The sequence below is a fragment of the Streptomyces sp. NPDC048018 genome, from assembly GCF_043202995.1.
Lineage (GTDB): Bacteria > Actinomycetota > Actinomycetes > Streptomycetales > Streptomycetaceae > Streptomyces.
The window spans coordinates 166,701-223,227 of sequence record NZ_JBIDBK010000005.1 but is presented as its reverse complement, the minus strand read 5'-3'; the positions used below and the strand labels follow the sequence as shown (position 1 = coordinate 223,227).

General features: G+C 73.2%; 50 protein-coding genes, 1 tRNA gene and 3 pseudogenes (2 of these 54 only partly in view). 28 read left to right on the top strand and 26 right to left on the bottom strand.

Going from position 1 to position 56,527, the window contains the following annotated elements; translation table 11 throughout:
* The 3 genes in view from ACGF1Z_RS20910 to ACGF1Z_RS20900 are tightly spaced (at most 53 nt apart) and all read right to left on the bottom strand, a layout consistent with a single transcriptional unit that may run on beyond the window.
* Positions 1-461, bottom strand: the 5' portion of a protein-coding gene (locus ACGF1Z_RS20910) for an amino acid ABC transporter ATP-binding protein (protein WP_393006068.1). It extends 292 nt beyond the left edge of the window; only the first 461 of its 753 coding nucleotides appear in the window; the start codon lies at positions 459-461; the stop codon falls past the left edge of the window.
* Positions 458-1,315, bottom strand: coding sequence for an amino acid ABC transporter permease (locus tag ACGF1Z_RS20905; RefSeq protein WP_393006901.1), 858 nt, complete (start codon positions 1,313-1,315; stop codon positions 458-460). Before ACGF1Z_RS20905 ends, ACGF1Z_RS20910 begins: the two co-directional genes overlap by 4 nt.
* A gap of 53 nt (positions 1,316-1,368) precedes the next feature.
* On the bottom strand, positions 1,369-2,253 hold the full coding sequence (locus tag ACGF1Z_RS20900) for an ABC transporter substrate-binding protein (RefSeq protein ID WP_393006066.1): 885 nt from the start codon (positions 2,251-2,253) through the stop codon (positions 1,369-1,371).
* A gap of 236 nt (positions 2,254-2,489) precedes the next feature.
* Here ACGF1Z_RS20900 and ACGF1Z_RS20895 point away from each other — a divergent pair, with 236 nt between their 5' ends.
* From ACGF1Z_RS20895 to ACGF1Z_RS20880, 4 genes are all read left to right on the top strand, one after another.
* On the top strand, positions 2,490-3,761 hold the full coding sequence (locus tag ACGF1Z_RS20895; protein ID WP_376626790.1) for an aspartate kinase: 1,272 nt from the start codon (positions 2,490-2,492) through the stop codon (positions 3,759-3,761).
* 16 nt (positions 3,762-3,777) lie between these two features.
* On the top strand, positions 3,778-4,830 hold the full coding sequence (locus tag ACGF1Z_RS20890; RefSeq protein WP_393006063.1) for an aspartate-semialdehyde dehydrogenase: 1,053 nt from the start codon (positions 3,778-3,780) through the stop codon (positions 4,828-4,830).
* Positions 4,831-5,231: 401 nt separating this feature from the next.
* On the top strand, positions 5,232-5,906 hold the full coding sequence (locus ACGF1Z_RS20885; protein WP_393006061.1) for a SigE family RNA polymerase sigma factor: 675 nt from the start codon (positions 5,232-5,234) through the stop codon (positions 5,904-5,906).
* Entirely contained in the window at positions 5,903-7,024 is a 1,122-nt protein-coding gene (locus ACGF1Z_RS20880; protein ID WP_393006059.1) for a hypothetical protein, read from the top strand. Before ACGF1Z_RS20885 ends, ACGF1Z_RS20880 begins: the two co-directional genes overlap by 4 nt.
* A gap of 189 nt (positions 7,025-7,213) precedes the next feature.
* On the opposite strand, the gene ACGF1Z_RS20875 is transcribed toward ACGF1Z_RS20880, so the two are convergent.
* Both ACGF1Z_RS20875 and ACGF1Z_RS20870 read right to left on the bottom strand, forming a co-directional pair.
* Positions 7,214-7,954, bottom strand: coding sequence for an SURF1 family protein (locus tag ACGF1Z_RS20875; RefSeq protein ID WP_393006057.1), 741 nt, complete (start codon positions 7,952-7,954; stop codon positions 7,214-7,216).
* Positions 7,955-7,977: 23 nt separating this feature from the next.
* Entirely contained in the window at positions 7,978-9,849 is a 1,872-nt protein-coding gene (locus ACGF1Z_RS20870; RefSeq protein WP_393006055.1) for a prolyl oligopeptidase family serine peptidase, read from the bottom strand.
* A gap of 70 nt (positions 9,850-9,919) precedes the next feature.
* On the opposite strand from ACGF1Z_RS20870, the gene ACGF1Z_RS20865 reads away from it, so the two are divergent.
* Entirely contained in the window at positions 9,920-10,747 is an 828-nt protein-coding gene (locus ACGF1Z_RS20865; protein ID WP_393006053.1) for a class I SAM-dependent methyltransferase, read from the top strand.
* 168 nt (positions 10,748-10,915) lie between these two features.
* Here the strand turns inward: ACGF1Z_RS20865 and ACGF1Z_RS20860 are convergent, their stop codons facing one another.
* Positions 10,916-12,049 carry an Lrp/AsnC family transcriptional regulator gene (locus ACGF1Z_RS20860; RefSeq protein ID WP_393006051.1) on the bottom strand — a complete coding sequence of 378 codons (1,134 nt, stop codon included), beginning with the start codon at positions 12,047-12,049 and terminating at the stop codon, positions 10,916-10,918.
* A 173-nt stretch (positions 12,050-12,222) separates the two neighbouring features.
* On the opposite strand from ACGF1Z_RS20860, the gene ACGF1Z_RS20855 reads away from it, so the two are divergent.
* From ACGF1Z_RS20855 to ACGF1Z_RS20845, 3 genes are all read left to right on the top strand, one after another.
* Complete coding sequence (locus ACGF1Z_RS20855) at positions 12,223-14,565, top strand: hypothetical protein (protein ID WP_393006049.1); 2,343 nt, start codon at positions 12,223-12,225, stop codon at positions 14,563-14,565.
* A 69-nt stretch (positions 14,566-14,634) separates the two neighbouring features.
* Complete coding sequence (locus ACGF1Z_RS20850) at positions 14,635-15,654, top strand: YdcF family protein (RefSeq protein ID WP_393006047.1); 1,020 nt, start codon at positions 14,635-14,637, stop codon at positions 15,652-15,654.
* A gap of 45 nt (positions 15,655-15,699) precedes the next feature.
* On the top strand, positions 15,700-15,981 hold the full coding sequence (locus ACGF1Z_RS20845) for a hypothetical protein (RefSeq protein WP_393006045.1): 282 nt from the start codon (positions 15,700-15,702) through the stop codon (positions 15,979-15,981).
* 124 nt (positions 15,982-16,105) lie between these two features.
* Here ACGF1Z_RS20845 and ACGF1Z_RS20840 read toward each other — a convergent pair whose 3' ends face one another.
* The 5 genes from ACGF1Z_RS20840 to ACGF1Z_RS20820 form a co-directional block, all read right to left on the bottom strand.
* Positions 16,106-17,200, bottom strand: coding sequence for a serine/threonine-protein kinase (locus tag ACGF1Z_RS20840; protein ID WP_393006043.1), 1,095 nt, complete (start codon positions 17,198-17,200; stop codon positions 16,106-16,108).
* Positions 17,201-17,479: 279 nt separating this feature from the next.
* Complete coding sequence (locus tag ACGF1Z_RS20835; protein WP_393006041.1) at positions 17,480-17,797, bottom strand: hypothetical protein; 318 nt, start codon at positions 17,795-17,797, stop codon at positions 17,480-17,482.
* A 42-nt stretch (positions 17,798-17,839) separates the two neighbouring features.
* The gene (locus ACGF1Z_RS20830; protein WP_393006039.1) at positions 17,840-18,409 is read right to left on the bottom strand and encodes a hypothetical protein; all 570 of its coding nucleotides are present in this window, start codon (positions 18,407-18,409) and stop codon (positions 17,840-17,842) included.
* Between the two features lie 17 nt (positions 18,410-18,426).
* On the bottom strand, positions 18,427-18,678 hold the full coding sequence (locus ACGF1Z_RS20825) for a hypothetical protein (protein WP_393006037.1): 252 nt from the start codon (positions 18,676-18,678) through the stop codon (positions 18,427-18,429).
* 702 nt (positions 18,679-19,380) lie between these two features.
* On the bottom strand, positions 19,381-20,175 hold the full coding sequence (locus tag ACGF1Z_RS20820; RefSeq protein WP_393006035.1) for a helix-turn-helix transcriptional regulator: 795 nt from the start codon (positions 20,173-20,175) through the stop codon (positions 19,381-19,383).
* A 437-nt stretch (positions 20,176-20,612) separates the two neighbouring features.
* Here ACGF1Z_RS20820 and ACGF1Z_RS20815 point away from each other — a divergent pair, with 437 nt between their 5' ends.
* The 17 genes from ACGF1Z_RS20815 (at position 20,613) to ACGF1Z_RS20735 (ending at position 44,231) form a co-directional block, all read left to right on the top strand.
* The gene (locus tag ACGF1Z_RS20815) at positions 20,613-20,975 is read left to right on the top strand and encodes a hypothetical protein (protein ID WP_393006033.1); all 363 of its coding nucleotides are present in this window, start codon (positions 20,613-20,615) and stop codon (positions 20,973-20,975) included.
* A gap of 152 nt (positions 20,976-21,127) precedes the next feature.
* Complete coding sequence (locus ACGF1Z_RS20810) at positions 21,128-21,313, top strand: hypothetical protein (RefSeq protein WP_393006031.1); 186 nt, start codon at positions 21,128-21,130, stop codon at positions 21,311-21,313.
* Between the two features lie 30 nt (positions 21,314-21,343).
* Positions 21,344-21,805: a helix-turn-helix domain-containing protein gene (locus ACGF1Z_RS20805; RefSeq protein ID WP_393006029.1), complete on the top strand. Its 462-nt coding sequence runs from the start codon at positions 21,344-21,346 to the stop codon at positions 21,803-21,805.
* 331 nt (positions 21,806-22,136) lie between these two features.
* Positions 22,137-22,604 carry a cobalamin B12-binding domain-containing protein gene (locus ACGF1Z_RS20800; RefSeq protein WP_393006027.1) on the top strand — a complete coding sequence of 156 codons (468 nt, stop codon included), beginning with the start codon at positions 22,137-22,139 and terminating at the stop codon, positions 22,602-22,604.
* Positions 22,601-23,917, top strand: coding sequence for a methylaspartate mutase (locus ACGF1Z_RS20795; protein ID WP_393006025.1), 1,317 nt, complete (start codon positions 22,601-22,603; stop codon positions 23,915-23,917). Before ACGF1Z_RS20800 ends, ACGF1Z_RS20795 begins: the two co-directional genes overlap by 4 nt.
* A gap of 288 nt (positions 23,918-24,205) precedes the next feature.
* Complete coding sequence (locus tag ACGF1Z_RS20790) at positions 24,206-25,222, top strand: asparagine synthetase A (protein ID WP_393006023.1); 1,017 nt, start codon at positions 24,206-24,208, stop codon at positions 25,220-25,222.
* Complete coding sequence (locus ACGF1Z_RS20785) at positions 25,219-26,508, top strand: glutamate synthase-related protein (protein WP_393006021.1); 1,290 nt, start codon at positions 25,219-25,221, stop codon at positions 26,506-26,508. Before ACGF1Z_RS20790 ends, ACGF1Z_RS20785 begins: the two co-directional genes overlap by 4 nt.
* Positions 26,501-27,748 (top strand): MFS transporter, encoded by a 1,248-nt coding sequence (locus ACGF1Z_RS20780; RefSeq protein WP_393006019.1) that lies wholly within the window; start codon positions 26,501-26,503, stop codon positions 27,746-27,748. Before ACGF1Z_RS20785 ends, ACGF1Z_RS20780 begins: the two co-directional genes overlap by 8 nt.
* On the top strand, positions 27,741-29,174 hold the full coding sequence (locus tag ACGF1Z_RS20775; RefSeq protein ID WP_393006017.1) for an amidase family protein: 1,434 nt from the start codon (positions 27,741-27,743) through the stop codon (positions 29,172-29,174). Before ACGF1Z_RS20780 ends, ACGF1Z_RS20775 begins: the two co-directional genes overlap by 8 nt.
* A gap of 107 nt (positions 29,175-29,281) precedes the next feature.
* Positions 29,282-29,488, top strand: coding sequence for an MbtH family protein (locus ACGF1Z_RS20770; protein ID WP_393006015.1), 207 nt, complete (start codon positions 29,282-29,284; stop codon positions 29,486-29,488).
* 38 nt (positions 29,489-29,526) lie between these two features.
* Positions 29,527-35,886: an amino acid adenylation domain-containing protein gene (locus ACGF1Z_RS20765; RefSeq protein WP_393006013.1), complete on the top strand. Its 6,360-nt coding sequence runs from the start codon at positions 29,527-29,529 to the stop codon at positions 35,884-35,886.
* Positions 35,883-39,863 (top strand): amino acid adenylation domain-containing protein, encoded by a 3,981-nt coding sequence (locus ACGF1Z_RS20760; protein WP_393006011.1) that lies wholly within the window; start codon positions 35,883-35,885, stop codon positions 39,861-39,863. The genes ACGF1Z_RS20765 and ACGF1Z_RS20760 overlap by 4 nt, the downstream gene beginning before the upstream one ends.
* 40 nt (positions 39,864-39,903) lie before the next feature.
* A complete protein-coding gene (locus ACGF1Z_RS20755; protein WP_393006009.1) occupies positions 39,904-40,308 on the top strand; it encodes a nuclear transport factor 2 family protein in 405 nt (134 codons plus the stop codon).
* Positions 40,309-40,355: 47 nt separating this feature from the next.
* A complete protein-coding gene (locus ACGF1Z_RS20750) occupies positions 40,356-41,420 on the top strand; it encodes a branched-chain amino acid aminotransferase (protein WP_393006007.1) in 1,065 nt (354 codons plus the stop codon).
* Between the two features lie 115 nt (positions 41,421-41,535).
* Positions 41,536-42,513 (top strand): aldo/keto reductase, encoded by a 978-nt coding sequence (locus tag ACGF1Z_RS20745; RefSeq protein ID WP_393006005.1) that lies wholly within the window; start codon positions 41,536-41,538, stop codon positions 42,511-42,513.
* 16 nt (positions 42,514-42,529) lie between these two features.
* On the top strand, positions 42,530-43,132 hold the full coding sequence (locus ACGF1Z_RS20740) for a hypothetical protein (protein ID WP_393006003.1): 603 nt from the start codon (positions 42,530-42,532) through the stop codon (positions 43,130-43,132).
* Between the two features lie 568 nt (positions 43,133-43,700).
* Positions 43,701-44,231 carry a DUF5994 family protein gene (locus tag ACGF1Z_RS20735; RefSeq protein ID WP_393006001.1) on the top strand — a complete coding sequence of 177 codons (531 nt, stop codon included), beginning with the start codon at positions 43,701-43,703 and terminating at the stop codon, positions 44,229-44,231.
* A gap of 47 nt (positions 44,232-44,278) precedes the next feature.
* Here the strand turns inward: ACGF1Z_RS20735 and ACGF1Z_RS20730 are convergent, their stop codons facing one another.
* Both ACGF1Z_RS20730 and ACGF1Z_RS20725 read right to left on the bottom strand, forming a co-directional pair.
* Positions 44,279-44,923, bottom strand: a complete 645-nt coding sequence (locus ACGF1Z_RS20730) for an L-threonylcarbamoyladenylate synthase (RefSeq protein ID WP_393005999.1) — start codon at positions 44,921-44,923, stop codon at positions 44,279-44,281.
* Positions 44,920-45,552 carry a carbonic anhydrase gene (locus ACGF1Z_RS20725; protein WP_393005997.1) on the bottom strand — a complete coding sequence of 211 codons (633 nt, stop codon included), beginning with the start codon at positions 45,550-45,552 and terminating at the stop codon, positions 44,920-44,922. Before ACGF1Z_RS20725 ends, ACGF1Z_RS20730 begins: the two co-directional genes overlap by 4 nt.
* Positions 45,553-45,763: 211 nt before the next feature.
* Here ACGF1Z_RS20725 and ACGF1Z_RS20720 point away from each other — a divergent pair, with 211 nt between their 5' ends.
* Positions 45,764-46,123 (top strand): hypothetical protein, encoded by a 360-nt coding sequence (locus ACGF1Z_RS20720; protein WP_393005995.1) that lies wholly within the window; start codon positions 45,764-45,766, stop codon positions 46,121-46,123.
* Positions 46,124-46,414: 291 nt separating this feature from the next.
* Here the strand turns inward: ACGF1Z_RS20720 and ACGF1Z_RS20715 are convergent, their stop codons facing one another.
* The 5 genes from ACGF1Z_RS20715 to ACGF1Z_RS20695 all read right to left on the bottom strand — a co-directional run bounded on the left by ACGF1Z_RS20715 (position 46,415) and on the right by ACGF1Z_RS20695 (position 50,567).
* A complete protein-coding gene (locus ACGF1Z_RS20715) occupies positions 46,415-46,723 on the bottom strand; it encodes an SCO5918 family protein (protein ID WP_393005993.1) in 309 nt (102 codons plus the stop codon).
* A 52-nt stretch (positions 46,724-46,775) separates the two neighbouring features.
* Positions 46,776-47,180 carry a CBS domain-containing protein gene (locus ACGF1Z_RS20710; protein ID WP_393005991.1) on the bottom strand — a complete coding sequence of 135 codons (405 nt, stop codon included), beginning with the start codon at positions 47,178-47,180 and terminating at the stop codon, positions 46,776-46,778.
* A 394-nt stretch (positions 47,181-47,574) separates the two neighbouring features.
* Positions 47,575-47,778: a cold-shock protein gene (locus tag ACGF1Z_RS20705; RefSeq protein WP_200430022.1), complete on the bottom strand. Its 204-nt coding sequence runs from the start codon at positions 47,776-47,778 to the stop codon at positions 47,575-47,577.
* A 558-nt stretch (positions 47,779-48,336) separates the two neighbouring features.
* The gene (locus ACGF1Z_RS20700; RefSeq protein ID WP_393005989.1) at positions 48,337-49,737 is read right to left on the bottom strand and encodes a DNA-binding protein; all 1,401 of its coding nucleotides are present in this window, start codon (positions 49,735-49,737) and stop codon (positions 48,337-48,339) included.
* Between the two features lie 371 nt (positions 49,738-50,108).
* Positions 50,109-50,567, bottom strand: a complete 459-nt coding sequence (locus ACGF1Z_RS20695) for a hypothetical protein (RefSeq protein ID WP_393005987.1) — start codon at positions 50,565-50,567, stop codon at positions 50,109-50,111.
* A gap of 276 nt (positions 50,568-50,843) precedes the next feature.
* Between ACGF1Z_RS20695 and ACGF1Z_RS20690 the strand changes: the two are divergent.
* Positions 50,844-50,974, top strand: a pseudogene (locus ACGF1Z_RS20690) (site-specific integrase); the annotation flags it as partial.
* A 267-nt stretch (positions 50,975-51,241) separates the two neighbouring features.
* Here the strand turns inward: ACGF1Z_RS20690 and ACGF1Z_RS20685 are convergent.
* The 7 genes and pseudogenes from ACGF1Z_RS20685 to ACGF1Z_RS20655 form a co-directional block, all read right to left on the bottom strand.
* A complete protein-coding gene (locus ACGF1Z_RS20685; RefSeq protein ID WP_393005985.1) occupies positions 51,242-51,409 on the bottom strand; it encodes a hypothetical protein in 168 nt (55 codons plus the stop codon).
* Positions 51,410-51,726: 317 nt separating this feature from the next.
* Positions 51,727-52,320 carry a hypothetical protein gene (locus tag ACGF1Z_RS20680; protein WP_393005983.1) on the bottom strand — a complete coding sequence of 198 codons (594 nt, stop codon included), beginning with the start codon at positions 52,318-52,320 and terminating at the stop codon, positions 51,727-51,729.
* 269 nt (positions 52,321-52,589) lie between these two features.
* Positions 52,590-52,945: pseudogene (locus tag ACGF1Z_RS20675) on the bottom strand (hypothetical protein); the annotation flags it as partial.
* Positions 52,902-53,293 (bottom strand): annotated as a pseudogene (locus tag ACGF1Z_RS20670) (WD40 repeat domain-containing protein); the annotation flags it as partial. The pseudogenes ACGF1Z_RS20675 and ACGF1Z_RS20670, both read right to left, overlap by 44 nt.
* Positions 53,294-53,432: 139 nt before the next feature.
* A tRNA-Pro gene (locus ACGF1Z_RS20665) sits at positions 53,433-53,506 on the bottom strand.
* A 38-nt stretch (positions 53,507-53,544) separates the two neighbouring features.
* Positions 53,545-54,231 (bottom strand): Pr6Pr family membrane protein, encoded by a 687-nt coding sequence (locus ACGF1Z_RS20660; protein ID WP_393005981.1) that lies wholly within the window; start codon positions 54,229-54,231, stop codon positions 53,545-53,547.
* A gap of 40 nt (positions 54,232-54,271) precedes the next feature.
* Positions 54,272-55,210, bottom strand: a complete 939-nt coding sequence (locus tag ACGF1Z_RS20655; RefSeq protein ID WP_393005979.1) for a metallophosphoesterase — start codon at positions 55,208-55,210, stop codon at positions 54,272-54,274.
* Between the two features lie 74 nt (positions 55,211-55,284).
* Between ACGF1Z_RS20655 and ACGF1Z_RS20650 the strand changes: the two genes are divergently transcribed.
* Entirely contained in the window at positions 55,285-55,749 is a 465-nt protein-coding gene (locus tag ACGF1Z_RS20650; RefSeq protein ID WP_393005977.1) for a GatB/YqeY domain-containing protein, read from the top strand.
* A gap of 428 nt (positions 55,750-56,177) precedes the next feature.
* Here ACGF1Z_RS20650 and ACGF1Z_RS20645 read toward each other — a convergent pair whose 3' ends face one another.
* Positions 56,178-56,527 carry the final stretch of a transglycosylase domain-containing protein gene (locus ACGF1Z_RS20645; protein ID WP_393005975.1) on the bottom strand. Its footprint extends 1,894 nt past the window's final position, so only the last 350 of its 2,244 coding nucleotides appear in the window; its start codon lies beyond the right edge, outside the window; the stop codon is at positions 56,178-56,180.

The window sequence follows — 56,527 nt, the reverse complement described above, 5'->3', positions numbered from 1 at the left end:
CGGGCGATCGCCACCCGCTGCTGCTGGCCGCCGCTGAGCCGGTCCGGGTACTCGCCCGCCTTGTCGCCGAGCCCGAGGCGTCCCAGCAGTTCGCGGGCCCGCTCCTCGGCCTCCCGGCGCTCGGCGCGGTGGACGCGGCGCGGGGCGAGGGTGATGTTGTCGAGCACGCTCATGTGCGGGAAGAGGTTGTACGCCTGGAAGACCACGCCGATCCGGCGCCGGACGGCGTCGGGGTCGACGCGCGGGTCGGTGATCTCCTCGCCGTCCAGGAAGATCGCGCCGTCGTCGATCTCCTCCAGCAGGTTGGAGCAGCGCAGCAGGGTCGACTTGCCGGAGCCGGAGGCGCCGATGAGGACGGTGACCGTGTGCTGCGGGACCGCGAGGTCGACGTCGCGCAGGACGACGGTGGGGCCGTAGGTCTTGCGGACGGACTCCAGGCGGAGGACCGGGGTCCCGGTCATACGGTGCCTCCCTGCGACTGGCGCCGGTTCATCCGGGCCGTGACCCAGTCGGTGAAGCGGGTCATGGGGATGGTCAGGACGACGAAGACCAGGCCCGCGACGACGTACGGGGTGTAGTTGAAGGTCTTGCTGGCCAGGATCTGTGCCGCGTACACGGCGTCGACGGCGCCCGCGATGGAGACCAGGCCGGTGTCCTTCTGGAGGGAGACCAGGTCGTTGAGGAGCGGAGGCACGACCCGGCGTACGGCCTGCGGGAGCACGACGAAGCGCATGGTCTGGGCGCTCGACAGGCCCAGCGAGCGGGCGGCGGCGCGCTGGCTGGGGTGGACGCTCTCGATGCCGGCCCGGAAGACCTCGGCCATGTACGCCGAGTAGGTCAGCACCAGCGCCGTGCCGCCGAGGACGACCGGGTCGGTGGGGACGCCCTGGAGGCGCAGTGCGGGCACGCCGAAGATCACCGCGAGCAGGCAGATGATGAGCGGCAGGCCGCGGAAGAAGTCGACGTACGCGGTGGCCAGGGCGCGCAGCGGGAACAGCGCCGGGCCGCGGAGGGTGCGGGCGACGGCGAGCAGCAGGCCGAGGACGAGGGTGACGGCGCCGCAGATCAGGAGCAGGCGGAGGTTGAGCCACAGGCCGTCGAGGACCTGGGGGAGCGCCTGGCGCGCGTACTCGGCGCTGAAGAAGGTCTCCTTCGTGCGCGGCCAGCCGGGGGAGCCGGTGACGACGACGTAGAGCACCGCGAGGGTGACGGCCGTGCTGAGGGCGGCGACGGCCGTGGCGCGGCGGGTGCGGGAGCGCTTGTAGCGCTCCCGCGCGATCCGCCGCGCGGACGGGGTGTACGCCTCCCCGGGCACCTCCCCGGCCCGCTCTCCGACCGGCTCTCCGAGCGGGTCCTCCTTCGTGGCGGTCACCTGAGCACCGGCGCGCCCGCCGCCTCGGACAGCCACTGCTTCTCGATGGCCGCGAGGGTGCCGTCCTTGCGGAGGGCGTCGACGGCCCGGGAGACGCAGGAGGTGAGCGCGGAGCCCTTGTCGAGGACCAGGCCGAACTGCTCCGTGGCGCCGCCCGTGGTCTCGAACTGGCCGACGACCTCGGCCTCGGGCACCTCGGCGCCGGTGATGTAGAAGGCGGTCGGCAGGTCCACGACGATCGCGTCGACCTGGCCGTTCTTGAGGGCGGCCTTGGCGAGGTCGTTCTTCTGGAACACGGCGGCCTGCCGGTCGGGCCTGATCCGCTGGTTGATCACGTCGAGACTGGTCGTGCCGACCTGGGCGCCGAGCTTGGCGCCCTTGAGGTCGGCGAGGCTCGTCGCCTTGGCGGCCTTGGAGGTCTTGAGGGCGATGACGGCCTGGCGCACGTCGTAGTAGCCGGTGGAGAGGTCCACGGCCCTGCGGCGGTCCTCGTTGATCGACACCTGGTTGATGTCGAAGTCGAAGGTCTTCGCGCCGGGCGCGAAGGCGTTGTTGAAGGCGACCTTCTGCCAGACGACGTCGCCCGCGGCGAAGCCGAGCTTCCGGGCGACGGCGTAGGCGACGGCCGACTCGTAGCCCTTGCCGTTGGCCGGGTCGTCGTCCTGGAACCAGGGGGCGTAGGCGGGGGTGTCGGTGCCGACGGTGAGCTTGCCCTTGGCCTGGGTGGCGAGCGTGCCGGGGGCGCAGGTCGCGGGCTTCCCGGCGCCCGGGGCGGCGGCGGACGGCCCGCCGGTGCTCTCGGGCTGCGGCGCGCAGCCGGACGCGGCGAGGGCGACGAGGGCGGAGGCCGCTGCCAGGGCGAGGCTGTGACGTGGACGCATGCCCGGAGATTGGCAGCCGCTCGGGCGTCTGTCCAGGTCACGAGGGTGCCGTCTCGTATGGCGAAACGTTTGTTGAAGCGATGTGACGGGGGTGTTGCCGACCGGCCGGGCATCGAGGTGATCACTCTCTGAGCCGCAAATCTCAGCATGCGATATGCGGAGGGCGTTTCCGTGTCCCTCGTTAGACTGAGCCGACCGCAGTGCCAGCTGTGGCTAGGACTGAGCGAGGAGCGCACGTGGGCCTTGTCGTGCAGAAGTACGGAGGCTCCTCCGTTGCCGATGCCGAAGGCATCAAGCGCGTCGCCAAGCGGATCGTGGAAGCCAAGAAGAACGGCCACCAGGTGGTCGTCGTGGTCTCCGCGATGGGCGACACGACGGACGAGTTGATCGATCTCGCCGAGCAGGTATCCCCGATGCCGGCCGGGCGTGAGTTCGACATGCTGCTGACCGCCGGAGAGCGGATCTCCATGGCCCTGTTGGCCATGGCGATCAAAAACCTGGGCCACGAGGCCCAGTCGTTCACGGGAAGCCAGGCCGGTGTCATCACCGACTCGGTCCACAACAAAGCGCGCATCATCGATGTCACGCCGGGCCGTATCCGTACGGCGCTGGACGAGGGCAACATCGCCATCGTCGCCGGCTTCCAGGGCGTCTCCGCGGACAAGAAGGACATCACCACCCTGGGCCGCGGCGGCTCCGACACGACCGCCGTCGCGCTGGCCGCCGCGCTCGACGCCGAGGTCTGCGAGATCTACACGGACGTCGACGGCGTGTTCACGGCCGACCCGCGCGTGGTGAAGAAGGCGAAGAAGATCGACTGGATCTCCTTCGAGGACATGCTGGAGCTCGCCGCCTCCGGGTCCAAGGTGCTGCTGCACCGGTGCGTCGAGTACGCACGCCGCTACAACATCCCGATCCACGTCCGCTCGTCCTTCTCGGGGCTGCAGGGCACGTGGGTCAGCAACGAACCGACAGGGGATCTGAAGGTGGAGCAGGCCATCATCTCCGGTGTCGCGCACGACACCTCCGAGGCCAAGATCACGGTCGTCGGCGTGCCGGACAAGCCGGGCGAGGCCGCGGCCATCTTCCGGGCCGTCGCGGACGCCGAGATCAACATCGACATGATCGTGCAGAACGTGTCCGCCGCCTCCACCGGGCTCACGGACATCTCCTTCACCCTCCCCAAGGCCGAGGGCCGCAAGGCCATCGACGCCCTGGAGAAGACGAAGCCCGTGATCGGCTTCGACTCGCTCCGCTACGACGACCAGATCGGCAAGATCTCCCTCGTCGGCGCCGGCATGAAGACGAACCCCGGGGTCACCGCGGACTTCTTCAAGGCGCTCTCCGACGCGGGCGTCAACATCGAGCTGATCTCCACCTCGGAGATCCGCATCTCGGTCGTCACCCGCGCCGACGACGTCAACGAGGCCGTGCGCGCCGTCCACACCGCCTTCGGTCTGGACAGCGACTCGGACGAGGCCGTCGTGTACGGCGGCACCGGCCGCTGACCGGGGGACACCTCCGATGAGCGGCAGGCCGACGCTCGCGGTCGTGGGAGCGACCGGGGCCGTCGGCGCGGTGCTGCTCCAGATGCTGACGCACCACGCGGACGTCTGGGGCGAGATCCGACTCCTCGCCTCCTCCCGCTCGGCCGGCCGCAAGGCCGCCGTTCGGGAGGAGGAGAGCGAGGTCCTCGCGCTGAGCGAGGAGAGCCTGACGGGCGTCGACCTCGCCCTGTTCCTCGTGCCCGGCGACGTCGCGGCGCGCTGGGCGCCGATCGCCGCCGCCGGGGGCGCGGTGGTCGTCGACACCTCCACGGCCTTCCGGGCCGACCCCGGCGTGCCGCTCGTGGTCCCCGAGATCAACGCGCACGCCGCCCGCACGAGGCCGCGCGGCATCGTCGCGAGCCCCGGCTGCACCACCCTGGCGCTGATCGTCGCCGTGGGCGCGCTGCACGCCGAGTTCGGCCTCACGGAACTGGTCGTCACCGCCCAGCAGGCCGCCAGCGGCGCCGGACGGGCGGGTACGGGCGCGCTGCGCGAGCAGCTGGCCCTGGTCACCGGCGGCGAGCTCGGTACGCACCCCGGCGACGTCCGGCGGGCCGTCCGCGACCACACCGGCCCCTTCCCGGGGCCGCTCGCCCTCAACGTGCTGCCCTGGTCCGGGGCGCCCGCCGCCGACGGCTGGTCCTCCGAGGAGCTGGCCGTCCGCGAGGAGACCCGCAAGATCCTCGACCTGCCGGCCCTGAGCGTGGCCGCCACCTGTGTCCGGGTGCCCGTCGTGACCGGTCACTCGGCCTCCGTGCACGCCCGCTTCGAGCGCCCGGTGACCGTCGCGCGCGCCCACGAGATCCTGGCGACCTCGCCCGGTGTGGTGCTCTACGACGACCCCGCCACGGGCGACTTCCCGACCCCCGCCGACGTGGTGGGCACCGACCCGACCTGGGTGGGCCGGGTGCGGCGGTCGATGGACGACGAGCGTTCCCTGGAGTTCTTCGTGTGCGGCGACAACCTGCGCAAGGGCGCCGCGCTGAACGCCCTTCAGATCGCGGAGCGGATCGCCGGGGAGCGCGGCTGACGGGGCGGGGCCGGACCCGACGGGGCGGCCCGAGCCGAGGGGCCGGGGCCGGATCTGACGGGGTATGGCCGGATCTCGCGGCCGGGGCCTTCCCGGGTGTCCGGAAATCGGCATCGCCTCACCGGTGACGTTTGTAGGATCTGTGAAAGCCCTGTGAGCAAATCGGCTTCAGGTGGCTCTTGATCAGGTCATATGTCCTGGACGACGATGCTGTTCCGTCCCCTCTGCAACCGGTGGTCGGGCGGAGGCGTCTTCGCGTGCACCCAGGGCCATGTGACGTGCAGCACGCCGCGCAAAAGGGCATCGGGGGAGAACGGGTACGCAATGAGGGCATACGACGCGCCGTCAAAACCGGTGCCGTGCGCGTACAACCCTGGCGGGGGGAAGCGTGTCCAACAGGCGTGGCAGAGGTACTCGACATCGCGGCGGTCATCCCGCTGCACAGCACCGCGGTGCGCCCGCTCAGGCGGCCGCGCCCGGTCGGCGGCATGCCGGTGATCGCGCCCGTGCCCATGAGAACCCGTCCGACCGCGGTGAGCGGCATTCCGGCGCCCCGCGAGGGCGCTGACGACACGATGGCTGCCGGTACCACCGTCGACCACCTCACCGAGACCTACCGCGCGCACTACCGCTCGCTGCTCGGGCTCGCCGCGCTCCTCCTCGACGACACCGCCTCCTGCGAGGACGTCGTGCAGGAGGCCTTCATACGGGTCCACTCGGCCCGCAGCCGGGTGCGCGACCCCGAGAAGACCCTGGCCTATCTGCGCCAGACCGTCGTCAACCTCTCCCGCTCCGCGCTGCGCCGGCGGATCCTCGGCCTGAAGCTGCTCTCCAAGCCGATGCCCGACATGGCCAGCGCGGAGGAGGGCGCCTACGACCAGCTGGAGCGGGACGCGCTGATCAAGGCCATGCGCGGTCTGCAGCGGCGCCAGCGGGAGGTGCTCGTGCTGCGATACTTCGCGGACATGACGGAGGCGCAGGTCGCGGAGACGCTCGGGATCTCCCTCGGGTCGGTCAAGGCCTACGGCTCCCGCGGCATCGCCGCGCTGCGGGTCGCCATGGAGGCCGCGTCGTGAGCGGGCCGTGGACCGGGGGCGGCGACCGGCAGGACCAGCACGACCAGCACGGTGACCGGGACGATCTGAGTGGACGCGGGATGGTGAACGAAGCGCCGGGGAACGGCACGCCCGACGAGCTGGCGCTGCGGCGGCTGCTCCAGGGCGCGGTGTCCGGTCTCGAACCCTCCGACGGCGCGCTCGAGCACCTGCGTCGCGCCGTTCCCGCCCGCCGGGCCCGCAAGCGGCAGGCAGTCGTCGGCATGGCCGCCGCGGCCGTGCTCGTCGGCACGGCCGTCCCGGCCCTGGTGCACGTCGCCTCCTCCGGCGGGATCTCCGCCGACAAGGCGGTCAACGCCGGGCACGGCGAGCAGGCCCAGGGCGGCACCGGCACCGAGACCGGCATCGAGGGCGGCCGGAAGAGCGCCGACCCGCCCGCCGGCACCGCGGCGCCCCGCCCGGGCGGTTCCGCCGGGGGCGCCGCGGGGAAGCCCACCGCCTCGGCGCAGGGCCCGGGCGGCACCGGTGTCGCCGGCACCCCGTCCGACGGCGCCCCGGACACGCGTCCGGTCTGCGCGGCCGACCAGTTGGGCGTCAGCTCGGTGCAGACGGGCGCCCCGGACGCGAGCGGCAAGGTCTACGGGACCTTCCGCATCGCCAACGTCTCCGGCCGCGACTGTGTGGTCGGCGGCGCCGGCCGGGTCGGCTTCGCGGCCCGCGGGGCGGCCGACCCGTCGAAGATCGCGGTCGTCGCGCACACCCCCGGGGACGCGGCGAGCGGGCTGCCCGACCCCTCGCAGGAGTCGGCCGCGCTGATCCTGACCCCGGACAACGCCTACGAGGTGCGCTTCGCCTGGGTCCCCAGCGAGACCTGCCCGACCACCCCGCCGAGCCCGACCCCCACGCCGACCCCGACGACGGGCGGCGGCTCCGCGTCGAGCGGCGGGGCCACCGGCTCGACCGGCACGGGCCCCGGCGAGAACGCCGTCACCACGCAGTTGGTGACCGACGGGACCCCGGCGGACGGCAGCGTCGACGTCACGCACACCGCGGACCCGGGCGGCCCCGCGGCGGCCGCGACCATTCCCAACGCGTGCGCGGGCACGATCTACCGGACCGGGCTCCTGGACGCCTCCTGAGCGGGCGGGCCGCCCGGCAGGTTCCTTCGTTCCGAGGTCCGCAGCCGCCGGCAGGGTCCGCGCGCCCCTCGTGGGCCGGACCCCACGGCGGGTCCCTGGGGCCGGGCACGGCAGGGCACGGCGGGCGTCGGGCCCCGGCAGTGCGGGGCGCGGCGGGGACCGGGCGCGGCCGGCACGGCCCGGTGGGTCCTACAGCCCGAGGGCGGCGTCGCGGGAGGCGTCGAGCTCGCGGCGCAGCAGCCGGAACCACATGAAGACCACGAAGCCGGCGAAGACGAACCACTCGGCCGTGTAGCCCAGGTTCTGGAAGGCCTTCATGTCCAGGCTCGTGCCGGCGGCGGCCGCCGCCGGCACCGGGGTGAGCCCGGCGGGGGAGTGGGTCAGCGTGATCCAGGCGTCGTAGACGTCGTCCTGCACCACGTTCACCAGAGAGGCGGCGCTGATCATGCCGAGCTGTCCCTCGGGCAGCCCGCCGGCCGCGCGCACGCCCTTGCTGCCCGCGTTCTCGGAGGCCTGCAGCGCGCCCGTCACCGTGACCTCGCCGGACGGCGGGGAAGGCGGCTTCGCGCCCTGCGGCAGCCAGCCCCGGACCACCGGAAGCGCCCGGCCGCCGTCCGTCTTCAGGAGCGTCAGCACGTACGCGCCGTCGCGGCCGTCGAGCTCGCGGCCGGGCACCAGGAACTGCTGCCCGAAGCGGCCGCTGGCCCGCGCGATCCGACCCGAGGTCTCCTTGTCCACCGGCAGCAGCGAGTCCAGCGCCTCGGCGGGCCGGGCCTCCGGGTCGGGACGCCGCTCGGCCTCCTCGTGGGATGCGACGCGTTCCTCGAACTTGCCCATCTGCCAGGTCCCCATGAACACGCAGAACGGGATCGCCAGCAGGACGAAGACGTTGATCCCCCACCAGCGGGGCGTTCTCAGGAACCGGTACACACCCCCACGGTACGCAAGCGCGCTCACGCCTCCGTCGGCCGGGTCCCCGCTGTCCCCAGGTGCCGGGCGGCGAAGGCCAGGCCCAGCGCGACCTGCTTGATCCGCTCCTCCACCACCAGCGAGCCGTGCCCCGCGTCGTACCGGTACACCTCGTGCACGGCGCCCCGGGCGGCCAGCCGGTCCACGTAGTTGTCGATCTGACGGATGGGGCAGCGCGGGTCGTTGACCCCGGCCGTGATGTGCACCGGGGCCTTCACCGCGTCCACGTACGTCAGCGGCGAGGACGCGGCGAACCGCTCCGGGACCTCCTCGGGGGACCCGCCGAGCAGGGTGCGGTCCAGGGCCTTGAGGGCCTCCATCTCGTCCTCGTACGCCGTCACGTAGTCGGCGACGGGTACGGCCGCCAGCCCCACCGCCCAGGCGTCCGGCTGGGTGCCGAGGCCGAGCAGCGTGAGATAGCCGCCCCACGAGCCGCCGGCCAGGACCAGCCGATCCGGGTCGGCGAGGCCGCTCGCCACCGCCCAGGCGCGGACCGCGGCGATGTCCTCCAGCTCGATCAGGCCGACCCGGTGCTTGAGGGCGTCCGTCCACTCCCGGCCGTAGCCCGTGGATCCGCGGTAGTTGACCCGCACCACCGCGTAGCCGTGGTCGACCCAGGCAGCCGGTCCGGAGGCGAAGGAGTCGCTGTCGTGCCAGGTCGGGCCGCCGTGCACCTCGAAGACCGTCGGGAACGGCCCGTCGCCCTCCGCCGGGCGCTGCACCAGGGCGTGCACCCGGCCGCCCGGGCCCTCCACCCACACGTCCTCCACCGGCACCGAGGGCGGCGCCGCGGGCCCCGGCGGGTCGAGGACGACGGAGCCGTCCGTGGAGCGCACGACCGGTGGCAGGGCGGCGGAGGACCACAGGTACTCCACGGAGCCGTCCGGGCGGGCCGTCGCGCTCGACACCGTGCCGGCCGGGGTCTCCACACGGACGAGGGCGCCGGTGGCGATCTCGTACCGCCAGAGCTCGCTGCGGGCCTCGAAGCCGTGCACCACCAGGAGGCCCGAGCCGTCCGGGTACCACTCGGCCGACACGTCGCCCGGCAGGTCGAGCCGCAGGTCGGTCTCCGCGCCCGTCGCCACGTCCCACAGCATCGGCTCCCAGCGGCCGCGCCGCTGGTGCCCGACGAGCAGCCGGGTGTCGCCGGCCACCGGGGCGAAGCCGAGCACGCTCAGGCCCAGCTCCTCCGTCCCGCCCTTGGTGTCGTCGAGCTCGGCGAGCACCGAGGCGTCCTCGGCGCGCAGCACCCGGATCGCCGAGTGCATCGCGTCCCCGTGCTCGGTGTGCTCGACGGCGACCAGGCGCGAGTCGTAGGACAGGTCGCCGACGCCGGCCGACTCCCGGTGCCGGTAGATCTCCACCGGGGCCCCGGCGCCCGGCCGCAGCAGGTGCACGGTCGAGCCGTCCTCGTCCGTGGAGCGGCCGACCACGACCGTGCCGTCCCGCCCGAGGGCGAGGCCGGCCGGGTAGGAGGCGGCGAGCCCGGGCACCGCGGGCTCGTCCGGGCCGCCCGCGAAGGGCTGGCGCATCCACACGCCGAACTCGTCGCCGTCGGTGTCCGCGAACCACCAGACCGACCGCCCGTCCGGGCTGAGCGTGCCGTCCGTCGTGCCGTTCGGCCGGTCGGTGACCTGGCGCTGTGCGCCGGTCGCGCGGTCCCACGCGTACAGCTCGTACGTCCCCGTCGCGTTCGACACGAACAGCGAGCGGTCCGGGGCCTCCTCGGCCCACTCGGGCAGCGAGACCCGCGGTGCGCGGAAGCGCCGCTCCCAGGCGGGGGCGGCCGCGAGGTCCTCGGAGGGGCCGCCGGTGTCCGTGCCGGCGGCCGTGGTGTCGTCCTTGCGCTCAGTCATGGAGCCATCATGCTCCGCCCGGCCGACAAATCGTTCGACCCGGCCGCAGCCTGTGGATAACCTCCCGGCCATGTACGCACCCACCCCCGACGACTGGCACGCGGCCAACCGGGCCCGCTGGGACGAACGCGTCCCCCTCCACGTCGCCAGCGAGTTCTACGACCTCGACGCCTTCCGCGCCGGCAAGGACCCCCTGCGCGACTTCGAGCTCGCCGAGGTCGGCGACGTCTCGGGACGCTCGCTGCTGCACCTCCAGTGCCACATCGGCCTGGACACCCTCTCCTGGGCCCGGCACGGCGCGCAGCGCGTGGTCGGCCTGGACTTCTCCGAGCCCGCCGTGGACGTCGCCCGCTCCCTCGCGGCCGACCTCGGGCTCACGCCGGACCGGGCCGCGTTCGTCGCCGCCGACGCCTACGACGCGGCCGAGGCGGTGCCGGACTCCTCGTACGACGTCGTCTACACCGGCGGCGGGGCGCTGAACTGGCTCCCCGACCTCGAACGCTGGGCGGAGACCGCCGCCTCGCTGGTGGCCCCCGGGGGCTTCCTCTACGTGGCCGAGTTCCACCCGATCACCGACTCCTTCGACGACGAGACGGCGACCCGGCTGATCAACGACTACTTCGTGCGCGAGCCGTGGGTCGACACCTCCGCCGGCACCTACGCGGACCTCGACGCCGACACCGTCCACAACCGCAGCGTCGAGTGGGTGCATCCGGTCGGCGAGGTCGTCACGGCCATCGCGAAGGCGGGGCTGCGGATCGAGTTCCTGCACGAGCACGACGTGACGCTGTTCCCGCGCTTCGAGACGCTCACGCGGCACGAGGACGGCTACTACCGCCTCCCGGCCGACCGGCCCCGCATCCCGCTGATGTACTCGATCCGGGCCTCGAAGGACTGACCGGCGACCCGGGGATCGCGCCGCGTCCCCCGCGTCGTCCCCGGACGGGGCCCCTGCCGGATGACGGGGCGTCCGCCCGCCGGATCCGGCCGGCCCGGATCCGGAGGCCGCGGGGCGCGCGGTGCGCGGTGCGTCGCGCGCGCCCCGCCGCGCGGGGCGCCGCGGCGGTCAGGGGCGCTTCGCTTCCGCGGGAGGCGGCCCGTGGTGCGTCCCGGGCCCGTCCGCTCCGGCCGTCGGAGGCACCGCGTGCGTCCGGCACTCCTCCGCCGCTCCGACGGCCGGGCGCACGTGGTGCGTCCGGCGACCGTCCGGGCCGAGGACCTGGGCGCCCGCCTTGTGGATCCGCAGCGACAGCACCGTCCCGATGATGCGGATCGACGGCGCGGCCCGCTCCATCCCCGTCGTGATGTCGTGCAGCTCGCCGACCGAGCGCAGCCAGGCCCCGACGGTCAGGTTGTGGCCGCCCGTCACCGAGGTGACCAGCCGGGTCTGCCGCAGCCGGGACAGGGCCGTCGCCGTCGGCGTCACGTCGAGGGGCGGCACGTCCGCCTTGATCAGCGCCCACACCGGTCGCCCCGAGAAGCGCGGCGCCGGTACGCAGTGGTGCACCAGCGCCCCGCCGTTGACGAGGGCGTCGAGCCGGCGCCGTACGGTCGACTCGCTCACCCCGCAGGTGCGGGCCAGTTCCGCCGCGCTGCGCCGGGCGTCCCCGGCCAGTTCCCGGACCAGGGCCTCGTCGAGTCCGCCGAGCGGCCGCGGCCGGGCCCGCCGCGCGCCGGGGCCGCCGGACGCAGGGCCCGCCGCCTCCGTCAACTGCTGCACCTGGCCCGGGGTGAGCTGGTCGAGCCGCCACAGATTGCGCGCGCTGTGCACCCCCGTGACGACCTGGGTCCGGGAGCGGATCACCCCGGGCAGCCGCTGCACCCGCCGGGACAGGTAGGCGTCGAGCGCGTGGAGGTCCGGGCAGAGGACCAGGAGCAGCAGATCGGCGTCCCCGGTCACCTGGTGCACGCCCAGGGTGCAGCCGTCACCGGCGAGTTCGGCCGCGGTCTCCTCGGAGCGGCCGCCCGCGCAGTCGACCTCCACCCACGCGTGGAGCGGCCCCCCGGGGCCGGGCGTGCGGGGCAGCAGACTCGCCCACGCGTAGCCGCCGGACGTCAGGTGCTCCCAGCGCCGGGCCAGGGTGTCGGGGCTCGCGCCCAGGACCGCCGAGAGCTGGGTCCAGCTGGCGCGCGGGGTGATCTGCAACGCGTGGATCAGCGCCAGATCCGCCTCCCCCAGGACGGATTCCCCGGTACGCATGTCCCTCCTTGGCCGATTCACGACAAACCGCCGGCCGGATCGGCCCGGGCCGCCAGGATTTCTCCCGGGACACGGGTGTGCAAGCGGCAGGCGCGACGTCCCACCACGAGGCCGGACTCATGCCACAGGTAGTCACGGCAGTCACAGCTGTCAAACGGGGTGGACAGGGGCAGATGGCGGACACGGGACCGCTGGACGGCCGGGAGCGGCAACTCGCCGTGCTGCGCGGCCGCATACGCGACGGGGTGCGGCTCGTCACCCTCACCGGGCCGCCCGGCGCGGCCAAGACCCGGCTGATCCGGGAGGCGTTGCGGTACGAGGACGTGGGGGCGCGCTGGGAACCGGCCAGCGCGCTCGGCCCCCGGCACCTCCCGGACCTCGCCGGCCGGCTCCGCGAGGGACTGGAGGACCCGGCCGCGCCGCCGCTCCTCGTCCTCGACGGCTGGGAACGCCTGGGCCGCGGCGGCCGGACCCTCGTGGCCGGACTGCTCCGCGAGGTCCCGGCCGCGGCCCCGCGCCTCACCGTCCTCGTCACGGCCCTGCGCCCGCTGTATCTGGAGGGCGAGACGACGGTCGTGGTCGGCCCGGAGTCCCTCCGCCCCGCCCCGGCCCCGCCCGGGCCCACGGGGGACGGACCCGCGCGGCTCCATGACGCCGCGCCGGGGCCGGAGCAGCCCCGTCCGGGAGTGCGGTCGGGTGACGGGTCTCGGCCGCTCCGTGCCGCCGGGTTCGGGTTGGAGCAGCCGTGGCCGGGGGTGGGGCCGGGTGACGGGCCGCCCTCCGTGCCCGGGCGCAGCCTGCCCTCGGCCGTGCGGCCCGGCGACGGGCCTTCGCCGCTCCGCCTCGCCCCGCCCGGGGACGGCGCGCGTCCGGCCGAGCGCCCCGGCGACGGGCCCCGGCCCCTCCGCCTCCCTCCGGCCGCCGGAGATCAGTCCGTTGGGGATCCGCCTGCCGGTACCCCCGCCGGTCCCTTTGCCGGTACCCCCGCCGGTCCGCCTGCCGGTCCCCCTGCCCGTCCGCCTGCCGGGGATTCGTCCGCGGGCGGGCTGCCCCATGGTGAGCTGCCCCTGGGTGCGCTGCCCGCGGGCGGGTTGCCCCATGGTGAGCTGCCCCTGGGTGCGCTGCCCGCGGGTGGGTTGCCGCATGGTGAGCTGCCCGTGGCTGGGCTGCCCGTGGCTGGGCTGCCCCGGGTCGAGACCTCGCCGCTGCAACTCGCCGCCGCCGAGCACGGCTACGCCCGGTGTGACCCCCTCGAACGGCTCCTGTGGGAGCGTCTCTCCGTCTTCGAGGGCTCCTTCGGGCGGGAGGCCGTCCTGGAGGTCTGCGCCTCCGGTGCGCTGCCCGCCGACGTCGTCCTCGACGTGCTGGAGCGGCTCGCCCCGCTCGCCCTGCTGCCCGCCGACGACGGGGGGTCCGGCGAGGCCCGCCACTGGATGCCGCACCCGATGCGCGTCGTCGGCGCCCGCCGGCTCGCCGCGCGCGGTGACCGCTGGGCCGTCGTGCTCCACCACCGCCGCTGGTACGTGAAGGTGGCCCGGCGCGCCGCCGACTGGTGGCACGGCGGCCGCCAGATCGACGCCCGCGCCCTGGCGCTGCTCGAACTGCCCGATCTGGCCGCCGCCATGGACCCGACCACCGCGCCGCTCTCCCCGGCCGCCGAGGCGGACGCGGCCGTCGAGATCGCGGTCTTGCTGTGGTTCCTGTGGGTGGCCTGCGGCCACGTCACCGAGGGCCGCGCCCGGCTGCGGCACGCGCTCGCCCTCCGCCCCGGCCCCGCCCCGGCCCGCGCCCTGTGGCTCGCCGCCTATCTGGAGCTGGAGTCCGGCCGGCCCCAGGACGCCGACCCGCTGCTCGTCCAGGCCTGGGCGGCCGCCGTGCGCGAGGGCGACGACCGGTGCCTCGGCATGCTGGCGCACCTGCGCGGAGCGACCGCGCTGTACCAGGGGCGGCCGGAGGCGGCCGCGGCCGAGTTCCGCGACGCCCTGGGCGTGTTGGGGGAGTACCCGGACCTCGGCCCGACCCGGCAGCTGTGCTGGACGGCGCTGGTGCTGGCCCTGGTCCGCACCGACCCGGAGGCCGCCCAGGAGGCTCTGGACCGGGCGGCGGTGCGCAGTTGGGCCGGGCGGGACGTCTGGGCGGACGCCTGGGCGCACTACGCCCGCGCCGAACTCCTCTACTGGGAAGGGGAGACGACCCGCGCCGCGGACCTCGCCGCGCGCGCGTTGCGCGGGCATCTGCGGCTCGGCGCCGTCAGCGGAGCGGCCTGCGCCGCCGAGCTCCTGGCCCAGATGCGGATCCTGCGCGGGCGCCCCAGGACGGCCGCCCATCTGCTGGGCGCCGTCGACCTCTTGCGGGCCGACGCCTTCGACGACGGCTACCGCCCGGCCGAGTTCTGCGCGCCCGGGCGCGCCCGCAGCGAGACGGCCCTGCGCGACCGCCTCTCGGACGCCGAACTGCGCCGGGCCTACGAGGAGGGTGCGCGCCGCGGCCTGTACGCGCTGGTCACGGAGTCCTGACCGAACGGGGGCGAAGGCGGCGGCTCCGGGGGACGTCCGGCTGACCTGCGCGGTGTCTACGATGGCGGCATGTTCGCCTACGCCGTGGCCGCCGTGTTCCTCCTGCTCTTCGGAGCCGGTGTGCTGCGCGACCGGCGTCGCTTCAGCAACGCCGTGTACCTCGGTCTCGCCGTGACGTTCCTCGGCCTCGGTCTGCTCGCCGGTCTCGAGGACGCACCGGCCGGCGTCGGCGTGAGTGTGGCGGTCATCCTGCTGATCGTGCTGGCATTCGGCCCGGTGGCGCTCGCCGTGCTGCTGTGCGTCAACGGCGTCAAGATGGTCCGCAAGGAGGGCAGGAGCCTTGGCACCCTGCTGTCGTTGCTCGCCGGACTGGGCATCTTCGGCGTGATGGGCCTGATGGCCGCCGCCGTCCTCACCCACTCCACGGCTCTCGGCATCGTCGTGGGCACCCTGCTGATGGTCCTCGGCTACGTCTCCTTCCTCTTCCTCTGCTTCGTCGGCTACGCCTTCCTCTACGGCCGGATGCAGATCCGCCGTGACGCCGACTACGTCGTCGTCCTCGGCTCCGGCCTGCTCGGCGGCCGCCAGGTACCGCCGCTGCTCGCGAGCCGGCTCGACCGCGGCCGCGAGGTGTACGCGGCGCTGGCCGCGCGCCGCGAGGTGGACCGGACGCCGATCCTGATCGTCTCGGGCGGGCAGGGCCCGGACGAGCAGCTCCCCGAGTCGCACGCGATGGCCGACTACCTGGTGGAGCGGGGCTTCCCGGCGGACCGCATCGTGCGCGAGGACCGCTCGCGCACGACCGAGGAGAACATGCTCTTCAGCCACGCCCTGATGGAGGCCGAGCGCCCCGGCTCCGAGTGCGTGATCGTGACCAACAACTTCCACGCCTTCCGGGCCGCGCTGCTGGCCCGGAAGGCGGGCGTGAACGGGCAGGTGGTCGGCTCGCCGACCGCCGCCTATTTCTGGCCGAGCGCGACCATCCGCGAGTTCGCGGCCGTCTTCCTCCAGTACAGGGCCGTGAACCTGGGGATCTGCGGGGCGCTGGTCCTGATGGGCGGGCTCGCGTACGTCGCCACGCTGGTCTGACCGTCCTACCCTGGAGTCAGCTGGCCTGCGCGCGGAGGCGACGTCATGAGAGCTCGGCACCATTTCCACATCGACTACCGGGGCCACTCGGTGAGTGCCACCGTCCAGACCGGTCACCGGCCGGTCGTCGAGGTCCTGGTGGACGGCAAGGAGACGGGGCACGCGACGACCCACCACGACCGCCCGGTCACCGTGCACGTCGAGCTGCCGACCGTGCCGCCGATCCCCGTGAGCATCCGCGCGACCCCGGGGCCCGGCGTGCCGCGCTGTCTGCTGCTCGGTCCGGAGGAGCCCGAGGTGCACGTGATGGCGCCCCGCATCTTCTAGCGAGCGTCCGCCGGTCACTCCGGTTGTCCCGGTCACCCACCGGCGGGTGCCACTCGGTCCGCCTCCACCGGCGGGCGCCCGGCGCCCTTCGCCCGGCCTCCCCCTGGTCGGGGCTCCGTGGCCGCTAGCTGAGCCAGACCATCCCTATCAGCAGGAAGACCACGAAGGCGACGGCCCCCGCCACGGCGGCGGTCCTGCGCGGGCGGCGCCGCGAAATCGCCGTGAGCGGGTTCTCGGTGGGCGGCTGGGCCCGCCGGGACCGGGCCGGCGCGGGCGTGGGCGCCGTCTGCGGCGCGGGCCGTACCGCCGGCTGACGCCGCGACTGCGGTGCGGGCCGGTGGTGGACCGGGGCACGGTGCGCGGGCGGTGCCGCCAGGGGTGCGCTCGGACGGTGGGGCCCGGCGCCGTGCGGCAGGGCCTGCGGGAGCGGCATCGGCTGGTCGCGCCAGGCGCCGGAGCCGAACCAGTCGGCGATGGCCTGTGCGGTGGGCCGCTGCTCCGGCTGCTTCGCGAGCAGCGTCAGCAGGAAGTCCTCGAAAGCGGCCGGCATCGGCGTGCCGACCTGTCGCGGCGGCGCCGGCGGGGTGTCGATGTGCTGGTAGAGCAGCGCGGTCGCGGTGTCGGCCCGGAACGGCGGCCGACCGGTGAGCAGTTGGTAGAGCACGCAGCCCAGCGAGTACACGTCGGAGGCGGGCGAGGCGGGGTTGCCGAGGGCGCGCTCGGGGGCCAGGTAGAGCCCCGTACCCACGATCTGACCGGTCGTGGTGAGCGCCCCCGAGGGGTCGTCGACGAAACGGGCGATGCCGAAGTCGGCCAGCTTCACGGTGCCGTCGGAGTCCATCAGGAGGTTGCCCGGCTTGATGTCCCGGTGGACCACGCCCTGTCGGTGTGCTGCCGCGAGGCCCGCCGCCGCGTGCGCGGCCACGGTCGCGACCTTCTCGGCGGGGAGCACCACCGGCCGGCCGGGGGCGGCGGCCAGGCTGTCGCCGTGCACCAACTCCATGACCAGGTAGAGCTTTCCGTCCCAGGTCCCGAAGTCGAAGACGCCGACCACGTGCGGGTGGCTCAGCCGGGCCGCGGTCTGGGCCTCCAGGCGGAAGCGGTCCGCCGCCGACGGGTCGTGCTCGTGACCCAGCATCAGCTTCACGGCCACGTCGCGCCCGAGCACCTCGTCGGTCGCCCGCCATACCTCGCCCATGCCGCCACGCCCGACACACACTTGGAGCCGATATCGGTCCGCGACCAGCACCTGTGATCCACCCTTCCCTCTGGACGCCTCATCGTAGAGCGGGTTTTGAAGGGTTCCTGCGGCGAGTCCGGGTCACGGGCGGAGAGCCGGGCGGGAAGACCGGTGGGGACGGGCCGGAGGGGCGGAGTCGCGGCGGGACGAGCGCCCGGCGCGGGGGAGGTGGGCGCTCCTCCCCGGAACGGGCCGTGACGGTGGCGGCGGCAAGGCGCCGGGCCCGGGGGACCGGCGCCGTACCGCTGCCGTGGTCTCTCAGGCGGTCCGCGTTCCCGCCATCCTGACGAGCAGGTGGCCGAGGGTTCCGCCGTGCGGGCCGAGTTCCCTGCCGTACCGGCGGATGACCCGGTTCTCGTGCGTCAGGTCGGCCGAGGGGCGCCGGGCCGCCTCGCGGACGTCACGGAGCGCCGAGGAGAAGGCGTTCCGGCGGGCGATCAGGGCGATGATCTGGTCGTCGACGGCGTCCAGCGAGTCGGCGAGCAGCTCCTCGGTGCCCGCGACGCGCGGCACGCGCGGTGCGCCGGGCCCTCGGACGCCCGACTCGGCGAGCATCGTGTCCAGCATGCGAACCATGGGGCTCTCCTTCTACGGGTCTGAGCCGGTCTCGTACGGGTTTCAGCCCGCCTCGGCCGCGATCCACTCCGCCAACTGCTCCCGCGTCGTGGCGGGATCCGCGACCAGCGCACCCAGGGCGTCCTCGGCCTGGGTGGTCGTCACCACCGCGGGGCAGCGGCGGCAGGCCTCCACTCCGGCCTGGTGCCACCATTTACAGTCGGTGCGCAAATGACAGCGGGGAACGGTGGTGGACGCGGCCTCGGGCACGGGCAGCGCCGCCATCCGGTCGATCAGACCGCACCGGCTGCCGGCCCGGTTGGCGCACTCGCTCACACAGTGCGAGGCGAACCGGAGCACGCGCGTGGCCGGAATGCCGTCCGGGATCGCGCCCGTGGCCGCCGCCGCGGGCAACGGCTCGGCGAGATAGCCGACCCGCCCGTCGGCGCCGCTGCGTACGCCGAGGACGACGGACTCGGGCCGGTCGGGCGCCCCGCTGGGGCACCAGCGCACCGCGGCCGGGGCGGCGTCCCGGAGGACGGTGTCCCCGGCGGCGGCGCCCGTGCTCCGATCCGTGGTCCGGCCCGTGCTCCGGTCCGTGGGCCGATCCGTGCTCCGGTCCGTGGTCTTCACCGCGTCCACCACCGGGGTCAGCAGGCCGCGGCGTCGGTCGACCGGGCCGAGACGAAGCCCACCGTGCTGCCTCCGCCGGTGGTGCTCCCGGCCTGCTGCTCCAGGGCGACGGCCTGGGCGATGCTGTCGGCGAGCTGCTCGTGCGTGACGACCCGGGAGTGGGCCGGGCGCTCGGCCGGCGCGGCGGTGGCGCTCGTGACGGCGGCCGCGACCAGGCCGGTGGCCAGGGCCGCCGCTGCCGCGGCGGAACGCAGGGTGGACTTCTTCATGGCGTCACATCCTTTGAACGGGCTGGGAACGCTGGAAACCATGGGAACGCTGGGAACGGTCGGGCGGGTGAGCGGCGCGGGGGAACCCCCGGGCGTGCCCCCTCCCCGGGCACGAAGCCCGGGGGTGCGATCACCGAGGTGAGAAGCCGGGCGACCGGCCTGGGCGGCCGGCCCCGGGCAACCGCCCCCGGCCGGGATCCCCGGTCGGGATTCCCGGTCGGGATTCCCGGTCGGGTCACCAGGTCGGGTTCGCGTACGGGTTCGCGCTCGGAATTTCCGGCTCGGATGCCAGGCTCGGATCCCCGGTCGGCATCCAGGCTCGGATCCCCGGTCGGCATCCAGGCTCGGATCCCCGGTCACCATCCGGGCCCGGGTCCCGGTCGGAATCCAGGCGGGGATCCCCGGTCGGAATCCCGTGGCGAAACCCTAGAGACGCTTGAGGCACCCGACCGGCAGCTTCCTGCGGCGGTTCCCCCTGCCGCCGCGCCTGCCGCCGGTCTGCCTCCTGCCCGCCCCCGGCGTTGCCCCCGCCGCCGGTCCGGCTCCCACCCTTCCACCGGTCTGCCTCCCGGCCCCCGGCCGGCCCTGCCCTTCACCACCGGTCGTGCACCGCCGGCCGCTAACGGCCTTCGCGCGCGCCCCGACCAGCCAGCGCCGTTCCGCCGCTCCCCGCCGCGGTCCCGTCGTCGTCCGTCCGGACGGTCAGCAGAGGTCGGCGGGCAGCCAGCCCTTGCCGACCGCCCGGCAGCCCGCCTGGAAGCGGCTGCGGGCGCCCAGGAGCTCCATCAGGTCGGCGGCGATGCGGCGCGCCGTACGGGGCGAGACGCCCAGGCGTTTGGCCACGGCCTCGTCGGTGAGCCCCTGGCCGAGGAGGTGGAGGGCGGCCTGCTCCTGGGAGTTCAGGCCGTTCGGGTCGCGTTCGCGCGTGGTCGTGCCGAGCGGCGTGGCGCGGGCCCAGATGGTGTCGAAGAGCGCGCTGAGGGCGGTCAGGGTGCCGGTTCCGGTCAGGACCAGGGCGCCGGCGGAGCTGTTCTCGTCGTCCACGGGGACGATGGCGATCTTGCGGTCCAGGATGGTCAGCCGGACCGGGAGGGACGGGGCGGTGCGCACCTCGCCGCCGTACTCCGTGAGCCATTTCGCGTACGAGACGGTGGCGGGGCTGTTGCGGACACTGTCGAGGTACAGGGTCCGCATGCGCACGCCGCGTTCGAGGAGTGCCTGGTCCTGGGGGCGGGCCGCCTCCATGTTGGCCGCCTGCTGACCGCCGCCGGGGGCGAGGGCGAGCACCTCCTCGCGGACGTCGCGGACGAGGAGCCGGATGCGGTCCCTGATCTCGTCGAGTCCGTCGAGCCGCTCGATTCCGTCGATGTTCTGGTGGGCCCTGGACGTGGTGAAATCCGCAGCCAATTGTGCGGCGGCCAAACGGATTTGTTCCGTCCGATGCTGTTCGGCGGCGACGCGTTCTTCCTGGCGGGCCATGAGGGCCTGAATCGCCATCTCGGGATTCACCGCGCGGAATGTCTGCGGACTGTCGAAGGGCGTTCTCACCAAAGCCAGTTCGCTGAGTTTGTCAAGGGCGTCGCGAAGTTCTTGCTCGGTCAGGTTCAGCGAGCCCCGAAGATCGAGCAGACCGGCCTGTGGATGGGCGAGTATCGCCCGATAGACCCGTGTGCAGGTTTCGTCTAACCCCAGGACATGCAGCAAGAGGTTCCCCGTTTGTGTCGGTCAAGACTGTCGCTGGTGGGTGCGCGGCGGGTGGTGAAGCGTTTCTGCGCAGTGTGTGCACAGTGTGTGCGTCAGGAGGAGGATCGCTGAAACCGGGCGGACCGTGCAACTGGTCCGCCCTTGCGGTGGCATGGCATATTCCGGCCATGGCCTCAATGGTCCCGGTTTGCCACTTGATGGCGGGTGCGTCGCCGACGGACGCTCGACGGATGATTCTCGTCCACGTTCGTATTCGATCACCCGAGGCCCTTCCCGAACGTGATGTGCTTGTGCGAATTCTTTCCGAGCACGTGTGCATCGAGGAACGCGTGGAGCACTTCAGCATCCATCCCGACGGACCCGGCTCCGTCACCGTCGGCTGTTTCGTACCGGCCGAATCCCTCGTGATCGCGGAAAACGTGGCGCTCGCCGTCGCGCAGCGCGCCGTCCGGTCCTCTCCGGCCCTCGACGGCGCCTGGATCACCAGTAGTTCGGGCGCCATCGTCGCGGAGTACTTCGAGCGGCTCCGGGATTCCGCAGGTCACGATGGACGGTCTATGCGATTGCCGGATCAGGACATCGCGGATTGCTGACAGGGGCCCCCGCCCCGGGTGAATCTCTTCTCACCGAAGCGCACCGGCCGGGAACGACCGGCCGGGGCGGATCGGAGGCCGGGACCGTCACCGCGGGACGGACCGGCCGTGGATCCGCCGTCAGCAGACCATTCCAGCCATAGGAGTACCTCGTGTCTCGCAGCCGTGTCCTCTTCCCCAAGTTCGCCGCGGTCATCACCCTGGTCGCCCTGCCCGCCCTGGGCACCGCCGCCCTCGCCGCCGCCGGTACGGCGACGGACACCCGGATCACCGCCGACGCCACGCCGGCGCCGACCGCCACGCCGTCCACGGGCAAGGACACCACGGGCTGGGAGTGAGGCCGGTACCGCGCCGCCTCTGGAGGTGACATGAGCACGTCGGTCATGGAGCGGCCCGGACTCTTCGCGACGCTCCTCCAGTCCTACCGGGCGACCGAGGGGCTGACCCAACAGCAGCTCGCCGACTTCGCCACCCTCAGCGTCCGTGCCATCCGCGACCTGGAGCACGGGAGGGCGGAACGCCCCCGGCGGGACACCGTACGGCTGCTCGCCGAGGCCCTCCGGCTCGATCCGGCCCGGCGCGCGGAGTTCGAACGCGCCGCCCGGGGCAGCACCCCCTCGCGCACCGCCGGCGCGCATCCCGAACCGGCCGGCATGCCGTCCCCGGACGCCCGCCGGGCCTACGAGTACAGCACCGTCCTGCTCGACTCGCTCGCGTCCGGCTCCAGCGACGGCGAGTGGTCCCGCGCCCTCAACGACCTGGCCCGACAGGCCTGGCGGCTGGTCTCGGTGGACCGCGGCGTGGCCTTCCTGGAGCGCCGGCTCGGCTGACGGCACCACCCGTCCGCCGCACCCGCACCACCGTCGCATCCGAAGCCGCACCGCATCGGCCGCCGCACCCGCATCCGAAGCCGCACCGCATCAGCAGCCGTGCACGCGTCGAAGCCGCACCGCATCGGAGCCGTACCCGCTCCGCGTCGGGGCCGTACCCGCACCGCATCGACCGCCGTACCCGTACCCGTACCCGTACCCCGCATCCCATCCGTACCCGCACCCGCATCCGTACCCGTACCCCGTGCGCCGTGATCCGGCGCCGGTCCGCGGCCGCGCTCGCAGGCGCTCGCGCCTCTCGTTTCCTCGGACTTCCCTTCTGAAGGTTGATATGCAGCTATCACAGGCCGGGGCACCCCCCGCCAGGAATGCCCTGCACGTCGTGGTCACCAGCGTCGCGTCCGACTCGCACACCTGGAACCTGATCTACCTCCAGCTCCTCCTGGAAGAGCTCGGCCACCGGGTCACCAACCTCGGCGCCTGCGTGCCGGACGACCTCATGGTCGACGAGTGCCGCAGGCTGCGCCCCGACCTCGTCGTCGTCAGCAGCGTGAACGGCCACGGCCACCACGACGGCCTGCGTGTCATCGGCCGGCTCCGCGACTGCCCGGACCTGCGGGAGACCCCGGTCGTCATCGGCGGCAAGCTCGGCATCACGGGCGGCGGCGACCGGGGTCCGCTGGAGGAGCTGCGCGCCGCCGGATTCGACGCCGTCTTCGAGGACGGCACCGGCATCGCCCAGTTCCAGGGCTTCGTCCGCGAGCTCCCCGCCCGGGTGATGGCGAGAGTGACGGGATGAGCGTCGGTTTCGGGGCCTTCGTCAAGGAGGCCCAGGACATGGGCGACCTCGTCGTCCAGCCGCGCATGGGGATGAGCGACCCGGCCGAGATGCGCCGCGGGCTGCTCGCCACCAAGCACGCGACGGCGACCACCGTCGGCACCATCACCCTGGACAGCTACACGCGCGTCAACGACATCGAGGCCGCCCGCCGCGCCCTCGCCGCCGGCGGAGCCCTCAACGGCTATCCGATCGTCAACCACGGCACCCACGTCACGGGCGAGGTCCTCGACGGCGTCCTCGACCCCGGCTTCCCGGTGCAGGTGCGGCACGGATCCGCCCAGCCGGAGGCCATCTTCCGCGCGCTCGTCGGCTCCGGACTCACCGCCACCGAGGGCGGCCCCGTCTCGTACTGCCTGCCCTACAGCCGCGCCCCGCTCACACAGTCGGTGGCCAGCTGGTCCCGGTGCTGCGAGGTCTTCGCCCGCCTCCGCGAGGTCGGCCAGGAGCCCCACCTGGAGACCTTCGGCGGCTGCATGATGGGCCAGCTCTGCCCGCCCGGACTGCTCGTGGCGCTCAGCGTCCTCGAAGCGGTGTTCTTCCGGGCCCACGGGCTGCGCAGCGTCTCGCTGAGCTACGCCCAGCAGACCAGCACCGCCCAGGACGAGGAGGCGCTGCGCGCCCTCGGCCGGCTCGCCGGCGAACTGCTCCCCGACGTCGACTGGCACATCGTGCTGTACGCCTACATGGGCGTCTACCCGCGGACCGAGGACGGCGCGCTGCTGCTCCTGGAGCGGGCGGCCCGCCTCGCGACCCGGGCCGGCGCCGCCCGTCTCATCGTCAAGACGGCGGCGGAGGCGCACCGCATCCCCACCGTCGAGGAGAACGTCACGGCCCTCGAACTGGCCTCGGCGGCGGCCGCGGACGAACGGGCCCGCGTCCTGCCGGGCGGCCGGCCGCCGGCGGCCCCGGAGACCGGGATCTACGAAGAGGCCCGCATGCTCGTCCGGACCGTCCTCGACCTGGACCCCGACATCGGCCGGGCCCTGGTCCGGGCCTTCGGACGCGGCCTGCTCGACGTCCCGTTCTGCCTGCACCCGGACAACCCCGGCCGGTCCCGCGCCCGCGTCGACACCGACGGCCGGCTGCGCTGGACCGCGATCGGCGCGATGCCGATCGGGGGCGTCGCGGAGATCACCCCGGCCGCCGGGATGACCTCGGACGCGCTGCTCAGCTCGCTCTCGCACGTCCAGCGCACCTACGACGAACTGGCCCTGGCGGAGGGCGCCCGACGCCGGGCCCTGGCCGGCAGGCAACCGGCCCTCCTCCCCTAGACCCCGCCCCCGAGGCGCGGCCCGCCCCCGCAGGTGGCACCCGCCCGCCCCCGAGGCGCGGCCCGCCCCCGCCGGTGGCACCCGCCCGCCCCGAGGCGCGGCCCGCCCCCGCCGGTGGCACCCGCCCGCCCCGAGGCGCGGCCCGCCCCGCCGGTGGCACCCGCCCGTATCCGCGGTGCCCACCCCTGCCGGTGGCGCCCGCCCACACCCGTCACGCCCGGCCACACCCGTCACGACCGCCCGTACCCGTCACGACCCTCACGACCACGACCGACAGGACGCGACATCATGACCCTGACCTCACCCGAGACGGCGAACCGTGGCGAGCTGCTGCCGCCCGCCGACCCCCGGGAGCACCTCAGCTCCCCGGTGACCCGGGCCGCGCTGCGGATCCAGCAGCGGCTGCTCGCCGGCGCCCGCGAGTACCTGACCGGCGCCGGCTGCGCGGAGATGATGCCGCCGATCATCGGCCCGGTGACCGACCCCGGCATCCGCGGCTCCAAGCAGGTCGACCTGGACTTCTACGGGCACAAGTACAAGCTCATGACCAGCGCGATCCTGTACAAGCAGGCCTCGCTGCTCGCCTTCGACAAGATCTTCTGCATCGCCCCGAACGTGCGCCTGGAGCCGCTGGAGACCGCGAACACCAGCCGCCACCTGGCCGAGTTCCACCAGATCGACGTCGAGATCGCGGGTGCCTCGCGCGACGAGATCACGCAGGTCGTCGAGGAGCTCGTCCGGCACATGATCGGCCGCGCGGTCGCCGACTGCGCCGAGGACTTCGCGCTGCTCGGCCGGGACACCGCCGTCTTCGACACGCTGCTCGGCGCGCCGTTCGGGCGGCGTACCCACGCCGACGCCGTGGCGGAGCTGCGGGCCGGGGGCCACCCGCAGAGCCCGGACGCCGAGATCGACTGGCAGGGCGAGGTCATCGTCTCCGAGGCCGCCGACCGGCCCTTCTTCCTGACCGACTACCCGAAGGGATCCCGCGGCTTCTACGACCGCGAGAGCGCCGAACAGCCCGGTGTGCTGCGGAACTTCGACCTGATCGCCCCCGAGGGCTACGGCGAGCTGTGCAGCGGCAGCGAGCGCGAGTACGACTACGGCCGGATCGTCACCCGGATGCGCGAGACCGGCGAGAACCCCGCGAAGTACGGCTGGTACCTGGCCATGGTCCGCGAGGGCATCCCCGGCTCGGCCGGCTTCGGCATCGGCGTCGAGCGGCTCACCCGCTACGTCACCGGCCTCGACGCCGCCTGGCAGGCCAACGCCTTCCCCAAGCTCCCCGGCCGGGTGTCCCCGTGACCGGATTCCGCACCCCCGCCCTCCCCGAGGAGCGGATACGCGAGAGGGCCCGCCTCGGGACCGCCGCGGCCTTCCCCGACGTCGCCGCCTACGGCAGCACCGCCTTCGGCCAGGACACCGCGGACGGCACCGGCCGGGACGCCCTCGACGCGCTCCGGATCACGCCGCCGGTGTTCATGCCGCTGCGTCTGGAGAAGCTCATCGACCTGGGCCGCGAGCCGCTCCACTCGGACGTCGAACTCACGACGCTGATAGGCGGGTTCACCTCGCCGCTGCCCGTCTACCTGTCCGCCTTCGGCTCCACCAGAGCCGCCGGCACCGACCACGTCCTGGCCCTCAGCCGGCAGGCCGGCCGGCTCGGCATCCCCATGGGGGTGGGCGAGAACATCATGCCCATCGCCGGCTACGGGCGCGCCGGGGAGGACAGCGGACGCACCGTCCTGGACCGCATCCGCGCCTACACCGGCGAACTCCCCGACGGTCTGGGCGGCCTCGTCGTCCAGCAGAGCACCGAGGACGCCGACGCCGAGGTGTGGAACCTCGTCTACAGCGACCCGGGCGCCCAGCCGCTCCTCGACAGCGGACGCCTGGCCTTCGAGCTGAAGACCGGCCAGGGCGCCAAGCCGGGCCTCGGCGGTCTCACCGTGCTCGACCGCGCCGAGGCGCGGCGGGTCGACGAGCAGTACGCCATCGAGCCGGTCTACGGCGCCGAGGCCGAGCGCGTCCTGCGCTGCAGCAGCCCGGGCACCTTCACCGAGGAGATCCTGCGGCAGCAGATCCACCTCATGCGCAACAACTACCCGCGCGCCAGGGTGTGGGTGAAGCTCCACCCCGGCCGGGACATCGGTCGTGCCGCGGCCGTCGCCTGGGCCGCCGGCGCCGACGCGGTCACCGTCGACGGCGCCGAGGGCGGCTCCGGCTGGGCGCCGCGCGCCTTCCTCGACCAGGTCGGCCTCCCGCTCGGCGAGTGCCTGGCCCGCATCGGCGGCGCCGGCGGCAGCCTGCTGGCCTCGGGCCGGATCTGGGAGGGGAGCCGGGCAGCCAAGTGCCTGGCGCTCGGCGCGACCGCCGTCGGCCTCGGCCGCGGCGCGCTGGTCGCCGTCGACGAGAACCCCGACAGCGGCCTGGTCAACCTGGTCGACTGCCTCGCCCTGGAACTGCGGATGCTGATCAGCGCCCTGGGCAAGTACACGCCCCGGGCACTCGGCCCCGAGGACCTGTGGGCGCCCCAGCCGCTCCTCCCGGCGCTCGCCGGGGACCCCCGGGAGGCCGTCGCCCATGAGTGACACCGACACCGGCACCCCCACCGCCCCCGCCGGCCGCCCCGCGGGCCACTACCTGGGACTCAACTACCTCACCTTCACCGGTGCGATGGGGCTCTCCGCGCTCGGCGACGCCGCCTGGTACGTGGCCCTCACCTGGACCCTGTCCCGAGAGGTCAGCGCCGCCGCCGCGGGCAGCCTGCTCGCCCTGGCCGCGCTGCCGCGGCTGATCGCCCTGCTCGGCGGCGGCGTCCTCGCCGACCGCACCGGGCCGCGCCGCCTCATGGTCCTCACGGACCTGGCGCGCTGCGCGGTGATGGTCGGGGCGGCCGGACTGCTCTTCCTCACCAGCCCCTCGGTGCCGCTGCTCTTCGTCACCGCCGCCCTGGTGGCCCTGCTGAGCGCCTTCTTCATCCCCGCCTCCGGAGCCATCAAGCCGCTGCTCCTCGACGAGGCCCATCTGATGCGCGGCAACGCCCTGTTCGTCCTGGGGCTGCGCGGCGGACAGGCGGCCGGCGGACCGATCGGCGCCTCCCTGATCGCGCTCGGCGGACTGCCGCTGATCGCCCTCGCCAACGCCGTGGGCTACGCCGTGTCCGCGCTGGCCAGCGCCCGGGTGAAGCTCGTCCACGACGTGCCGCCGCCACCGGAGCGCAAGCCGTTCCTGCGCGAACTCACCTTCGGCCTGCGCTATCTGCGGGGTGAGCGGCACCTCGGCCTGATCCTGGTCGTGCTCGCGCTGAGCGAGCTCAGCTGCGCCCCGCCGGTCAACCTCGGCCTGGTGGTGCTGTCCGACCGGGCCGGTACGGGCGCGGCCGGGGCCGGCTATCTGCTCACGGCCTACACCGTCGGTGCCGTCGCCAGCTCCTTCGTGACCATGCTGCTGCCGAAGGCGAAGCGGGTCGGGATCGCGCTGATGGCGGAGACCGCTCTCGCGGCCGTCTGCCTGGCCGCTCTCGGCAGCGTCGGCGACCTGACGGCGGGGCTGGCCCTCTACCTGGTCCTCGGCCTGGTCACGGGGCTCTCGGGAGTCATCCTCGTCTCCCTGACGCAGCAGTGGACCGGGGCGGAGGTGCGCGGTCGCGTGATGGCCGTGCTGTCCCTCGTCATCTTCGGAGCGGCCCCGCTGGCGAACGCCGTCTACGGCATGTCGCTCGACTGGCTCGGCTTCGGCCCCACCCTGCGCGTCTTCGCCGCCCTGTGTCTCGCGTCCACGGCGATCATCGCGCTGACTCCGACCCTGAGGAGCGCCCGCCTTGGCTGACAACCCGCGCGGCGAGTCACGCGTCAGCGGCTTCCCCGCCCTCGCCGACCTGCACGAACGGCTCCGCGGCGGCACCCTCACCAGTAGCGCCCTCACCCGCCTGTGCCTGGACCGCATCGCCGCGGTGAATCCCGTCCTGAGCGCCGTCCTCGCGGTCGACGCCACCGCCCTGGAGCAGGCCGCCGCCGCCGACCGGCGCTACGCGGCCGGCGCCCCGCTCGGCCCGCTCGACGGCATCCCGGTCCTGGTCAAGGACAGCATCGACACCGCCGGACTCGCCAGCACGGCCGGCTCCCGTCTGCTCGCCGTCGCCCCGCCCCGCCGGGACGCGGCGGTCGTGGAACGGCTGCGCCGGGCCGGCGCGGTGGTCCTCGGCAAGACCAACCTCACCGAGTGGTCGAGCTTCCGTACGACGCAGGGCTGCGAGGGCTGGTCGGCGGTCGGCGGGCAGACGGTCAACCCGTACTCGCCGCAGCGCACCGCCTCCGGTTCCTCCTCCGGCTCCGCGGTCGCCGTCGCCACCGGCATGGCACCGCTCGCGCTCGGCGCCGAGACGGACGGCTCGATCGTCAGCCCGGCCGGGATCTGCGGGGTGGTCGGCCTCAAGCCGGCGCCCGGCACCCTGCCGCTCGACGGGGTCGTCCCGGTCTCGGACACCGAGGACTCGGTGGGTCTGCTCGCCGGGCGCGTCGCCGACGCCGCCCTGGCCCTCGGCGTCCTCACCTCCGGTGCCCCGGCCCGCGGCGCGGCCCCCGGGCCGCTCGGCGGCGCGGGACGGCGGCTCGGCCTGTGGCGGGTGCCCCGGATGCCGGCCCAGGTGGGCGCCGTCCTGGACGCGGCCGCCGGGGCCCTGCGGGCAGCCGGGTTCACCCTGGTCGACGTCGAGATCGACATCGACCGGGAGATCCTGATCGACGGACTGCGCGCCATGTACGCCGAGTTCACGCCCAGCCTGGAGAAGTACCTGGCCGGCCGGGACGGCGTGCCGAACACCCTGGCCGAGATCGTCGAGGACAACCGGGCCGATCCGGTGGAGCTCTCCCTGTTCGGCCAGGACCTCTTCGAGACGGTCCTCGGACTCACCGACGCCGACCGCGCCAGGGCGGAGGGCGGCCGGGCCCGGGCGGTGGAGCGGGCCGTGGAGCTGCTCGACGGCACGCTGCGGCGGTACGGGGTCGAGGCCGTCGTCGCCCCCACCAACGAGCCCGCGTGGCTCGTCGACCACCAGCTCGGCGACCCGTACTCCCCGGGCAGCTCCACCCTGCCGGCGCTCGCCCGCAGACCCAACGTCACCGTGCCGGCCGCGCACGGCGGGCTGCCCGTCGGCATCTCGCTGTTCGGCCCGGCCGAGGAGGGCCGGCTGCTCGGGCTCGCCCTGGAGGCCGAGCACGCGCTGGCCCGGCAGCCGCACGCGCTCCTCGTCTGAACGCGCCCGCCGCGGCCGGCGCCACGCCCCGGCCCCGCGGGACCCCGGCCCGTGCCCGGGTCCCCGACCCGCACCCCCGACATCCCGAAACCCAGGAGGAGTCCGTCATGACCAACCCCTTCGACCGTGACGACATCGAGTTCCTCGTCGTGGTCAACCACGAGAACCAGCACTCGCTCTGGCCCGCCCGCAACGACGTCCCCGAGGGCTGGCGCCGGGTGCACGGGCCCGCCACCCGCGCCGACAGCCTCGACTGGATCGAGCGCCACTGGACCGACATCCGCCCGGCCGGCTCGCTGACCGGCGCGGCCTGAGCACCGCCACCGTCCCTGAAAGACCGATGGGAAGACCGATGACTCCGCTTTCCTACGCACAGGCACGGCTGTGGTTCCTCCAGCAGGTCGAGGGCCCCGGCCCGACCTACAACGTTCCCCTGACGGTCCGGCTGCGCGGCGCCCTCGACACCCGGGCACTGCGTGCGGCGGTCCACGACGTCGTGACCCGGCACGAGGTGCTGCGCACGGTTTTCCCCGAGGTCGACGGCGAGCCCCGCCAGCAGACGCTGGACGCCTCGGAGAGCACCGTGCCCTGGGCGATCACGTCCGTGACCGAGGACGAGCTGCCGCAGGCCGTCCGTGAGGCCGCCGCCCTGGGCTTCGACCTGGGCCGCGAACTGCCGCTGCGCGTCCACCTGTTCCGCGTCGCCGACGAGGACCACCTGCTCCTGCTCGCCATGCACCACATCGCCACCGACGGCTGGTCCCTGCGCCCCCTGCTGCGCGACGTGGCCGCCGCCTACGAGAGCCGGCTCGCCGACCGCGCGCCGATCTGGGAGCCGCTGCCGGTGCAGTACTCCGACTACACGCTCTGGCAGGAGGATCTGCTCGGCGCCGCCGACGACCCCGAGAGCACCGTCCGCCGCCAGCTCGACCACTGGCGGACCGCCCTCGACGGCCTCCCCGACGAGCTGCCCCTGGTCTTCGACCGCCCCCGGCCGGGCGCAGCCTCCTACCGCGGCGGGGTGCTGCGCGCCTCCCTCGGCGCGGAGCTGCACCGGCGGATCACGGCCTTCGGACGGGAGTCCCGGGCGACCGTCTTCATGGTCGTCCAGGCGGCCCTGTCCGGCCTGCTCACGCGGCTCGGCGCCGGCCCGGACATCCCGCTCGGCACGCCGGTGGCGGGCCGCACGGACGAGGCGCTGGACGACCTGGTCGGCTTCTTCGTGAACACCCTGGTGCTGCGGTCGGACGTGTCGGGCGACCCGACCTTCCGGGAGCTGGTGGCCCGGGTGCGGGCCACGGACCTGGAGGCGTACGCGCACGCCGACGTGCCCTTCGAGCGTCTGGTGGAGGAGCTGAACCCGCCGCGCTCGCTGGCCCGCCACCCGCTCTTCCAGATCATGCTGCTGCTCCAGAGCCACGAGCCGCCCGCGCTCCAGCTGCCCGGCATCACGTCGGCCGCCACCGAGGTGGTCGAGCTGGACGTCGCGAAGTTCGACCTGACGGTCGAACTCGCCGAGAGCTTCGGCCCGGACGGCGAGCCGGCCGGCGTCAGCGTGCTGCTCAAGTACGCCGCCGACCTCTTCGACCGGCCCACGGTGGAGCGCCTCATGGAGCGCCTCACCCGTGTCCTCACCCAGGCCCTCGCCGCCCCCGACCTTCCGGTGAGCGGCTGGGACGTGCTGTCGGCGGGGGAGCGGGACACGCTGCTGGCCGAGTGGGCCGGCGGCGAGGAGCGGTTCCCGGCCGAGTCGTGCGTGCACGAGGTCTTCGCCCGGCAGGCGGCGGCCACCCCGGACGCGGTGGCGCTCGTCTTCGAGGGGGCCCGGATCCCGTACGGGGAGCTGGAGGCGCGGTCGAACCGGCTGGCCCGCCATCTCGTCGCCTCGGGGGTCACGCGCGGCGACGTGGTGGGCGTGTACCTGCCGCGCTCGGTGGACCTGGTGGTGGCCGTCCTCGGTGTCCTGAAGGCCGGCGGCGCGTACACGGTGCTCGACCCGGAGTTCCCCGTGGAGCGCGTCTCCGCGGTGCTCGGGCAGACCGGCGGCCGGCTCGTGATCACCGACAGCGCCCTGTCGGGGCGGCTCGCCGGATGCGACGAGCTGGTCCTGGAACGGGAGGCGGACACGATCGCCGCCCTGGACGCCTCCGCGCCGGAGCGGATCGCCGACCCGGCGGACGCGGCCTGCGTCATGTTCACCTCCGGCTCCACGGGCACCCCGAAGGGCGTCGTCTCCCCGCACCGGGCGATCGTCGGCACCCTGACCGGGCAGCGCTACGTGGACTTCGACCCCGGCCAGGTGTGGCTGCAGTGCGCCCCGGTGTCCTGGGACGCCTTCGCCCTGGAGCTGTTCGGCGCGCTGCTGTCCGGTGCCACCTGCGTCCTGCAGCCGGGCCAGCGGCCCGAACCGGCCGTCATCTCCCGCCTGGTGGCGGAGCACGGCGTGACCACCGTGCACGTCTCGGCGAGCCTGCTGAACTTCCTCCTCGACGAGTACCCGGGGGTCTTCACCGGCCTGCGGCAGGTCATGACCGGTGGCGAGGCCGCCTCGGTCGCCCATGTGACGCGGCTGGTAAGGGAGTTCCCGCGGCTGCGGCTCGTGAACGGCTACTCGCCGGCCGAGTCGATGATCTTCACCGTCGCCCACCACATCACCGAGGCCGACGCCGCATCCGCCGCCGTCCCCGTGGGCCGGGCGCTCAACAACAAGCGCCTGTACGTGCTCGACGAGCAACTCGACCCGGTCGCCCCCGGGGTGATCGGCGAGCTGTACATGGCCGGAGTGGGCCTGGCCCACGGGTACGCCGGCCAGCCCGGCCTGACCGCGGGCAGATTCGTCGCCTGCCCGTTCGGGCCGGCCGGCGAGCGCATGTACCGCACCGGCGACCTGGTGCGCTGGCGCGCCGACGGCATCCTGGAGTTCCACGGCCGCGCCGACGACCAGGTAAAGATCCGCGGCTTCCGCGTGGAGCCCGGCGAGATCCAGAACGTCCTCGCCACCCACCCGGCCGTCGCCCAGGCCGCCGTCGTGGTCCGCGAGGACACCCCCGGCGACAAGCGCCTCGTCGCCTACGTCGTCCCCGCCGACCCCCAGGCGCCGCCGGAGGCGGCCGCGCTGCGCGCCCACGTCGCGGACCGGCTGCCGGAGTACCTGGTGCCGGCCGCCCACGTCGTCCTCGACGCCTTCCCGCTCACCCCGACCGGCAAGCTCGACCGGCGCGCCCTGCCCGCCCCGGCCTACGTGTCCCGGGCCGGCGGGCGGGCCCCGCGCGACGAGCGCGAGGAGGCGCTGTGCGCGCTCTTCGCCGAACTCCTCGGCCGCGACAGCGTCACGATCGACGACAACTTCTTCGATCTGGGCGGCCATTCGCTCCTCGCCGCCAAGCTCATCACCCGCCTCCGGTCCACGCTCGGCGTCGAACTCGCCGTACCGGATCTCTTCGAGGCACCCACCGTTTCCGACTTCTCGGCGCGCACCGTCGATGCCCGCCAGGCGAGAAAGGGCTCCAGCGTCATGGACCGACCCGAGGACATCCCTCTCTCCTACGCCCAGCGCAGGCTGTGGTTCCTCAACAAGATGGAAGGGCCGAACAGCACGTACAACGTCGCCTTCGCGATCCGGCTGCGCGGCCCGCTGGACGTCGAGGCGCTGCGCACCTCGATCGTCGACGTCGTGGCCCGGCACGAGGCCCTGCGCACCGTCTTCGTCGAGCTGGAGGGCGAGCCGCACCAGCGGGTCCTGCCGTCGGCCGACGCGCGGGTGAGCGTCGAGGTGACCCGGGTCGAGGCCGACGGGCTCGTCGTCGCGCTCGACACGGCCTCCCGCTACACCTTCGACCTCGGCACGACCCTGCCGGTGCGCGCCGACATCTTCGTCGTCAGCCCCACCGAGCACGTCCTGCTGCTCGTCATGCACCACATCGCCAGCGACGGCTGGTCCATGGGCCCGGTCCTGCGCGACCTGACCTACGCCTACGCCGCCCGCAGCGCCGGCGACACCCCGGTCTGGGAGCCGTTGCCCGTGCAGTACGTCGACTACACCCTCTGGCAGCAGGACCTGCTCGGCGACCCCGACGACCCGGACAGCCTGATCGCCCGGCAGCTCGACTACTGGCGCGAGGCCCTCGACGGTCTCCCCGAGGAGACCCCCCTCCCCGTCGACCGGCCCCGGCCCTCCGACCCCTCGCACCGGGGGGAGATAGCGGAGGTGATGCTCGGCAGAGAGCTGCACCGGCGCGTCCTCTCCTTCGCCAGGGAGTCCCAGGCGACCGTCTTCATGGTGATCCAGGCCGCCGTGTCGGGCCTGCTCACGCGGCTCGGCGCCGGCACGGACGTGCCGATGGGCACGCCGGTGGCGGGCCGCACGGACGAGGCGCTGGACGATCTGGTCGGCTTCTTCGTGAACACCCTGGTGCTGCGGTCGGACGTGTCGGGGGACCCGACCTTCCGGGAGCTGGTGGCCCGGGTGCGGGCCACGGACCTGGAGGCGTACGCGCACGCCGACGTGCCCTTCGAGCGTCTGGTGGAGGAGCTGAACCCGCCGCGCTCGCTGGCCCGCCACCCGCTCTTCCAGATCATGCTCGTCGTGCAGAACAACGCCGAGGCCAAGCTGTCCCTGCCCGGCGTCGAGGTGGAGGTCGACCCGGTCCTCACCGGGAGCGCGAAGTTCGACCTCACCTTCGGCTTCACCGAGACCTTCGACGAGAACCGGGAGCCGGCCGGCATCCTCACCGTCGTCGAGTACGCCACCGACCTGTTCGACGCCGCGTCCATCGAGGCCCTGGTGGCCCGGCTGGAACGCCTCATGGAGGCCCAGCTCGACGACCCGGACCTGCCGGTGGGCCGCTGGGACGTCCTCTCGGGCGACGAGCGCACCGCGCTCCTCGACGACTGGGCGGGCGACGACGCCGAGTTCCCGGCCGAGTCCTGCGTGCACGAGATGTTCTCCCGGCGGGCCGCGGCCACGCCCGACGCCGTCGCCCTGGTCTTCGAGGACCGGCGGGTGACGTACGGCGAGCTGGAGGAGCGCTCCAACCGCATGGCCCGGCACCTGACGGCGTCCGGTGTGCGGCGCGGCGACGTGGCCGGCGTGTACCTGCCGCGCTCGGTGGACCTGGTGGTGGCCGTCCTCGGTCTGCTCAAGGCCGGCGGTACGTACACGATGCTGGACCCGGAGTTCCCCGTGGAGCGCATCTCCGTGGTCCTCGGGCAGACCGGCAGCCGGGTCGTCATCACCGAGAGCGCCCTGTCCGGCCGCCTCGACGGCTACTCCGAGGTCGTGATCGACCGGGACGCCGCCGCCATCGCCGCCCTGGACGCCGGACCGGTCGAGCGGATCGCCACCCCGGCGGACGCGGCCTGCGTCATGTTCACCTCCGGCTCCACGGGCACCCCGAAGGGCGTCGTCTCCCCGCACCGCGCGGTCGTCGGCACCCTCACCAACCAGCGCAGCCTGCCCTTCGGCGCGGACGACGTCTGGCTGCAGTGCGCCCCGGTGTCCTGGGACGCCTTCGCCCTGGAACTGTTCGGCGCGCTGCTCACCGGCGCGACCTGCGTCCTGCAGCCCGGCCAGCGGCCCGAGCCGGCGCTCATCTCCCGGCTGATCCACGAGCACTCCGTCACCTCCCTGCACGTCTCGGCGAGCCTGCTGAACTTCCTCCTCGACGAGTACCCGGGCGTCTTCGCCGGCCTGCGTCACGTGATGACCGGCGGCGAGGCCGCGTCCATCCCCCATGTGATGCGCCTGGTACGGGAGTTCCCGCAGCTGCGGCTGGTCAACGGCTACTCGCCGGCCGAGTCGATGATCTTCACCGTCGCCCACCACATCACCGAGGCCGACGCCGGATCCGCCTCCATCCCGGTCGGCCGGGCCCTCTCCAACAAGCGCCTCTACGTCCTCGACGAGCAGCTCAACCTCGCCGCCCCCGGCGTGATCGGCGAGCTGTACATGGCCGGGGTCGGCCTCGCGCACGGGTACGCCGGCCAGCCGGCGCTCACCGCGGGCAGATTCGTCGCCTGCCCGTTCGGGCCGGCCGGCGAGCGCATGTACCGCACCGGCGACCTGGTGCGCTGGCGCGCCGACGGCATCCTGGAGTTCCACGGCCGCGCCGACGACCAGGTCAAGATCCGCGGCTTCCGCGTGGAGCCCGGCGAGATCCAGAACGTCCTCGCCACCCACCCCACCGTCGGCCAGGCCGCCGTGGTCGTCCGCGAGGACACCCCCGGCGACAAGCGCCTCGTCGCCTACGTCGTCCCCGCCGACCCGGCCGGCACGCCCGACTCCGGCGTCCTGCGCGCCCACCTCGCCGACCGGCTGCCGGAGTACATGGTCCCCGCCGGCTACGTGGCCCTCGACGCCTTCCCGCTCACCCCGACCGGCAAGCTCGACCGGCGCGCCCTGCCCGCCCCGGTCTACGAGTCCCGGGAGGGCGGCCGGGCCCCGCGCAGCGAGCGCGAGGAGAAGCTGTGCGGACTGTTCGCCGAGATCCTCGGCCGCGACACCGTCACCATCGACGACAACTTCTTCGACCTCGGCGGTCACTCGCTGCTCGTCACCCGCCTGATCAGCCGGGTCCGGTCCGTCATCGGCGCCGAGCTCACCATCAAGGCCGTCTTCGAGTCACCGACCGTCGCGGGCCTCGCCGACCAGCTGACCACCGCCCCCAAGGCCCGCCCCATGCTCCGGGCCCGCAGGAGGGAAGGCTCCTCGTGATACCCCTGTCCTTCGCCCAGCGCCGACTGTGGTTCTTCGAACAGGCCCACGGCTCGACCGCCGCGTACAACCTGCCGTTCGCGCTCCGGCTGCGCGGCACCCTCGACCAGGAGGCCCTGCGCGCCGCGCTCGCCGACGTGGTCGGCCGGCACGAGGTGCTGCGCACGCTCTGCCTGAGCGTGGCCGACGAGCCGTACCAGCGCATCCTCGGCACCGGGGAGCGCGACGTGCCCTGGCACGTCTCGGCCTGCGCCGCGGACGACCTGGCCGGCGCGCTCGCCGCCGCCGGCCGGGTCGGCTTCGACCTGACCGCCGAACTCCCCATCCGTGCGCACCTGTTCGTGACCGCACCCGAGGACCACACGCTGCTCCTCGTGATGCACCACATCGCCACCGACGGCTGGTCGCTCGGCCCGCTGGTGCGCGACCTGGCCGCCGCCTACGAGGCCCGGCTGGCGGGCCGGGCACCCGGCTGGGAGCCGTTGCCCGTGCAGTACTCCGACTACACGCTCTGGCAGCACGACCTGCTCGGCGACCCCGACGACCCGGACAGCCTGATCGCCCGGCAGCTCCGGCACTGGACGAAGACCCTGGCCGGGCTGCCCGAGGAGTCGACGCTGCCCGCCGACCGGGGCCGCCCCGCGGAGCCCTCGCACCGCGGCGGCGCCACCGCCCTGACGACCGGCCCCGAGCTGCACCGGCGGCTGCTCGCCCTGGCCCGCACGGAGCAGGCCACCGTGTTCATGGTGGTGCACGCCGCGCTCGCCGCGCTGATGCACCGGGTCGGCGCGGGGACGGACGTCGCGATCGGCACCGCCATCGCCGGCCGGACCGACGACGCGCTCGACGACCTCGTCGGCTTCTTCGTGAACACCCTCGCCCTGCGCACGGACCTCTCCGGCGACCCGACCTTCCGCGAACTGCTCGCCCGGGTCAGGGAGGTGGACCTGGACGCCTTCGCCCACGCGGACGTGCCCTTCGACCGCGTGGTGGAGGAGCTGGCGCCGCCGCGCTCGCTGACCCGGCACCCGCTGTTCCAGATCATGCTGCTCGTGCAGCAGGAGAAGTCCGGCGAGGCACTGCGACTGCCGGGCCTGACCGCGGACGCGATGGGCGCCGGCACGGGGACGGCCAAGTCCTTCGACCTGACCATCGCCATCGGCGACACCTACGACGCCGCCGGCGAACCGGCCGGCCTCAGCCTCAACGTGGACTTCGCGGCCGACCTCTTCGACATCGCGACCGTCGACATGCTCGTCGGGCGGCTCGTACGCCTCCTGGACGCGGCCCTCGGCAGCCCCGACGTCCCCGTCGGCGGGCTCGACATCCTCTCCGGGGAGGAGCTGGCCGCCCTGCCCGGGCGGTCGGCCGGCCCCGCCCTCGCCGTGCCGCCCGGCACCCGCGTCCCCGACGTGATCGCCGGCCACGCCCGCCGCGCCCCGGACGCCACCGCCCTGACCTACGGCACCGAGCGCCTCACGTACGGGGAGCTCGACGGGCGCGCCAACCAGCTCGCGCACCACCTGGTGGACGTGGGCGTGCGCCCGGGCGACCTGGTCGGGGTGTGCCTCGGCCGAGGCACCGGCATGATCGCCGCGCTGCTCGGCATCCACCGCGCGGGCGCCGCGTACGTCCCGCTCGACGCGAGCTACCCCGCCGAGCGCCTCGCCTTCCTCATAGAGGACTCCCGGGCCGCCGCCATCGTCACCGGCGGCGCCGAGCGGGCCCTCCTCCCGGACACCGGAGCCGTCCTCGTCGACCTCGACGCCGAGGCCACGGCCCTGGCCGCCCGGCCCGCCACCGCCCCCGGGGCGGCGGTCACGGACGGCGACGCCGCGTACGTCATCTACACCTCCGGCTCCACCGGCCGCCCCAAGGGCGTCGTCGTCGAGCACCGCAACCTCGCCGACCTGTGCGTGTGGCTGACCCAGGAGTACGGGATCACCCCCGCCGACCGGGTCAGCCAGGTCGCCACCCAGGGCTTCGACGCCTCCGTGATCGAGATCTGGCCCGCCCTGTTCGCCGGCGCCGCCCTGTGCGTCGCCGAACAGGAGGTCCTGGACGACGCCGAGGCGCTCGTCGACTGGGTCGCCGACGCGGGAGTCACCTTCTGTCTGCTGCCCACCCCGCGCGTCGACCTCGTCCTCGACGACCTCACCGACCGGGCCCCCGCGCTGCGCATCGTCTACTGCGGCGGCGACGTGCTGCGCAACCGGCCCCGCCCGGACGCGTCCTTCGTGTTCACCAACATGTACGGACCCACCGAGTGCACCGTCGCCGCCACGGCCGGCGTCGTGGCCCCGCAGGGCGGCCCCGGCTCCGACGGACTGCCCGACATCGGCGGCCCGACCGCCAACACCCGCTGCCACGTCCTCGACGACTGGCTGCGGCCCGTCCCCGACGGGGTGCGGGGCGAGCTCTACCTCGCGGGCGACGGCGTGGCCCGCGGCTACCTGCGCCGCCCGGACCTGACCGCCGGCCGCTTCGTCGCCGACCCCTACGGGCCGCCCGGCACCCGCATGTACCGCACCGGCGACGCCGTGCGCCGGCTGCCCGACGGGCGTCTCGTCTTCGCCGGCCGCACCGACCAGCAGGTCAAGCTGCGCGGCCTGCGCATCGAGACCGGCGAGATCGAGTCCGTCCTCGCCCGCCACCCCGACGTCGGCGCTGCGGTCGTCCGGGTGGGCACGGCGCCGGGCGGCGCGGAGGCCCTGATCGCCCACGCCATCCCCGCCGGGGACACCCGCCCGGAACCGGCGGCGCTCCGCGCGTTCGCCGCCGGCTCGCTCCCCGACTACATGGTCCCGGCCCACGTGGTCGTCCTGGACGCCTTCCCGCTCACCCCCAACGGCAAGATCGACCTACGGCGGCTGCCGGCCCCCGAGGCCGGTCCCCACGATCCGGACGCCCGACCCTTCCGCCCGCCGCGCACCGAGCGGGAGCGGATCCTGTGCGGGATCTTCGCGGACGTGCTGCGCGTCGAGCAGGTCGGTGTCGACGACGGCTTCTTCGACCTCGGCGGCCACTCGCTCCTCGCCACCCGCCTGATCAGCCGGATCAGGGCCGCCTTCGGTGTGCGCTTCGGCCTCAGGACCCTCTTCGAGGCGCCGACCGTGGCCGGCCTCGCCGCCCGCCTCGACGCCCCGGAGGCCGCCGAGACCCCCGGCGTCCTGCTGCCGCTGCGGTCCACCGGAAGCCTGCCGCCGCTGTTCTGCGTCCACCCGTCCGCGGGCGTCGGCTCCGTCTACTCCGGACTGCTCACCGCGCTCGGCCCCGACCAGCCCGTCTACGGCCTCCAGGCCCGGGCGCTGACCGAACCGGACGCGGCACCCGACTCCGTACGCGCCATGGCCGCCGACTACCTCGCCGAGATCCGCGCCGTACAGCCCGAGGGGCCGTACCACCTGCTCGGCTGGTCCTTCGGCGCGGGCGTCGCCCACGAGATGGCGGTCCAACTCCAGGCCTGGGGACAGGAGGTGGCGCTGCTCGCCATGCTCGACGGCTATCCGCCGGACCCCACCTGGGACCGCGGCTGGCGGGCCGAGGACCCCGAGACCCTGGCCGCGCTGCTGCTCAACCTCGGCCACGACACGGCACCGTGGGGCGCCCGCGGACCCTCGTACGCCGAGTACGAGGCGACCGTACGGGACGCCGACGGACCCCTCGGCGGACTGCCGGCGGACATCGCCGCGGCCCTCCCCGGCGCCTTCGCCGCCAACCTCAGCCTGCTGCCCGGCTTCACCCCCGGCGTCTTCGACGGCGACGTCCTCTACTTCCACGCCACCGCCGACAAACACGCGCAGTCCCCCCGGCCCGAGGCCTGGCAGCCGTACCTCACCGGGCTGCTCGACCTGCACGCCGTCGACTGCGACCACGGCGGGATCGTCCGCCCCGGCCCGCTGTCCGTCATCGCCCCGCGGCTGCGCGCCCACGTGGCCGGGCGAACCCCGGCCACGACCGCGCTGCCCGCCGCCTGAACGCCCTGCCCCGCCCGCTCCCACAAGGAAGGCACGCCCCATGACCACCGCCGCCACCCCGCACACCGGCGCCGGCCGGCCGGACGCCGGCAGCCACGGCGTCCGACAGGTGATCCGCTTCTACGAACGCGTCGACAGCGGCGACGCCCTCGCCATGTCCGAACTCTTCGCGCCCGGCGCCGTCTACACCCGGCCCGGCTACGAACCCTTCATCGGCCCCGCCGGACTCCTGCGCTTCTACACCGAGCTGCGCACCATCCGCGAAGGCGGCCACGTCCTCGACCGGATCGTCGAACAGGGCGACGACATCGCCGTGTTCGGCGAGTTCCACGGCGTCCTGCACAGCGGCGCCCCGGTGGACCTGCGCTTCGCCGACTACTTCGGCCTCGGCTCCGACGGGCGCTTCGTCCGCCGCGACACCTACTTCTTCGCCCCGCTCGTCTGACCGCCCGCCACCCGACCACCACCCCAACCCACCGAGGAGCACCCACCATGACCTCCGTCGTCGAACCCCCGCTCAGCAAGGTCGTCCAGAACCCCGGCCACGGCGAGTCCTTCACCGCCCACATGATCAGCATGGAGTGGTCCGAGGAGGGCGGCTGGACGAGCCCCGAGCTCATGCCGCTGTCCGACCTCGTCATCCACCCCGGCATGATCGGCCTGCACTACGGCCAGGTCACCTTCGAGGGGCTCAAGGCCCACCGCCGCACCGACGGCCGGATGGGCGTCTTCCGCCCGCGTGACCACGCCCGCCGCTTCCAGCGCTCCGCCCGCCGGCTCGCCATGCCCGAACTCCCCGAGGACACCTTCGTCGAGGCCGTCGAGCGCCTCATCGCCGTCGACGAGGTGCACCTCTCCGACGACCCCACGCACAGCATCTACCTGCGCCCGTTCATGTTCGCCACGGACACCACGCTCATGCTGCGCCCGTCCCGCACCTACCGCTTCCTGCTCATGGCCTTCGTCGCCGGCGGCTTCTTCGGCGAGAACGTCGAGTCCGTCTCGGTGTTCATCAGCCACGACTACGTCCGCGCCTTCCCCGGCGGCACCGGAGACGTCAAGATCGCCGGCAACTACGCGCCGTCCTTCCTCGCCCAGCAGCAGGCCGAGGCGGCCGGCTGCCAGCAGGCCGTGTGGCTGGACGCCATCGAGCGCCGCTACGTCGAGGAGATGGGGGGCATGAACATGTTCCTCGTGCGCGGCAGCGGCGCCGACGCGCAGATCGTCACGCCGGAACTCACCGGAACCCTGCTGCCCGGCGTCACCCGCAACACCCTGCTCACCCTCGCCGAGCGCCTGGGCCACAGCGCCTCCACGGAGCGCCTCACGGTCGACCGGTGGCGCGAGGAGTGCCTGAACGGCACCATCACCGAGGTCTTCGCGTGCGGCACCGCCGCCGTGGTCACCCCCGTCGGCCACGTGCGCGACCCCAAGGGCGGCGACTGGACCATCGGCGACGGCCGTCCCGGCCCGGTCACCCTGAAGATCCGCCAGGCCCTGGTCGACCTGCACCACGGTGAACTGGCCGACCCCGACGGCTGGCTGCACCTCGTCTGACGGGCGGGCGGTCCGCCCCCGCCCGGGGGACGGACCGCCCCCGCCCGCACCGCGCCCCGAAAATGCCGCCGCTTCCTGCCGGTCGGCTCCCTCCACCCGCCCCTACGGTCGCCGCATGACGCGACGACGCCTTCAGGGAACCGCACTCGACGTCCATCCGCTCTGCCTCGGCGGCAGCGTCTTCGGCTGGACCGCCGACACGAGCACCTCCCACCGGGTCCTGGACGCCTACGCCGACGCCGGGGGCAACTTCCTGGACACGGCCGACTCGTACAGCCAGTGGGCACCCGGCAACGCCGGCGGCGAGTCCGAGCGCGTCATCGGCACCTGGCTGGCCTCCCGCGGCAACCGGGACCGCATGCTCGTCGCCACCAAGGTGGGCCGCTCGGAACGGAACCCCGGGCTCGGCGCGGCGACCGTCCGCCGCGCCGCCGAGGAGTCCCTGCGCCGGCTGCGCACCGACCACATCGACCTCTACTACGCCCACATCGACGACCCGTCGGTCCCGTTCGAGGAGACCCTCGGCGCCCTCGACGCCCTCCGCCACGAAGGCCTCGTCCGCCACATCGCCGTCTCCAACATCACCGCCCCCCGCCTCACCGCGGCCCTCACGGCCGCGGACCGCGCGGACCTGCCCCGCTACAGCGCCCTGCAGACCCCGTACAACCTGGTCAGACGCACCGAGTTCGAGCGGGAGCTGCTCCCCGCGTGCCTCGCCGCCGGCCTTCCCACCATCCCCTACTTCGCCCTGGAACAGGGCTTCCTGACGGGCAAGTACCGCCCCGGACGCACGGTGACGGGCGTCCGCGCGGCGGCCGCGTCCGCACCGGGACGCACGGCCGCGGGCCGGGCCGTGCTCTTCGCGCTCGACGAGCTCGCCGCGGCCCGCGGCACCACGCCCGCGGCCGTCGCGCTGGCCTGGCTCGCGGGCCGGCCCACCGTCGTCTCCGCCCTCGCCAGCGCCCGCACCCCCGAGCAGCTGCAGGAGCTCCTGACCGGCGCGGACCTCACCCTGGAGGCCGCCGAGACCGACCTCCTGGACGTCGCCTCCCGCACCCCCGAACCGTTCCCCGTAGGGGCCTTCCGGCCGTAAGGAATGAGGAGAACCCATGATCCCCGTACCGCCGGCGGTGGTGATCGACCGCGCACTGCTGGGCCCCTTCCTCGCGGCCGCCCGCCAGGAGTACCGCGACTGCACCCCCGAGGCCCCACCGGGCTGTTTCGCCGTCCTCGTCGGCACCCTCGACGGCGACGCGGCGGTGGTGCTGCGCATCGAGCACGCCGAGAACGTCCGGGCCGTCGACGACACGGCCGAGGCGGAGTTCGCCGCGTCGATCGTCCCGTGCTTCGGCGCCGCCTACGCCAACCGCCGCCGCGGCTTCTGGTGTTCCTCCCGCGACCTGCTCCGCATCCACCGGAGCGCCGACCGGGACGGCCTGGAGGTCCTCGGCTCGATCCACCTGCACCCCGACTGGCACCACATAGGCCCACCGGCCGAGCGCGGCCTCCGCATCAGCCAGCGGCCGACCCCGATGGACCGCTACATGTTCGCCCACACGGGATACCCGGTGAACATGATCAGCTACCTGGAGACCCCGGACCCGGCCGCCCCGCCCGGTACCGCCCCCACGGACCTCCTCGCGGCCTGGGCTCCGCCGGACCACCCGGACGCGACGGAGTGCCCGGAACTGACGATCAAGTACGAGAACTGACGATCGGACGGCGGCCCCGCCCGTCCCGGCGCGTGTCGTGACAGACCGGGGGCGTGCTGGTCATGAGACCGGGACCTGTCCCCGGGACGCCCGTGAGCGCCCCGGCCTGGTGATCGCCGGGAGCGACGTCCGCGTGCGGCGGGTGTACGAGGTGCTCCCGGTGCCTCCAACGTACTCCGCGCCCGGCCCGGACGCGGGTGTCGGGCCGGGCCGGTTCCTCCGGTCGGCCATGCCCCCGGGCGGGCGGCGACCCGGGCCGGTGCCACGCGACGAGGCCGAGGGCGGGGCGGGGACGTCGGGGGTCCCGCGGGCGCGTCCGGGCGCGGGGTCTCCGGTGGTCCCGCGGGCTCGCCGGAGGGCGGGGGACAGGTCGCGTGCCAGGGGCCCGTACGCCCCGGTGGGCCCGTCCGGCGAGGCCGGTGCCGGACGGCTCGCCACCGGGACGTGGCGCATACGCGCGGTCCTTCCGGAGTACGGTGAAAGCACGGCGCCGCCGTACCGCCCGCCGGCCCGGCACCCGCCGCCGGTGAGGGACGGCGGCACAAGCGACGTGGACAGGCGGACGATCATGACCGAAGCAGGCGTTTCCCCCGGTGGTCCCACACCTCCACGCCTCCTGCCGGACGAGGTCCACCGGTCCGTCGGCCCCGGTACGGCGCTGCTCCGACTGGAGACGACGGGGGCCCGGCAGAGCCTCCTCGACGGCGCCTGGTGGCCGCGCTCGCGTGACGTCGAGCAGGAGATCCCTCCGCTGGTCACCGCCCTGACCGAGCACCTCGGCCCCATCACCCGGGTCGGCCTGGACGCCTCCGCGTGGAACGACATCCCCGGCCGCCTGGTCGTCGAGGGCCGGGTCGTCCACCTCGACTCCTTCCCCATCGGCGACGACACCGTCCTGGTCACCCGCGGCGACAACGACCACTTCTCCCTCATGGTCGTCCCGCCGAACACGACGCCGGAAGCCGCCCGCACGGCCATGGCCCGAGCCGTCCGCGCCGACAACGTCACCCAGGCCGCCGAGATCCTCCTCGCCGAACTCCCCCGCCCCGGGGCCCCGTCGGACGGCGCCTTCCAGGACGAGACGGCCCCGGGGCGCTGACCTGGGGCCGTGACGAGGGACCGTCCGCCGGAGCGTGCGGGGAGGCTTTACGGCACGACCAGATCGGGGAGCACGGTGCGGAGCTGCGCCGCGGTGACCGTCCCTTCCCGGACGAGGGCCGGGACCGAACCGCTCAGGTCGACGATCGACGACGACACCGCTCCCGCCGTCCGTCCGCCGTCGAGGTAGACGGAGACGGCGTCGCCGAGCATGTCCCGGGCCGACGCGCAGTCCTGCGGGGAGGGACGGTCGGTGAGGTTGGCGCTGGAGACCGCCAGGGGACCGGTCGCGGCGATCAGGCTCAGCGCGAGCGGGTGGTCGGGCATGCGAACGGCCACGGTGCCTTTCGTCTCGCCCAGATCCCAGCCCAGGGACGACCGGTGGCGCACGACCAGGGTCAGCCCGCCCGGCCAGAACGCCTCGATCGACTCACGTGCCCCAGGGGGGAGTTCGTCCACCAACTCCCCCAGGGCGTCGGCCGAGTCGACGAGCACCGGAGAGGGCTTGTGCCGCCCTCGCCCCTTGGCGGCGAGCAGGGCCGCGACGGCCCGCGGGTCGAAGGCGTCCGCGCCCACGCCGTACACGGTGTCCGTGGGAAGGACGACGAGCCGGCCCCCGCGCACCGCCGCGACGGCTTCCCGGAGGCCGGTGTCGCGGGCCGTCGGCTCGGCGCAGTCGAAGTACCGCGTCATGAGCCGGCTTCGCCCTCCCCGGTGATGGCGCCGCGTGACGTGACGAGCCGGGCGGTGCCCTCGGCGAGCTGGTAGCCCAGGCCCACGACGGCCACCTCCCCGGCCGCGACCTGCTCCGAGAGCAGGCGGGAGCGCTCGAGCAGCAGGTCGACGGTGTGGCGGATGTGCTCGTCCACGTCGCTCTCGGCGGTCAGTCCCGCCGCGCGGGCCGCCAGGATGCTCGGGGTGACCCGCTCGACGACGTCCCGGACGAAGCCGCCGACGGCCAGCCCGTCCTCCACCGCCGCGCGGGCGGCCGCGACGGCGCCGCAGGAGTCGTGGCCGAGGACGACGACGAGGCGGGCGCCGAGCACGCTGGTCGCGTACTCCACGCTCCCCAGCACCTCCGAGCCCAGGACGTGCCCGGCGGTACGGACGACGAAGAGGTCCCCGAGCCCCTGGTCGAAGATGATCTCGGCGGCCAGGCGTGAGTCGGAGCATCCCAGGACGACGGCGAAGGGATCCTGCCCGGGAGTGAGCTCCGCACGACGGGCGGCATCCTGATTGGGGTGCTCAGGCTCCCCGGCGACGAAACGCTTGTTGCCCGACAGGAGAGCGTCGAAGGCCACGTGAGGTGAAGTTCTCGGCATGACACCAGCATAAAATCCGGCCCCCGCCCCCACCGAGGCGGCCCCGTAGCCAGCGTCCCTCCCGTTCCACGGCGGCGCGCTTCCCCCCTCACGCGGTCCGCGGCGGTCCGCTGCCCAGGCGGCCTGCCCCGGGTGGCCGGGCGGTCACGGCCCTTCTCGGCGGGCGCGACCGGTTGGGGCCCGGGGTGACCCGCGAATAGGATCAGCTCTCATGTCGAAGCTTGACGAGCTGCTCGTTGACGTCGCCACGCTGGTGGAGTCCGGGCAGAGCAATCAGATGTCCCTGACGGTGGTCACCGGCGGCGCTGTCATCACCGGCCGGCTGGCCCCCGAAGCGGTGTGGAGGCAGCGGGTCTCGGAGGTCCTGGCGGACTCCGCCAGCCTGGGGGAGTTCTCCGCCGTCTTCACCGCACCCACCCGGAGCGACGGGCCGCCCGCGTATCTGCACTTCCACATGGCGCGGATCCTTCAGGGCACGCTGGGGATCCCGGAGACGGGCGGCATGTACCGCGTCTCGATCGCGGACGTCAGCGCCTGGACCATGGGCGACTTCAGCTACTCCGACCACTGACGCCGCGCCGCCCGACCGGAGCCGCGCCCGGCCGGCCCGCGCGCTTCGGGCGGCTCAGGGTGATTCCCCGCGACGGGTGCCCGTCCCGCAGCCTGCGACGACCGGCGCCCCGAGCACCTCGGGCGGGAGACGGGCCGTCCCCTGAGGCGGCCCCACCCGGCAGGAGAGCCCGGCGCTCGGCCCCCGAGTGACTCCGGGGACCCCACGCGCCACGAGGGAGGGGCCTGACCGGCACACGCGCCGGTCAGGCCCCTCCCTCGTCATGCCGCGGCCGACGCCCGCCGCTCCCGGTCAGGCGGCCGGGGTGCCGAGCATCGCGGAAGCACGCTGGAGGGGGTCGAGCCCCCGGGCGGGCGCGGTGTCCTGGGGGAGGGCGCGGCAGGTGAAGCCGAGCCTGGTCATGGCGCGGAGGACTTCACCGGCGCTGAAGTCGCGGCGGTCCTGTCGGGTGATGACCTCCCCGACCTGCTTGACGGGGTAGGTGCGGCGGCCGATGATCACGGACTCGCCGACGGCCGGCTCGGGTTTGACGCCCTGCATGGACTGCAGGACACCGCTCTTGGTGAGGTCGAAGGGGAAGCGGGCGATGACACAGCGCATGATGCCTCGCAGAAAGAAGGAGGGAGGGAGGGGTCTGCCGCGGTGAGGCGGCTCAGCGGGCCAGGGCGAGGACGCCCAGGGCGCTGCCCTGGGCGTCGATGACGGGCAGCACGTCGAGCCTGCGGCGGCGCATCGCGTGGTCGGCCTCGGCCGTCGTGGTCAGGGGCGAGGTGAACAGCCCGCGGTCGCCGGGTACGGCGCCCAACCGGATCCGGTCGTCGTAGGCGGCGCTGTCACGGACGGCGGTGAGCTGGGCCCGGGTGACCAGCCCGGTGCACAGGCCGTCCTCGTCGCACAGGAGGAGATGCCCGGTGCGGGCTCCGGCCATCACGGCCAGGGCCACCTCGACCGTCATGTCGTCGCCGACCTGCGGACCGGCCACCTCCATGACGTCGTCGACCGTCTGGGGCCCCGAGGTGGTGTTCGACGGACTGGGCTTGATCCGGACCAGCGTCACGACATGCCTCCTGCACAGATGGGCGATTCTCCGGATCACGCGGCTTCTCAGGCCGCGGGAGGAACGGCTCCTCGTACGTGTGCGGTTCATTCCGAACCTTCCTTGATACGGCGCGAATCGAGGAATTCCGCAGCGTAAGAGCAGCCCCGGAATCACAGTACGGACCGAATGAAATGCGATGAACGAAAGCGAACTCGGCGCACGGAAATCCGTGGCGGCGCAGTCGGAAGATTGATGTGCGCGGAAGCGGGTCCCGGGCATCGACGGGTACGGCTCGAAGAGGGCCGCGTACCGCGAGGTGGTGTGCCGGCAGGAGGAATCACTGCGGAAACACGTGCAGCTGGGGCCCGCACCCCGAAGGATGCGGGCCCCAGCTACGTTTTACGCGTCAGCGTCAGACGGTGACGATGTTCTCGGCCGTCGGGCCCTTCTGGCCCTGCGCGATGTCGAAGGTGACCTTCTGGCCCTCCTGCAGCTCGCGGAAGCCCTGGGCGGCGATGTTCGAGAAGTGGGCGAACACGTCAGCGCCGCCACCGTCCTGCTCGATGAAACCGAAGCCCTTTTCCGCGTTGAACCACTTCACGGTGCCGGCAGCCATGTCTATCTCCTTTGGGCAGTACATCGGCATCCGTACCGTACGGATGCCGTGTCGCCGCGATGATGCCCTGCCCGGAAAAATACCGGAAATGCAAAGCGCTTCCACGCGGCACGCGGCCGGTGGGAGCGCTCGAAGTTTTTGGGTACCAAAACTGCAACTGAGATCGACAGTAGCACGGCCCCGGCAGTCCGTGCGCGTCGAGAATTTCCCCCAACGTGTCGCCGGGAAAAACCCTCTTGGCGATGGCCGCTAAAACCTCAGACCGCGAACACAGGTATTCCCGCACGCCGAATACGGCGTTTCGTCAGCGAGAGGCCGCCAGGCCGCACGGCCCCGACTCGGTCCGTGACCGCCGAGCCGCCACGAGACCCGGACGCCGAGATGCCGCAGGCTGCGTCCGGCCCACGGGCCGGCTGGTCTGCGTAAGCCGCGGCCGGATCCGTTGTCCTGGATCTCGTGCACCTCCCCGAGACTGCGCCCTTCGTCGGCGTGGGCGCCGCCCGACTGCGCGACAAACCCACGGCATGGCGCCTGGTGGTCACCGGGCGCACGACACACTCAGTCGCCCGCCGTGCCCCGAAGTTCGTCCAACGAGAGTCGCGCCTCCTGGGGGGCGACGCCTCCGTCGAAGTGGATGCCCTCGGCAGACAGGACGTCGGCGGGAGAGTCTTTGCGGGTCCGGTCGGTCCAGCGGAAGCCGGGGCTGACGCGGCCAGCCGTGTTGAGGACCCGCCAGGCGTTGGGGCACCTGGGGCAGGTGGCCAGGTGAGTGCCGACCGGGACGGCGTGACTGCCGATCACCGTCGCCACGTCTCCGTACGTCGTCCACCGACCCGCGGGGACTGCCGCCAGGAGCTCGTGCAGGCTTGTCCAGTCCCTGCCGGTGCCGCTGAGCTGCTTGGCCAGGCCCGCGAGGCTCGTCCCGGCCAGAGCTCCCCACTCGTCGGGGTCGACGTTGTCCGGAACATGGGCAGTGTCGACGTCCCACCAGGTGGTGCCCTGGATGCCGTCGGCCTTGCGGCCGGTCACGCTGGTGAAGATGTGGTTGGCCAGCCCGGTCGGGGTGTACGGCTTGCCATCGGCCTTCCATGTCAGCGGCTTGGCGGTGTTGTTGTTCCACGTCACACTTGCCCGGTTGCTGTCTTCGGCCACCCAGGTGACGACGTCCTCGCGGATGCCTTCGGTCACGCCGTGCCTCGGCGTCAGCGTGAGCAGGGTGCCGTCCGGGAGTAGTCCGGCGCCGACGATGACGTGCACGGCGTTCTGGGCCCGTGAGCGTTCCTCCAGCTTCTGGGCCGCTACCTTGGTCTCGATCCGGGCCGGCGCGAGAGTGAACTCTTCCACCTCCGGGGTGGGATAGACCTTGGTGAAGCCGGCGACGAGCTGGTCCTTCACCTTCCACAGGCCCACCTGGATGAGGTCGATGTCGAGGTTCATCTCGGACAGCCAGACCACGGTGTGGGTGACCTGCTTGGGGAAGTCGGCGGCGATGATCACCTGCCTGGGGCGCTGAAGGAGCTCCGGGCTCCAGTCCCCGTCCACGTGCTCCAGGAGGTGTTGCCGGCACTCGTCGAGTTCGAGGACCTCCCCCCTGCCCTTCCGGAAGTCGCGGTGTGCCTGGGCCAGCGTGTCGAGGTCGAACCTGGACACGAGGGCGGCGTAGGTGATCGCCTGGAGGTGGACGTCGCGGTCGGCCGTTCCCCGCTTCAACTCGACCACGACGAGCCGGCCGGTGGCGTCCAGGCCCAGGACGTCCAGCCGGTTCCGTGCCGGTACCCCGTCCGTATCGGCCCACCGGTCGAACTCGGAGGTGATCACGAGTACCGACTCTCCGAGGACCCGGGGGTTGGCGATCACCCACTCCTGGAGGTGCTGTCGCTCAAGGAGGCCCTCCGCTGCCAGCGCGGTCGGTGCGACGGGTGTGGCCGTGCTCCCGTCGACGGTGAAGAGATGATCCACGCTGTTCCCCTGCCCCCAGGCCATCAGCCGCGCGCTCCCACGCCGGCCGTCCTGAGCCTAGGCACGGAGCGCGTCCCACGTCAGTCCCTTGCGGAGACAACGGAGAGTTCGGGAGCCGACCGGCAGCGGGGTCCCGCGGCTCTCTGATGGCTCCCAAGGCAGGTGCAAACGCCAGTCAGGGGTCTGATCCGATGCCTCGGATCAGACCCCTGAACTTGTTTTCGGCTGTCGGGGTGGCGGAATTTCTCCATGGGGCCGGTGTGTCTCTCATCTGCACTGATGGTCCGCAGACGTTCGCGCTCGTCCGCCGTTTTTCGTCGGCGTTGTCACGCAGTTCGGCACTCACCGCTGGGACAGTGACGCCAGCGCTCTCAACCTCCGTAGCGGTTCCGTAGGTCGGTCGTGACGCCCGACATGATGCTCACGGCCTGCTGGGGAGAGGTCTTTGCCAGGGGCGCCTCAACCTGGGGGTCATAGGCTGTCAGACCTGTCTCCTTCTCCACGAGTACGGAGAGAGCGAAAAGCTTGCCGAGCACTGTTGCAGCACGATCACCGGTGTGCCAGTAGGGCACCGTGATGCTGACCTCGTCGCCGAATACGGACAGATCGATGCCCGTATCGGCGTGGGTGAGCTCGCGTGACTCATCCTCGTACTCCGTGATGTCCACATCGCCGAGCAGCCCGCGGGCCTGCGGCACTATGCGCTGCCACGCTTCCAGTAGCTCGGCGGGGATCGGATCGCTCTCCCCGGCCCTGGCCTCGGCGGCTTCCAGGACGTCGTCCCAGGATTGCCCCTCATCTCGGCTCAGGAAGTAGATGTCGTAGCTCATCGCGAGATCGTAGAGCCAGCGGCTCGCGCCGTGAACGACGGCCTGGGAAACCGTCGGGGCGGGGTCACCGGGGGTTGAAATCCCCTACCCACCGCCAGGTGAAACGGCTTCTGAGCAGGATCTTTGGTTGGAGGCCGCTGCGTCTCCAGACACTGTGATCGCCCGGTCTCCCCCGTCGTCTCCCGTCTGATCGGCACGGGAGGGGCACGTCGGAATCCCGGGCCGTCGCCCACGATCGTGCTCCGTCGCCGGAGACATCCATCGGACAGCCCTTCACACAGCTTCGTGTCCCTGCTCTCCGACCGCGGTGCCCCGCTGGAGGTGATCTCCCGCCTCGTCGGGCGGCGGGGATGGCCGTGGCGGAGGAGGTCTACCGGAAGCAGATCCGTCCTGTGATCCAGACCGGGCCGCCGAGTTGCCCAAAGGCATGGGGCGAGGGCGAGCTCGCCGAGGCCGCGTATCGGGGTGCGCTTCAGGCATCCCTTGCCGCCGCGCAGGCTGCCGGCGGAACTGCGCTGGGGCGGAACGAGCAACTGAACACCAAGGCCGAGTCCGGTGAGACGGCGGCCATCGCCATGGCCAGGGCAGCGGGCTGGACGTAGCCACGACGGCGCCCACACGCACTCGGAAAGCGGAGGGCCCCCGGCCCGATGGGGGCCTGGGGGCCCTACTGCCTACTGGCCGACGCTCATGGCCCAGCGCACGGAAGTGGGGGCCTGCACGTTCACGGAGGCGGATGCCTGCTCGTGCTTGAGGTCGATCTGGTTGTAGGTGGTACTGACCTGGCCTCCCACGCACTTGAGCGGGAAGGACAGCCCCGACGGCGCATAGGTGACATTCACCGTGCCTTCGCCCCGGCACGAGACAATGATGCCCAGGGGGCCCTTACGTACCCCGCCTTTGAGAGCAAGTTCTCTGCTCCCTTGGGCATTGGCCACAGCGGCCAGGGTATTTCCGTCCGGGAGCCGGGGCGCCGTCTCCACAGAACCCGAAGGGGTGGCTTCGCCGGGCACGGGGGACGGGGCAGCAACGGTCGGCGTAGCCGATTTCTGACTTTCCCTCGCCTCGTCGGGCGTGCAACCGACGGAGAGGAATGCGAGCGTCACTCCGAGCCCCAACGTGGCGAATTTCAGCCCCCTGGACGGACTGAAACCGTGCCTTACCGCTCCCACAGGTACCACCCCAAGTGCCAAGGCGTGAAGCTGGTCACGGTGCTCTTCGCCGAGGTGTTGCAGTTGCTGTAGATCGTGTAGCTCGTGCCGGTGTTCTTCAAGCGCCACACCCCGTACTTGCCGTACGTGGTCTTCCTCGGCGGCGTGTCCACCTGAACCTCGTTGCCGACCTCTACGTTGATCTTGACGGAGAGGTCGACGCCGTACTTGGCCTCGAGCTCGGCGACCAACACGCCCGCGGAGGCCTTCATCTCACCGCTGACGGAGATTCCGACCTCGCCTCCTGCCTTGGCCTTGAACCAGGAGCGGGCCGTCCTGCTCGTGGCGTTGTAGTTGGCCTGTGTCGCCCCGACGCCCTGGTGGTACTTGCCCAGGTTGGCGGTCGGCTTGTACACGTTCTTGGGCTGGCAGTACTCGGCCTGCGTCCCCTCCTTCGGCTTGGACACCGGAGGGAGCTCCGCCTCGTCCGTGGGTGCCGGCACGAAGCCGGTCTCGTCCGCCTCGGGCGGCGGGCCGGGCTGCAGAACGCCTTCCTCGATCGGCGCGGGATCAGCGGATTCGGCGTACGCGACGGAGTTCATTCCCCCCGCAACTGCTATCGCGGTAGCGGAAACCACCAAGAACTTCCGGATCATCACTTCAATTCCCCCTTCTTTGGAGCCGCTTGGTCAGGGCGACCCGTTACGGGAAAGCTACCGCCTCGCCTCGACTCTGCGATCAAGCGGCGGAAGCTCTGAGGGAGATTTGAGAGTAAGAACTGATCATTCCGGGGCCCGATTGGGTGTGATTCGGTGCAACCCAGGGCAGAGAGACCGCCGGCCGGGCAGCGCCGCGTCGGCCTCTCTCGCGAATGGTTCATGTCCATGTCGGCGAGCCGGGCCTTCGGGCCCCAGCAGCCCGGCGCATCTGCTTTCGGGTGATGCCCTCCAGGGTCATCTCGTCGCGCGAAGACCCGACTGCGGCGATGATCCGCTTGTACGGGAAGATGCCGTCCTCGTACCGCCACCAGTCCGTGAGCCGGCCGTCGGGGTCCGTCGTGAATCGGTACTCCCCGCCGCTGTACTCCAGCTCCCCGATGACTGCCGTGAAGGGCTCCGGCCCCCTGTCGCGGTACTTGCTCGGGAGCCAGGTCTCGAAGAGGTGCGCGGGCTCGATCACGTGATCGTTCCCTGTTGTCGCCACTCCCGGTGGCGAGGGTCCGGCCATCAGGGCTGAAGCCCACGGCGTACCTCTCGCCGCTGCTCCCGGCGAGAGGTTCGCCGACCTGCGACGGGTACGCGGGATCGCTGACGTTCCACAGGCTCGCCTTGCTGCCGGCGCTGCCTGCGGCGAGCATGGCCCCGTCCGGACTGAAAGCCACCGGCCACACGGCGCCCGTGTGGCTGGTGCCGATCAGTGCCGTGGGTCGGCCACGTTCCTGAGCCGGATGGTGTCGTCCGGGCTGCCGCTGGCGAGAGTGCGGCCGTCGGGGCTGAAGGCGACGGAGTGCACCGTGTCCGTGTGGCCGGTCAGCACCGCGCCGACAGGGGTCGGGTGACGTGGATCGGTGCCGTCGTCAGGGGCGGGATCTTCGGCGCTGATCCGCAGCGACCGTAGACACGCGGGAAGCGGTAGTCACGCAGATAGACACGCAGACAGAAACAGGTGAGGCCGGTACTGAATCCAGTACCGGCCTCACCTGCTGTTTCGGCTGTCGGGGTGGCGGGATTTGAACCCACGACCTCTTCGTCCCGAACGAAGCGCGCTGCCAAGCTGCGCTACACCCCGATGTCGCTGCTGTGGTCTTCCCGTCGCGGCGACATCGATTACTTTAGCCCACCCGCGCCCAGAGACGAAATCCGGTTTTCACGGCCCCCCACCGCAGGTCGGAAGCGGTCCACGGTGACCAGGGCGAGACCGAGGGCGTAGAAGGCCAGGCCCAGGACGAGGGCGTTGGTGAGGACGCCGGGGTAGCCGTGGGCGGTGACGTCGAGGAAGGGGTACGTGTAGCGGGTCGGCGTGTCGGGGGAGACCAGGGCGCCGCGGGCCAGGGCGAAGACGAGGTACGCGCCGGGCGCGGCGAGCCACTGGGCCGCGTGGCGCCACCGCAGCGCGCCGGGGCGGGTGAGCAGGAGCCAGTCCAGGACCACGCCGATCGGGGTGACGGTGTGCAGGAGCTGGTTGGCGGCGGCCCTGGCGCCCCTGAGGCGGGCGATCGCGGCGGCCTCGTTGAACTGGCTGGCCTCGTTGTCCAGGACCAGGTGGAAGACCAGCCCCACCACCGTGATGCAGAGCAGCACCCCGCCGGTCCACAGCGCGGGCAGCGGCGGGCGGCGGGCGGCGGCGCGTACGGCGCCCAGGCCGAGGACGACGGCGACGGCGGCGTTCGACCAGATCGTGAAGAAGCTGAAGACGACGAGGGGGCTGCCCTCGACGCACTCGATCACGATGCCCGTCACCGCGGCCAGGGCGAGCAGGCCGCGGAAGGCGGAGGTCACGGCGGGATACGGCATGGGGTCACCGTATGCGCCGCCCGGGACGGGGGCGGGGAGATCAGCGCCGGGCGGTCAGGGTGAGCAGCGTCGCCTCGGGCGGGCAGGCGAAGCGGACCGGGGTGTAGCGGTTGGTGCCGCAGCCCGCCGAGACGTGCAGGTACGAGGTGTGGCCGCCGGCCGTGTGGGTGGACAGGCCCTTGACCCGGTCGGTGTCCAGGTCGCAGTTGGTGACCAGGGCCCCGTAGAAGGGGACGCACAGCTGGCCCCCGTGGGTGTGGCCGGCCAGCACCAGCTCGTAGCCGTCCGCGGTGAACGCGTCGAGCGACCGCAGGTACGGCGCGTGCACCACGCCCACGCTGAAGTCGGCGTCCGGATCGGGGCCGCCGGCGACCCGCTCGTACCGGTCCCGCTTGATGTGGGGGTCGTCGATGCCGGTGAAGGCGAGGTCCAGGTCGGGCAGCTTCAGCCGGCCGCGGGTGTTGGTGAGGTTCACCCAGCCCGCCGTGTCGAAGGCGTCCCGCAGGTCCTCCCACGGGTTGTGCACGACGCCGACCGCCGGCGGGTTGCCGTTGAGACCGTGCCGGCCCTGCATCTTCTCCTTGAGATAGAGGGCGGGGTTGCGCAGCCGGGGCCCGTAGTAGTCGTTGGAGCCGAAGACGTAGACGCCGGGGAACTCCATCAGCGGCCCGAGCGCGTCGAGCACCTCGGGGACGGCCTGTGTGTCGGAGAGGTTGTCGCCGGTGTTGACGACGAAGTCGGGACGCAGGCCCGCGAGGGACTGGAGCCAGGCGCGCTTCTTGCGCTGCCCGCACACCATGTGGATGTCGGAGACCTGGAGGACCCGCAGGTCACGCATGCCTGGGGGGAGCACCGGGACGGTCACCCGGCGCAGTCGGAACGAGCGGGCCTCGAAGCCCGCCGCGTAGACGAGTCCGGCCGCGGCCGTCGCCGTGAGACCTGCCGTGATCTTCAGGGGGATCCCGTACCGTGCGCGCATCTCCCTATCGTCGCAGACCTGGTCGGCGGAAATGCGCGGGCGGTGCGGGCCGGGCACCTGACACACTTGACCCCATGACCACGCTCAAGGCCAAGCTTCAGGACGACCTCAACGCCGCGATCAAGGCCCGCGACGAACTGCGCTCCTCGACCCTGCGGATGACCATCGCCGCGATCCAGAAGGAGGAGGTCGCGGGCAAGACCAAGCGCGAACTCTCCGACGACGAGGTGCAGAAGGTGATCGCCAAGGAGGCGAAGAAGCGCCGCGAGGCCGCGGACGCCTTCACCCAGGGCGGTCGTGCCGAGTCCGCCGCGCGCGAGGTGGCCGAGGGCGAGGTCCTCGACGCGTACCTGCCGAAGCAGCTCTCCGACGAGGAGCTGGAGGGCATCGTGGCCGCCGCCGTCGAGGAGGCCAAGGGCGCCGGCGCCGAGGGCCCGCGCGCGATGGGCGCCGTCATGAAGATCGTGAACCCGAAGGTCGCCGGGCAGGCGGAGGGCGGCCGGGTCGCCGCCGTCGTGAAGCGACTGCTCGCGGGCTGACCCGCCCAGGCGGCCCGTGGCGGCCCAGGAGGGACGGCCTGCCCGCTCGGGCCTGCCGGCTCGGGCCGGTCCGCTCGGGCCCGCCCGCTCGGGCCCGTCCACTCAGGCCCGCTTGCTCTGGCCGGCCCGCTCGGGCCCGCTCGCTCAGGCCGGTCCACTCGGGCCCGCCCGCTCAGGCGGTCCGCTCGGGCCCGCCCGCTCCGGCCGGTCCACTCGGGCCCGCCTGCTCGGGCCCGTCCGCTGGGGGGCCGGTCCACTTGGGCCCGTCCACTTGGGCCTGCCCACTCAGGCCCGCCCACTCAAGCCCGCCCGTTCTCGCCCGGCCGCAGTTGCTTCGTGCGGGCCGCCCGCCCACACGCCGAAGGCGCCCCATCCGGTCCTGCCGGGTGGGGCGCCTTCGTCATGGGGCCGGGGCCGTGCGGCCGGGATCAGTGCCCGCCACCGCCACCGCCGCCGCGGCCTCCGCGGCCGTTGGTTCCGCCGATCAGGTCCGGCGGGATGGTGATGCCGCCCGGCAGCGTGGTGCCCGGGTCGCGGCCGCCCGGCTTGTTGTCGTCGCCGGGGCGCTTGTTCTTGTCCTTGTCCTTGTCCGCGGGCTGCGCGCCGCGCGGCACGTTGATCGGGACGAAGGACGGGGTCTCCCCGGCGTTGAGCGCACCGGTCATCGCGATCCGCCAGATCGGGCCGGGGAGGCAGCCACCGCAGACCTTGTCGTAGTACTGGCCGCCGATGGTGATGTCGTACATCGACTTCTTCTCGCCGACGTCGTCACCGACCC

Coding starts and splice junctions, on each gene's coding strand:
- ACGF1Z_RS20755 (WP_393006009.1), top strand. CDS start 39,904: ATGACCACCGCCGCCACCCCGCACACCGGCGCCGGCCGGCCGGACGCC.
- ACGF1Z_RS20730 (WP_393005999.1), bottom strand. CDS start 44,923: ATGACGCGGTACTTCGACTGCGCCGAGCCGACGGCCCGCGACACCGGC.
- ACGF1Z_RS20860 (WP_393006051.1), bottom strand. CDS start 12,049: ATGCGTACCGGGGAATCCGTCCTGGGGGAGGCGGATCTGGCGCTGATC.
- ACGF1Z_RS20815 (WP_393006033.1), top strand. CDS start 20,613: ATGATTCTCGTCCACGTTCGTATTCGATCACCCGAGGCCCTTCCCGAA.
- ACGF1Z_RS20800 (WP_393006027.1), top strand. CDS start 22,137: ATGCAGCTATCACAGGCCGGGGCACCCCCCGCCAGGAATGCCCTGCAC.
- ACGF1Z_RS20790 (WP_393006023.1), top strand. CDS start 24,206: ATGACCCTGACCTCACCCGAGACGGCGAACCGTGGCGAGCTGCTGCCG.
- ACGF1Z_RS20900 (WP_393006066.1), bottom strand. CDS start 2,253: ATGCGTCCACGTCACAGCCTCGCCCTGGCAGCGGCCTCCGCCCTCGTC.
- ACGF1Z_RS20695 (WP_393005987.1), bottom strand. CDS start 50,567: ATGAGCTACGACATCTACTTCCTGAGCCGAGATGAGGGGCAATCCTGG.
- ACGF1Z_RS20890 (WP_393006063.1), top strand. CDS start 3,778: ATGAGCGGCAGGCCGACGCTCGCGGTCGTGGGAGCGACCGGGGCCGTC.
- ACGF1Z_RS20740 (WP_393006003.1), top strand. CDS start 42,530: ATGATCCCCGTACCGCCGGCGGTGGTGATCGACCGCGCACTGCTGGGC.
- ACGF1Z_RS20650 (WP_393005977.1), top strand. CDS start 55,285: ATGACCACGCTCAAGGCCAAGCTTCAGGACGACCTCAACGCCGCGATC.
- ACGF1Z_RS20835 (WP_393006041.1), bottom strand. CDS start 17,797: ATGGTTCGCATGCTGGACACGATGCTCGCCGAGTCGGGCGTCCGAGGG.
- ACGF1Z_RS20765 (WP_393006013.1), top strand. CDS start 29,527: ATGACTCCGCTTTCCTACGCACAGGCACGGCTGTGGTTCCTCCAGCAG.
- ACGF1Z_RS20680 (WP_393005983.1), bottom strand. CDS start 52,320: ATGAACTCCGTCGCGTACGCCGAATCCGCTGATCCCGCGCCGATCGAG.
- ACGF1Z_RS20745 (WP_393006005.1), top strand. CDS start 41,536: ATGACGCGACGACGCCTTCAGGGAACCGCACTCGACGTCCATCCGCTC.
- ACGF1Z_RS20750 (WP_393006007.1), top strand. CDS start 40,356: ATGACCTCCGTCGTCGAACCCCCGCTCAGCAAGGTCGTCCAGAACCCC.
- ACGF1Z_RS20735 (WP_393006001.1), top strand. CDS start 43,701: ATGACCGAAGCAGGCGTTTCCCCCGGTGGTCCCACACCTCCACGCCTC.
- ACGF1Z_RS20725 (WP_393005997.1), bottom strand. CDS start 45,552: ATGCCGAGAACTTCACCTCACGTGGCCTTCGACGCTCTCCTGTCGGGC.
- ACGF1Z_RS20825 (WP_393006037.1), bottom strand. CDS start 18,678: ATGAAGAAGTCCACCCTGCGTTCCGCCGCGGCAGCGGCGGCCCTGGCC.
- ACGF1Z_RS20855 (WP_393006049.1), top strand. CDS start 12,223: ATGGCGGACACGGGACCGCTGGACGGCCGGGAGCGGCAACTCGCCGTG.
- ACGF1Z_RS20870 (WP_393006055.1), bottom strand. CDS start 9,849: ATGACTGAGCGCAAGGACGACACCACGGCCGCCGGCACGGACACCGGC.
- ACGF1Z_RS20820 (WP_393006035.1), bottom strand. CDS start 20,175: ATGGCGATTCAGGCCCTCATGGCCCGCCAGGAAGAACGCGTCGCCGCC.
- ACGF1Z_RS20795 (WP_393006025.1), top strand. CDS start 22,601: ATGAGCGTCGGTTTCGGGGCCTTCGTCAAGGAGGCCCAGGACATGGGC.
- ACGF1Z_RS20770 (WP_393006015.1), top strand. CDS start 29,282: ATGACCAACCCCTTCGACCGTGACGACATCGAGTTCCTCGTCGTGGTC.
- ACGF1Z_RS20865 (WP_393006053.1), top strand. CDS start 9,920: ATGTACGCACCCACCCCCGACGACTGGCACGCGGCCAACCGGGCCCGC.
- ACGF1Z_RS20850 (WP_393006047.1), top strand. CDS start 14,635: ATGTTCGCCTACGCCGTGGCCGCCGTGTTCCTCCTGCTCTTCGGAGCC.
- ACGF1Z_RS20715 (WP_393005993.1), bottom strand. CDS start 46,723: ATGCGCTGTGTCATCGCCCGCTTCCCCTTCGACCTCACCAAGAGCGGT.
- ACGF1Z_RS20660 (WP_393005981.1), bottom strand. CDS start 54,231: ATGCCGTATCCCGCCGTGACCTCCGCCTTCCGCGGCCTGCTCGCCCTG.
- ACGF1Z_RS20655 (WP_393005979.1), bottom strand. CDS start 55,210: ATGCGCGCACGGTACGGGATCCCCCTGAAGATCACGGCAGGTCTCACG.
- ACGF1Z_RS20845 (WP_393006045.1), top strand. CDS start 15,700: ATGAGAGCTCGGCACCATTTCCACATCGACTACCGGGGCCACTCGGTG.
- ACGF1Z_RS20705 (WP_200430022.1), bottom strand. CDS start 47,778: ATGGCTGCCGGCACCGTGAAGTGGTTCAACGCGGAAAAGGGCTTCGGT.
- ACGF1Z_RS20780 (WP_393006019.1), top strand. CDS start 26,501: ATGAGTGACACCGACACCGGCACCCCCACCGCCCCCGCCGGCCGCCCC.
- ACGF1Z_RS20720 (WP_393005995.1), top strand. CDS start 45,764: ATGTCGAAGCTTGACGAGCTGCTCGTTGACGTCGCCACGCTGGTGGAG.
- ACGF1Z_RS20805 (WP_393006029.1), top strand. CDS start 21,344: ATGAGCACGTCGGTCATGGAGCGGCCCGGACTCTTCGCGACGCTCCTC.